The 56,073-nt window shown below is 68.0% G+C and carries 53 protein-coding genes and 1 pseudogene (1 of these 54 only partly in view); 15 read left to right on the top strand and 39 right to left on the bottom strand.

Annotation, left to right across the window (positions count from 1 at the left end):
- Positions 1-516: 516 nt before the first annotated feature.
- Entirely contained in the window at positions 517-1,383 is an 867-nt protein-coding gene (locus ACZ6SF_RS12595) for a helix-turn-helix domain-containing protein (RefSeq protein ID WP_466062168.1), read from the bottom strand.
- Positions 1,384-1,556: 173 nt separating this feature from the next.
- Here ACZ6SF_RS12595 and ACZ6SF_RS12590 point away from each other — a divergent pair, with 173 nt between their 5' ends.
- The 4 genes from ACZ6SF_RS12590 (at position 1,557) to ACZ6SF_RS12575 (ending at position 5,742) form a co-directional block, all read left to right on the top strand.
- Complete coding sequence (locus tag ACZ6SF_RS12590) at positions 1,557-1,850, top strand: putative quinol monooxygenase (protein ID WP_466062167.1); 294 nt, start codon at positions 1,557-1,559, stop codon at positions 1,848-1,850.
- Between the two features lie 602 nt (positions 1,851-2,452).
- Positions 2,453-3,430: an alpha/beta hydrolase gene (locus ACZ6SF_RS12585; RefSeq protein ID WP_466062166.1), complete on the top strand. Its 978-nt coding sequence runs from the start codon at positions 2,453-2,455 to the stop codon at positions 3,428-3,430.
- A gap of 44 nt (positions 3,431-3,474) precedes the next feature.
- Positions 3,475-4,266: an SDR family NAD(P)-dependent oxidoreductase gene (locus tag ACZ6SF_RS12580; protein WP_466062165.1), complete on the top strand. Its 792-nt coding sequence runs from the start codon at positions 3,475-3,477 to the stop codon at positions 4,264-4,266.
- 48 nt (positions 4,267-4,314) lie between these two features.
- Complete coding sequence (locus tag ACZ6SF_RS12575) at positions 4,315-5,742, top strand: phytoene desaturase family protein (protein WP_466062164.1); 1,428 nt, start codon at positions 4,315-4,317, stop codon at positions 5,740-5,742.
- 52 nt (positions 5,743-5,794) lie between these two features.
- On the opposite strand, the gene ACZ6SF_RS12570 is transcribed toward ACZ6SF_RS12575, so the two are convergent.
- From ACZ6SF_RS12570 to ACZ6SF_RS12550, 5 genes are all read right to left on the bottom strand, one after another.
- Positions 5,795-6,637, bottom strand: coding sequence for an IclR family transcriptional regulator (locus ACZ6SF_RS12570; RefSeq protein ID WP_466062163.1), 843 nt, complete (start codon positions 6,635-6,637; stop codon positions 5,795-5,797).
- A 179-nt stretch (positions 6,638-6,816) separates the two neighbouring features.
- A complete protein-coding gene (gene bphC / locus ACZ6SF_RS12565) occupies positions 6,817-7,722 on the bottom strand; it encodes a biphenyl-2,3-diol 1,2-dioxygenase (protein ID WP_466062162.1) in 906 nt (301 codons plus the stop codon).
- 37 nt (positions 7,723-7,759) lie between these two features.
- Positions 7,760-8,941, bottom strand: coding sequence for an acyl-CoA dehydrogenase family protein (locus ACZ6SF_RS12560; protein WP_449996382.1), 1,182 nt, complete (start codon positions 8,939-8,941; stop codon positions 7,760-7,762).
- A 97-nt stretch (positions 8,942-9,038) separates the two neighbouring features.
- Complete coding sequence (locus tag ACZ6SF_RS12555) at positions 9,039-10,214, bottom strand: Rieske 2Fe-2S domain-containing protein (RefSeq protein ID WP_466062161.1); 1,176 nt, start codon at positions 10,212-10,214, stop codon at positions 9,039-9,041.
- Between the two features lie 189 nt (positions 10,215-10,403).
- Positions 10,404-11,330 (bottom strand): hypothetical protein, encoded by a 927-nt coding sequence (locus ACZ6SF_RS12550; protein WP_466062160.1) that lies wholly within the window; start codon positions 11,328-11,330, stop codon positions 10,404-10,406.
- A 224-nt stretch (positions 11,331-11,554) separates the two neighbouring features.
- Here ACZ6SF_RS12550 and ACZ6SF_RS12545 point away from each other — a divergent pair, with 224 nt between their 5' ends.
- Positions 11,555-12,853 (top strand): TetR/AcrR family transcriptional regulator, encoded by a 1,299-nt coding sequence (locus tag ACZ6SF_RS12545; RefSeq protein ID WP_466062159.1) that lies wholly within the window; start codon positions 11,555-11,557, stop codon positions 12,851-12,853.
- 23 nt (positions 12,854-12,876) lie between these two features.
- On the opposite strand, the gene ACZ6SF_RS12540 is transcribed toward ACZ6SF_RS12545, so the two are convergent.
- From ACZ6SF_RS12540 to ACZ6SF_RS12490, 11 genes are all read right to left on the bottom strand, one after another.
- The gene (locus tag ACZ6SF_RS12540; RefSeq protein ID WP_466062158.1) at positions 12,877-13,482 is read right to left on the bottom strand and encodes a hypothetical protein; all 606 of its coding nucleotides are present in this window, start codon (positions 13,480-13,482) and stop codon (positions 12,877-12,879) included.
- 13 nt (positions 13,483-13,495) lie between these two features.
- Positions 13,496-14,674 carry an MCE family protein gene (locus ACZ6SF_RS12535; protein WP_466062157.1) on the bottom strand — a complete coding sequence of 393 codons (1,179 nt, stop codon included), beginning with the start codon at positions 14,672-14,674 and terminating at the stop codon, positions 13,496-13,498.
- Complete coding sequence (locus ACZ6SF_RS12530; RefSeq protein WP_466062156.1) at positions 14,671-15,780, bottom strand: MCE family protein; 1,110 nt, start codon at positions 15,778-15,780, stop codon at positions 14,671-14,673. Before ACZ6SF_RS12530 ends, ACZ6SF_RS12535 begins: the two co-directional genes overlap by 4 nt.
- Positions 15,781-15,929: 149 nt before the next feature.
- On the bottom strand, positions 15,930-17,030 hold the full coding sequence (locus tag ACZ6SF_RS12525; RefSeq protein WP_466062155.1) for an MCE family protein: 1,101 nt from the start codon (positions 17,028-17,030) through the stop codon (positions 15,930-15,932).
- Positions 17,027-18,040, bottom strand: coding sequence for an MCE family protein (locus ACZ6SF_RS12520; protein WP_466062154.1), 1,014 nt, complete (start codon positions 18,038-18,040; stop codon positions 17,027-17,029). The genes ACZ6SF_RS12525 and ACZ6SF_RS12520 overlap by 4 nt, the downstream gene beginning before the upstream one ends.
- On the bottom strand, positions 18,040-19,062 hold the full coding sequence (locus ACZ6SF_RS12515) for an MCE family protein (RefSeq protein WP_466062153.1): 1,023 nt from the start codon (positions 19,060-19,062) through the stop codon (positions 18,040-18,042). Before ACZ6SF_RS12515 ends, ACZ6SF_RS12520 begins: the two co-directional genes overlap by 1 nt.
- Entirely contained in the window at positions 19,062-20,606 is a 1,545-nt protein-coding gene (locus ACZ6SF_RS12510) for an MlaD family protein (RefSeq protein ID WP_466062152.1), read from the bottom strand. The genes ACZ6SF_RS12515 and ACZ6SF_RS12510 overlap by 1 nt, the downstream gene beginning before the upstream one ends.
- 49 nt (positions 20,607-20,655) lie before the next feature.
- Complete coding sequence (locus ACZ6SF_RS12505; RefSeq protein ID WP_466062151.1) at positions 20,656-21,519, bottom strand: ABC transporter permease; 864 nt, start codon at positions 21,517-21,519, stop codon at positions 20,656-20,658.
- 1 nt (position 21,520) lies between these two features.
- Positions 21,521-22,378: an MlaE family ABC transporter permease gene (locus tag ACZ6SF_RS12500; RefSeq protein WP_466062150.1), complete on the bottom strand. Its 858-nt coding sequence runs from the start codon at positions 22,376-22,378 to the stop codon at positions 21,521-21,523.
- Positions 22,375-22,590: a hypothetical protein gene (locus ACZ6SF_RS12495; RefSeq protein ID WP_466062149.1), complete on the bottom strand. Its 216-nt coding sequence runs from the start codon at positions 22,588-22,590 to the stop codon at positions 22,375-22,377. Before ACZ6SF_RS12495 ends, ACZ6SF_RS12500 begins: the two co-directional genes overlap by 4 nt.
- Complete coding sequence (locus tag ACZ6SF_RS12490; RefSeq protein WP_466062148.1) at positions 22,590-22,814, bottom strand: hypothetical protein; 225 nt, start codon at positions 22,812-22,814, stop codon at positions 22,590-22,592. The genes ACZ6SF_RS12495 and ACZ6SF_RS12490 overlap by 1 nt, the downstream gene beginning before the upstream one ends.
- A gap of 268 nt (positions 22,815-23,082) precedes the next feature.
- Between ACZ6SF_RS12490 and ACZ6SF_RS12485 the strand changes: the two genes are divergently transcribed.
- Positions 23,083-24,000: an oxygenase MpaB family protein gene (locus ACZ6SF_RS12485; protein ID WP_466062147.1), complete on the top strand. Its 918-nt coding sequence runs from the start codon at positions 23,083-23,085 to the stop codon at positions 23,998-24,000.
- Positions 24,001-24,122: 122 nt separating this feature from the next.
- Positions 24,123-25,136 (top strand): Rpn family recombination-promoting nuclease/putative transposase, encoded by a 1,014-nt coding sequence (locus tag ACZ6SF_RS12480; RefSeq protein ID WP_466062146.1) that lies wholly within the window; start codon positions 24,123-24,125, stop codon positions 25,134-25,136.
- A gap of 35 nt (positions 25,137-25,171) precedes the next feature.
- Here the strand turns inward: ACZ6SF_RS12480 and ACZ6SF_RS12475 are convergent, their stop codons facing one another.
- Entirely contained in the window at positions 25,172-25,831 is a 660-nt protein-coding gene (locus ACZ6SF_RS12475) for a Pr6Pr family membrane protein (RefSeq protein ID WP_466062145.1), read from the bottom strand.
- Between the two features lie 198 nt (positions 25,832-26,029).
- On the opposite strand from ACZ6SF_RS12475, the gene ACZ6SF_RS12470 reads away from it, so the two are divergent.
- Complete coding sequence (locus ACZ6SF_RS12470; protein ID WP_466062144.1) at positions 26,030-26,659, top strand: hypothetical protein; 630 nt, start codon at positions 26,030-26,032, stop codon at positions 26,657-26,659.
- Between the two features lie 740 nt (positions 26,660-27,399).
- On the opposite strand, the gene mftG is transcribed toward ACZ6SF_RS12470, so the two are convergent.
- The 4 genes from mftG to mftA form a co-directional block, all read right to left on the bottom strand.
- Entirely contained in the window at positions 27,400-28,863 is a 1,464-nt protein-coding gene (gene mftG, locus ACZ6SF_RS12465; RefSeq protein WP_466062143.1) for a mycofactocin dehydrogenase MftG, read from the bottom strand.
- A 15-nt stretch (positions 28,864-28,878) separates the two neighbouring features.
- Positions 28,879-30,279 carry a mycofactocin biosynthesis glycosyltransferase MftF gene (mftF, locus tag ACZ6SF_RS12460; protein WP_466062142.1) on the bottom strand — a complete coding sequence of 467 codons (1,401 nt, stop codon included), beginning with the start codon at positions 30,277-30,279 and terminating at the stop codon, positions 28,879-28,881.
- A gap of 194 nt (positions 30,280-30,473) precedes the next feature.
- A complete protein-coding gene (gene mftC, locus ACZ6SF_RS12455) occupies positions 30,474-31,979 on the bottom strand; it encodes a mycofactocin radical SAM maturase (protein ID WP_466062141.1) in 1,506 nt (501 codons plus the stop codon).
- A gap of 15 nt (positions 31,980-31,994) precedes the next feature.
- Entirely contained in the window at positions 31,995-32,093 is a 99-nt protein-coding gene (gene mftA, locus ACZ6SF_RS12450) for a mycofactocin precursor MftA (protein WP_449996682.1), read from the bottom strand.
- A 392-nt stretch (positions 32,094-32,485) separates the two neighbouring features.
- Here mftA and mftR2 point away from each other — a divergent pair, with 392 nt between their 5' ends.
- A complete protein-coding gene (mftR2, locus tag ACZ6SF_RS12445) occupies positions 32,486-33,136 on the top strand; it encodes a mycofactocin system transcriptional regulator MftR2 (protein WP_466062140.1) in 651 nt (216 codons plus the stop codon).
- 66 nt (positions 33,137-33,202) lie between these two features.
- Positions 33,203-34,258, top strand: coding sequence for a 2Fe-2S iron-sulfur cluster-binding protein (locus ACZ6SF_RS12440; RefSeq protein ID WP_466062139.1), 1,056 nt, complete (start codon positions 33,203-33,205; stop codon positions 34,256-34,258).
- Between the two features lie 11 nt (positions 34,259-34,269).
- Here ACZ6SF_RS12440 and ACZ6SF_RS12435 read toward each other — a convergent pair whose 3' ends face one another.
- Positions 34,270-35,538 (bottom strand): FAD-dependent oxidoreductase, encoded by a 1,269-nt coding sequence (locus ACZ6SF_RS12435; protein WP_466062138.1) that lies wholly within the window; start codon positions 35,536-35,538, stop codon positions 34,270-34,272.
- Positions 35,539-35,544: 6 nt separating this feature from the next.
- On the bottom strand, positions 35,545-36,816 hold the full coding sequence (locus ACZ6SF_RS12430; protein ID WP_466062137.1) for an MFS transporter: 1,272 nt from the start codon (positions 36,814-36,816) through the stop codon (positions 35,545-35,547).
- Positions 36,817-36,983: 167 nt separating this feature from the next.
- Between ACZ6SF_RS12430 and ACZ6SF_RS12425 the strand changes: the two genes are divergently transcribed.
- A complete protein-coding gene (locus ACZ6SF_RS12425; protein WP_466062136.1) occupies positions 36,984-37,865 on the top strand; it encodes a LysR family transcriptional regulator in 882 nt (293 codons plus the stop codon).
- Between the two features lie 8 nt (positions 37,866-37,873).
- Here ACZ6SF_RS12425 and ACZ6SF_RS12420 read toward each other — a convergent pair whose 3' ends face one another.
- Both ACZ6SF_RS12420 and ACZ6SF_RS12415 read right to left on the bottom strand, forming a co-directional pair.
- Positions 37,874-38,647, bottom strand: a complete 774-nt coding sequence (locus ACZ6SF_RS12420) for a glutamate racemase (protein WP_466062135.1) — start codon at positions 38,645-38,647, stop codon at positions 37,874-37,876.
- 9 nt (positions 38,648-38,656) lie between these two features.
- A complete protein-coding gene (locus ACZ6SF_RS12415) occupies positions 38,657-39,856 on the bottom strand; it encodes an NAD(P)/FAD-dependent oxidoreductase (RefSeq protein WP_466062134.1) in 1,200 nt (399 codons plus the stop codon).
- A 222-nt stretch (positions 39,857-40,078) separates the two neighbouring features.
- Between ACZ6SF_RS12415 and ACZ6SF_RS12410 the strand changes: the two genes are divergently transcribed.
- Positions 40,079-40,435 carry an SPW repeat protein gene (locus ACZ6SF_RS12410; RefSeq protein WP_449996672.1) on the top strand — a complete coding sequence of 119 codons (357 nt, stop codon included), beginning with the start codon at positions 40,079-40,081 and terminating at the stop codon, positions 40,433-40,435.
- A gap of 513 nt (positions 40,436-40,948) precedes the next feature.
- Positions 40,949-42,958 carry a DNA polymerase III subunit gamma/tau domain-containing protein gene (locus ACZ6SF_RS12405; protein WP_466062133.1) on the top strand — a complete coding sequence of 670 codons (2,010 nt, stop codon included), beginning with the start codon at positions 40,949-40,951 and terminating at the stop codon, positions 42,956-42,958.
- 53 nt (positions 42,959-43,011) lie between these two features.
- Here the strand turns inward: ACZ6SF_RS12405 and ACZ6SF_RS12400 are convergent, their stop codons facing one another.
- Positions 43,012-44,031 carry a helix-turn-helix transcriptional regulator gene (locus ACZ6SF_RS12400; protein ID WP_466062132.1) on the bottom strand — a complete coding sequence of 340 codons (1,020 nt, stop codon included), beginning with the start codon at positions 44,029-44,031 and terminating at the stop codon, positions 43,012-43,014.
- Positions 44,032-44,121: 90 nt separating this feature from the next.
- Here ACZ6SF_RS12400 and ACZ6SF_RS12395 point away from each other — a divergent pair, with 90 nt between their 5' ends.
- Positions 44,122-45,366: an FAD-dependent oxidoreductase gene (locus ACZ6SF_RS12395; protein ID WP_466062131.1), complete on the top strand. Its 1,245-nt coding sequence runs from the start codon at positions 44,122-44,124 to the stop codon at positions 45,364-45,366.
- Between the two features lie 16 nt (positions 45,367-45,382).
- Here the strand turns inward: ACZ6SF_RS12395 and ACZ6SF_RS12390 are convergent, their stop codons facing one another.
- From ACZ6SF_RS12390 to ACZ6SF_RS12340, 11 genes and pseudogenes are all read right to left on the bottom strand, one after another.
- A complete protein-coding gene (locus ACZ6SF_RS12390) occupies positions 45,383-45,874 on the bottom strand; it encodes an LppP/LprE family lipoprotein (protein ID WP_466062130.1) in 492 nt (163 codons plus the stop codon).
- A 139-nt stretch (positions 45,875-46,013) separates the two neighbouring features.
- Positions 46,014-46,097, bottom strand: a pseudogene (locus ACZ6SF_RS12385) (hypothetical protein); the annotation flags it as partial.
- A 2-nt stretch (positions 46,098-46,099) separates the two neighbouring features.
- The gene (locus ACZ6SF_RS12380) at positions 46,100-46,435 is read right to left on the bottom strand and encodes a DUF5615 family PIN-like protein (RefSeq protein WP_466062129.1); all 336 of its coding nucleotides are present in this window, start codon (positions 46,433-46,435) and stop codon (positions 46,100-46,102) included.
- Positions 46,432-46,650: a DUF433 domain-containing protein gene (locus ACZ6SF_RS12375; protein WP_466062128.1), complete on the bottom strand. Its 219-nt coding sequence runs from the start codon at positions 46,648-46,650 to the stop codon at positions 46,432-46,434. Before ACZ6SF_RS12375 ends, ACZ6SF_RS12380 begins: the two co-directional genes overlap by 4 nt.
- 106 nt (positions 46,651-46,756) lie before the next feature.
- The gene (gene tuf / locus ACZ6SF_RS12370) at positions 46,757-47,947 is read right to left on the bottom strand and encodes an elongation factor Tu (RefSeq protein ID WP_466062127.1); all 1,191 of its coding nucleotides are present in this window, start codon (positions 47,945-47,947) and stop codon (positions 46,757-46,759) included.
- A gap of 85 nt (positions 47,948-48,032) precedes the next feature.
- Positions 48,033-50,135, bottom strand: coding sequence for an elongation factor G (fusA, locus tag ACZ6SF_RS12365; RefSeq protein ID WP_466062125.1), 2,103 nt, complete (start codon positions 50,133-50,135; stop codon positions 48,033-48,035).
- Between the two features lie 125 nt (positions 50,136-50,260).
- Positions 50,261-50,731: a 30S ribosomal protein S7 gene (rpsG, locus tag ACZ6SF_RS12360; protein WP_466062124.1), complete on the bottom strand. Its 471-nt coding sequence runs from the start codon at positions 50,729-50,731 to the stop codon at positions 50,261-50,263.
- Between the two features lies 1 nt (position 50,732).
- On the bottom strand, positions 50,733-51,107 hold the full coding sequence (gene rpsL / locus ACZ6SF_RS12355) for a 30S ribosomal protein S12 (protein WP_014353064.1): 375 nt from the start codon (positions 51,105-51,107) through the stop codon (positions 50,733-50,735).
- A gap of 382 nt (positions 51,108-51,489) precedes the next feature.
- Entirely contained in the window at positions 51,490-52,050 is a 561-nt protein-coding gene (locus ACZ6SF_RS12350; protein WP_466062123.1) for a DUF3558 domain-containing protein, read from the bottom strand.
- A 5-nt stretch (positions 52,051-52,055) separates the two neighbouring features.
- Complete coding sequence (locus ACZ6SF_RS12345) at positions 52,056-52,583, bottom strand: DUF3558 family protein (RefSeq protein ID WP_466062122.1); 528 nt, start codon at positions 52,581-52,583, stop codon at positions 52,056-52,058.
- A 77-nt stretch (positions 52,584-52,660) separates the two neighbouring features.
- Complete coding sequence (locus ACZ6SF_RS12340) at positions 52,661-53,635, bottom strand: NADPH:quinone oxidoreductase family protein (protein ID WP_466062120.1); 975 nt, start codon at positions 53,633-53,635, stop codon at positions 52,661-52,663.
- Positions 53,636-53,940: 305 nt separating this feature from the next.
- Here ACZ6SF_RS12340 and ACZ6SF_RS12335 point away from each other — a divergent pair, with 305 nt between their 5' ends.
- Entirely contained in the window at positions 53,941-54,711 is a 771-nt protein-coding gene (locus ACZ6SF_RS12335; RefSeq protein WP_466062119.1) for an acyl-[acyl-carrier-protein] thioesterase, read from the top strand.
- A 277-nt stretch (positions 54,712-54,988) separates the two neighbouring features.
- On the opposite strand, the gene ACZ6SF_RS12330 is transcribed toward ACZ6SF_RS12335, so the two are convergent.
- Positions 54,989-56,073: the 3' portion of a 4Fe-4S binding protein gene (locus ACZ6SF_RS12330; RefSeq protein WP_466062118.1), read on the bottom strand. The gene runs 589 nt beyond the window's last position; only the last 1,085 of its 1,674 coding nucleotides appear in the window; its start codon lies beyond the right edge, outside the window; its stop codon occupies positions 54,989-54,991.

The raw sequence follows: 56,073 nt of genomic DNA, 5'->3' as shown, positions 1-56,073 counted from the left end.
AACGCCTCATCAATTCCATACCTTTCCCGCAGCGACAGAACCCGGCGCATGCTCTCCGGCCGGGCCGCTTCGAACTCTAGGGATATCGGCATCACCCGAGCGCGTACCACAGCGCCACTCGGACAGAACCTCCCTGCCATGAACGTCGATTCGCCGCGACTGCCGGATACCTGCTCGCCGCGCCGATCGCGGGCGCCACACCCACCGCGGGGGTCGAGGCGGCGGAGTTGGCCGAGACGACCGTCGGCGGTACGCATTACCTGGTGCGCGATGGCAGTAAGGGTGAATTCTGAGATCAGTGATCGGTGTATTTCGACGTCACCGCGGTCGGCGTGTTCGACTGCCGGGCTTAGAAGAAGTCGTTGCGGAGGACGGGCCCTCGTAGGACCGGCCGGTTCGGGCAGACATGCCCATAGTGCCGGATGAGAACCAGCGTGTTTGGCTGTCGCCCGCGCATTCGATGGTGAAGGCCACGAGCCCGAGCCGCTCGAACGCTTTGCGGTGGGAGGCGGGGGCTCAGCGGCTGTACTGTGCCTTGGGTTCGTTCGTTGCCGTGGCGGTAAGACTCGCTAGCAGCCGGAGAGACGCCGCAGCATCGGAGCCGCTGGGGGCGCTGTAGATCATCATGGTCATGTCGGGGTCGTCCGGGGCGCGCATAGCGACGTAATCGAGGGCCAGTTCGCCGAGTTGTGGATGGGCGAAGCGTTTGCGGCCGTGGGTCTTGCCGCGGACGCCGTGATCGGCCCAAAGCCGCCGGAACTCAGCACTGTGCAAGGACAGTTCGCCGACCAGCGAAGCCAGTTGTGGATCATCGGGATGCCGCCCGGCATCGAAACGAAGGTTGGCGACGGTATCGCGGGCTTTATTCTCCCACTCGGGGTAGAGATCGCGGGCCGCCTCGTCGAGAAAAACGAGGCGGGCCATGTTCCGCTGGGCGGCGGGCAGGCTCGGGAAGTCAGCGATCAGGAGACGCGCCAATTCGTTCCAAGCCAGCACGTCCAAGCGGCGTCCGACGATGTAGACGGGAACGGTCGATAGAGCCTCCAGCGCTTGGCTCATCTCGGGACGGACCTGTTGTGGACGGCTGGAGCGTTTGCGGATGGTAGAGGGTTTCGCCAGGTTGTGTAGGTGGATGCGTTCGTCGGTGTCGAGATGAAGTGCGCCGGCAACGGCGTCCAGGATCTCAGCAGAGACGTTGCGGGCCCGGCCTTGTTCCAGCCGGGTGTAATAGTCGACGCTCACCCCGGCCAGCAGAGCCAGCTCTTCCCTGCGAAGGCCCGGCACGCGCCGCTGACCCCTGAAGGTGCCTGGAGAACCTTCGTCGGGGAGCACGCGAGCGCGTCGGGTCTTGAGGAACTCGCTGAGCTGCTGTTCACGATCCATGACTTCCAGTATCGGTGATACCGATCTGCTCGGCCTGGTCCTGGCAGACCCAGGCAGACCAAACCGGGGCCGACCGGAGCTCTGGATCGACGAGGGCCGTGACCCACAGGATGGACACCGTCCGCCTAAGACGGCACCACCAAGATCAACCGATGAAGATCAGGAGTTCCACCATGTCGAAGACCCTCACCATCCTCGCCGAATTCATCGCCGAGCCCGGCCAGGAGCAACGGTTGCGGGATGAGCTGAACGCAATGATCGAGCCGACCCTGGCCGAGGAAGGCTGCCTGGGTTACCAGCCTTTCAGCGACCCCTCCCGCCCTGACCACATGATCATTGTCGAAGAGTGGACCGACAGCGCCGCACTCGACCTCCACTTCTCCCTACCGCACTTCGAACACGTCGCCCAGATCCTGCAGGAAATTCTCGCCGAGCCATTCACCTTGCGCCGACTGACCGACCTCTGAAGGCACCGCCGCGCGCTGGGTGGTCCGGGCCGCTGAATGAGCCCGGACCCCGGCCGCGTCGAACCGAGGCGGTGTTGCAATGCTCAACCTGAGGACCTTCGCGACTGCGGCCTTCAGGTTGTCGTAGCGGAGTCTCTCGTGTGGTACCCCGCCCAGCACGGTGATCGCGTGCACATGCCCTTCCAGAAGCGCTTCCTGCCCGCCCGAGGCGAACACACCCGCTGAACCGAGCGGCCCGAGTAGGACATTCGCAGCGAGAACAGGTAGAGAACGGTCCGCTCGCGGCGCAGCTCGATAGTGACCTCTCCGAAGTCGACCTCGGCTTCATCACCGGGCCGGTGGCTCTGAGGAATGAACTCCTGTGGCGGCTCGCGGCCGAACTCGATCCGGATAGCCGAGCCTCGACGACCCGAGACGATTCGGGCGGGAACGAGCCGGCACCCCGTCGTCGTGTGTGGCGGCCGGGCCTCTCCCCGGGTGCTTTCGGTATCGGCCCACTGTCCGGGAACCCGGCCCGCCACACCCCGCGCCGCGGCCTACGGTGGCCCGACCGGAAGCGATTTCCGGTGCGCAACCGGCGACGATCTTCAGGAGGGCCGCAGATGGAGAGTGTTCGGAGTTCGGCGACCGAACCGGACCTGCTGCCCGAAGTGGCCGCGATGCTGGCCACCCTCAACAGCGGTTTCCCCGATGTCACCACGCTGCCCGCGCCCGAACTGCGGGCGATCATCCGGAGCCGCCGGGCACCCCTGCAATGGCAGCCCGCCATGCGGGATGTACGCAATCTGACCATCGACGGCCCGGGTGGCCCACTACCGCTGCGGATCTACCGGCCGCACAGCGACGCCGCCGCGCTGCCGGTGATCGTCTTCGCGCACGGCGGCGGGTTCGTGTTCTGCGATCTGGACAGCCACGACGAATTCTGCCGGTCGATGGCGGAGGGGGTCGGTGCGGTGGTGGTGTCGGTGGACTACCGGCTCGCCCCCGAACATCCCGCCCCCGCCGCACACGACGATATGTACGCCGCGCTGACCTGGGTCGCCGCGCATGCGGGCGAATTCGGCGGCGACCCGAAAACACTGGTTGTCGCCGGTGACAGCGCGGGCGGCAATCTCGCCGCGACCGTGGCGCTGGCGGCCCGCGACGAAGCCGGTCCCGCGATCGCCGCGCAACTGCTGCTCTATCCGGTGATCGACGACGATTTCGATACCGAGTCCTACCGCCGCTTCGGCACCGGCTACTACAACACCGCCGCCGCCATGCGCTGGTACTGGCAGCAGTACGCACCGGCCGGGCGGGACGACGCCCGCGTGGTGCCGACCCGTGCGGACAGCCTGACCGGTCTACCACCCGCCGTGGTGATCACCGCCGAACTCGACCCACCCTGCACATCCGGCGACGCCTACGCCCGCCAACTCGCCGACGCCGGGGTGCCCGTGCGCCACCACCGCTACGACGGACTCTTCCACGGCTTCCTGACCTTCGCCGGGCTGTCGGTCACCCGGACCGCGCGCGAGGAGATCTGGGAAATGCTGCGCGCCGCGCTCGCCACGACACAACGGCGGAACACCACCTTGTGACCACCGCCTGTCCCTCCTGGGCGGCCGCGGCCTAGCGTCGCACCATGACCACCACAGCAGTTGTCACCGGCGCCGGCCGCGGTATCGGTCTCGCCCTCGCCCGCCGCCTCGCCGACGCCGGGCATCGGGTCGTGCTCACCGATCTCGACGGGGACGCCGCGCAGCGTGCCGCCGCCGAGATCGGGCGGGGCGCGATCGGGTTTCGGCAGGACGTCCGGGAGATCGGCTCGCATCGTGAGATCGCCGAGCAGGCCGCGGCCCTGGGACGGCTCGCGATCTGGGTGAACAATGCCGGGGTGCTCTTCGCCGGGGACGCCTGGACCCATTCGGACGAGGAGATCGCGAGCATCCTCGAGGTGAATGTGCGCGGGGTCATGGCGGGGTCGGCGGCCGCCGTCACGCGGATGGGGTCGGCGGGCGGGGCGATTCTCAATATCGCGTCGCTGTCGGCGCTGACTCCGGTGCCGGGGCTCGCGCTGTACGCCGCGACCAAGGCGGCCGTGCTGTCCTATACGACCTCCCTTCAGGGCGATCTCACGCATGCCGGGCTGCCGATCCGGGCCCATGCGCTGTGCCCCGACGTGGTCGGGACCGCCATGGTGACCTCGCATGCCGAGGACCCGGGCGCGGCGATGCTGTTCTCCGGTCCGAAACCACTCGACGAGGACGACGTCGCGCGAGCGGGACTGGAGCTGCTGGGTAGCCGTCAGATCTTCCGGGTGGTCCCGCGCTGGCGCGGGGCCCTGGTGCGGGCGGCCGATCTCGCGCCGGCGGGTGGACTGCGGGTGGTCGCGATGATCCGGAAACTCGGCGATCGCCGTCAGGCCCGGCACTGACGGTTACCGTCGAGAGGGAAACGCTCACCGTCGGTAAGGAATCTTGGTATGACAACCGCAGTCGTGGTGGGCAGCGGGCCCAATGGGCTCGCCGCCGCCATCCGGCTGGCACGGGCCGGCCTCGAGGTCACCGTGTTCGAGGCGTACGAGCGCCCCGGTGGTGGCGCGCGCAGCAGTGAACTGACCGTGCCGGGTCTGGTGCACGACGATTGCGCCGCCTTCCATCCGACAGGGGTGGCCTCGCCGTTCTTCGCCTCGCTCGGCCTCGAACGGCACGGTCTGCGCTGGTTGTGGCCCGAGATCGATCTCGCCCATCCGCTCGACGACGGCCGGGCCGGTGTGGCGGCCCGGGATCGCGGACTCACCGACCGTTCACTCGGGGTCGACGCCCGCGCCTGGGAGCGCCTCTTCGCCGGGGCGACCGGAAATTTCGATGCGCTCATCGGAGAGGTCTTCCGGCCCATCGTGCATATTCCGCGGCATCCGGTGGTCCTGGGCCGGTTCGGTATGCACGCGCTGCAGCCGGCCACCTGGACGGTGCGGCGCTTCCGGGACGAACCGGCCCGGGCGCTGTTCATGGGTGTCGCCGCGCACGCCTTCGGCCGCGTGGACACGTTGCTCGGCAGTTCGGTGGGGATGATGCTCACCGCGGCCGCCCACGCCGTCGGCTGGCCGGTGGCCGAGGGCGGGAGTGAGAGCATCGTCCGGGCGCTGCTGGCCGAACTCACCGAACTGGGCGGCAAGGTCGTCAGCGGCACCCCCGTCACGGCTTTGGCTCAGCTCCGGGAACTCACCGGGGAGCGGCCCGATATCGTCATCCTCGACACCGCGCCCCGGGGTGCGCTCACCATCCTCGGCGACGCGCTGCCCGACCGGGTCCGGCGCGCGCTCGGCCGGTACCGCTACGGTCCGGCGGCTTTCAAGGTCGATTTCGCTGTCGAGGGCGATATCCCGTGGATCAACGAGGACTGCCGGCGGGCCGGAACCCTGCATCTGGGTGGCGGCGCCGCCGAGATCGCCGCTGTCGAGATGGGCACGGTGCGCGGCGATCCGGTCGAGCGGCCGTTCGTGCTGCTGGGGCAGCAGTATCTGGCCGATCCGGCCCGGTCGCGAGGTTCGGTCAACCCCGTCTACGCCTACGCGCATGTCCCACATGCCTATACCGGCGATGCCACCGAGGCGATCATCGGGCAGATCGAGCGTTTCGCGCCCGGGTTCCGGGACCGGATCGTGGCGACCTCGACCCGCGACCCCGCCGCGCTCGCGGCCTACAACGCCAACTACGTCGGCGGGGATATCGGCGCGGGCGCGAATACCGCCAGGCAGATCGCATTCCGGCCCAGGATCGCCCTGAATCCCTATTCGCTCGGAGTGCCCGGCGTATATCTCTGCTCGTCCGCGACCCCACCGGGCGCGGGCGTCCACGGAATGGGCGGCTTCCACGCCGCCGAGGCAGCGCTCGCGCGGTTGCGGTGAGCAGAGACGGGGCCCGGCCGGAGCGCGAGATCGACTCCGCGTCCGGACGACCTCAGACGTATTGGAGCGTGCCGGCCGGACGGGCCTTGGGCAGCACGCCGAGCGGGCGGGACTGCTGCAGTGTCGGATGCACCCGGACCTGGCCGTCCTCCACATTGCGCCAGATTCCCAGCGCCGTCATCCGCACGGGCGCGGCCAGCCGGTGGTCGAAGGCCATCCGGTCCACCGGACCGCAGATGGAGACCGCGGCCACCGCCTGGCCGATATCGCCGACCGGCGCCGCCACGCATCCGAACCCGGACAGTGACTCCTCGCGTTCGAAGGCGATCCCGTGCGCGCGAACCTTGGCCAGTTCGGCGCGCAGCTGCGCGGCCGTGGCGATGGAGTAGCGGGTGCGCTGCCGGACCGGGCCGGCGCCGAACACATCGCCGCGCTCCGCACCTGCGTAGGCGAGCATGGCCTTGCCGACCGCCGTGCAGTGCGCGGGCTGCCGGCCACCGACCCGGGTGGGCACCGCGCCCGCCAGCCGCCCGCCGATCTTGTCCAGGTACACCACATCGGGGCCGTCGAGTACGGCGAAGTGCACGACGAATCCGGTGGTGCGGTGCAGTTCGTGCAGGAACGGCACCGCGGCCCGGTGCAGGCGGTCCTGATGCACCGCCAGCGAACCGAGTTCCATCAGCCGCAGGCCCAGTTCGTAGTCGCGGCCGTCGCGGCGCAGCCAGCGCAGTTGCACCAGCCGCTCCAGGATGCGGTGCGCCGAGGACCGGGGCAGCCCGGTACGGCGCACGATCTGCGCGAGGGTGAGGCGTCCCGGGCCCTCGAACGCGTCGAGGACCAGCGAGACGCGATCGAGCACAGCGCTCGGGGTGGCGGCGTCGGCCTGGACAGTCATGAGCCCTCCATTGGGTCTTGCGAACTGATGCCAATCGAATATGCCGATTAGGCATATTCCTATTAGTACCATCGCGATGTGGGGGCTGTCACAAAAACCCGAAAAGTTGGCCGAAAATAACGAACGACCCCCTGGACCGGGCAAAATGCTCGGTCCAGGGGGCCGGAGTAGCGGTGTTATTACATCGCCGCCAAGGGTTCGCTACCGGACCAGTCGTGGCCCCAGTAGCTGTCCGCGGTGATCTCCTCGGCCGTGTAGTACCGCTCGTCGACCCGCATCCCCTCGGTGCCGAACTCGATATCCCAGCCACCGGGCGCGCGGACGTAGAACGACACCATCTTGTCGTTGGTATGCCGGCCCAGGGTCGAGGACACCGCGAAGCCATCCTTGGCCACCCGGTCCAGCGCCTGACCGACCGCGTCCAGCGAATCCACCTCCACCATGATGTGGATGAGGCCGGGCGCACCGCCGTGCGGCGCCGGGCACAGGGCCAGGCTGTGATGCCGCTCGTTGACGCCCAGGAAGCGGATGCGCATCGGCCCGAACTCCGGCGGCGCCGGGATACGGAACGCGCCGCGCGGCAGGAACCCGAGCACCTCGGTGTAGAACTCGAACGCGCCGTTGGGGTCCATGGTGGGCAGCACCACATGACCCAGGCCCTGGGCCCCCGTCACGAAACGCGCGCCGAACGGCGTCACGACCGGGCTGTGGTCGAGGATCGGACCGTAGAACACCTCGAGGGTGGCGCCGGCGGGATCGGTGAAGGTGATCGCCTCCTCCACCCGGCGGGCGTCGGCATCTTCCTGCGAGAGCTGTTCCACCGTGATCCCGGCCTTCGACACCGCCTCCCGCACCCGGCGCAGGGCGGCGCCGTCACGCACCTCCCAGCCGATCCGCACCACTTCGTCGGTATCCCCGGCCACCACGGTGAGACGCGCGGCCCGCTCGTCCATCCGCAGATAGAGGGCGTTCTCGTCCGGGCCGCTGCCTTCGGCGAAGCCCAGTACCTCGAAGGCGAACTGCCGCCAGCGCGGCAGATCGGTCGTCTGGATCTGTACGTAGCCCAGGCCCTTGATATCGGTCATTGTTCGGTCTGTCCTTCTCGTTCGTCGTCCGGGCCGGTCAGATCATCGAGCGCAACTGGTCGGCGGGATCGAATCCCATCGAGCTCAGCGACGCGGCGTGATAGACCGTGCTGGGGACGTGGATGGCGTGATTGAGGCCGGCGTGCGCGTCGCGCCAGAAACGCTGCAGCGGTTTGTCCATCCGCAGCGCGTTACCGCCCGACCGGGCGAAGATCTGATCGACGGCCATCACGGCCCGCCAGGCCGCGCGCACCTGGGTGCGCCGCACGGCCGCCCGCTCCGCGAAATCGACCTCGCCGCCGGCGTCGACGATGCCCCAGATCCGGTCCACATTGGCGAGCAGTTCCTGGCGCGCGGCGTTGATATCGGCGGCGGCCTCGCTGATCGCGAACAGCACGTACGGATCGTCCTTCACCGCGACACCCTGCGCGCCCACCCGTTCGCGCTGGTAGTCAAGGTGCGCGGCCAGGGCGCCCTCGGCGATACCGATCACCGCGGCGGTGATGCCGAGCGGGAACATGGTCGACCACGGCATCTTGTACAGGGTCTCGGTGGCGCCGTACTCGCGCTGCGCGGTGCCGTCGATGACGTGATCGCCGTTCATCACCCGGTACGAGGGCACGAACGCGTCCTTGACGATGATGTCCTTGGATCCGGTGCCCTTCAGCCCCACCACATTCCAGGAATCCTCGACGATCTGGTAGTCGGCGCGGGGCAGGATCATATGCAGCATTGTCGGCGGGTTCGCGATACCGCCCTGTTCGTCACCGAGCAGGGCGCCGAGGAAGATCCAGTCGCAGTGGTCGGTGCCGGAGCTGAACTGCCACCGGCCGTTGAAGATATAACCGCCGTCGACCGGGCGCGCGATACCCGTCGGGGCGTAGGGCGAGGCCATCCAGGTGTCGTTATCGGCGCCCCACACCTCCTCCTGCACCTTCGGGTCGGCGAAGGCGAGCTGCCAGGGATGCACACCCACGATGCCGCAGATCCATCCGGTGGCCGGATCCAGGGCCGCCGCGGCCATCACCGATTCGGCGAATTCGCGCGGATGCGCTTCGAATCCGCCGTATTTCTTCGGCTGCAGGAGCCGGATCGGCCCGGCCGTTTTCAGGAGTTTGGCGGTCGAGTCCGGGAGCCGGCCCAGCCGTTCGGCTTCCGGCGCCTGTTCCCGCAGCTGATCCGCGATCGCCGCGAGATTGTCGATAACTGTGCTCATCAGTGAATTCCTTTGTGAGGGGCGGGCCGGACGGCCACGGCCACCGACGGTGAAAAGGTGTGCGCTGCGTCGTAGGCGATCGAGCGGGAAACGGGCCCGGTCAGGCGGTGGTGTCGACCACCGCGCCGCGGGCGATATTGTCCGCGACCTCGGCCTCCCAGCTGGTGACCGCGCGTTCGGTGTCGATCTCGAACTCGAACCGTTTGGTCATATCCTCGGTGACGTCCTCGACGTCGACGTAGAACTGCTGGTACCAGCGCCGCAGCTGATACACCGGGCCGTCCTCCTCCGACAGCAGCGGGTTGTCGATCGGCGCCTTGTTCTTCCAGATCTCGACGTCCTGTTCGAAGCCCACCTCGACACCGCGCGCGAACTGCGCCGCCATCGCCTCGGCGGCCTCGTCCGACATACCCTGCGGCTTCTTCACCATCGCGCCGTACTGCAGCACGAACGAATTGGCGGTCACCGGATAGTGGCAGTTGATGAGTACCGTTTCGATCGTCATCCCCTGCGCGTCGTTCCAGAGCCAGTCGATCATGTAGGACGGGCCGAAATAGGAGGCGTCCGACCGCAGCGCGGAGTTCGGGTCGTCGTAGCTGGTTCCGACATTGATATCGCCGCGCGGCGTGGACCGCATGTACTGGGTGGCCACATGGCCTTCGAAAACGTTTTTGAAATAGCGCGGGAAGGAATAGTGGACGTAGAAGAAGTGCGCCATATCGACGACATTGTCCACGATCTCACGGCAGTTCGACCCCTCGACGTAGAGCGTGTTCCACGTCCAATCGGTCCATTCCGCGGTGCCGTAGCCCTCGAGTTCCGGGATGGTGACCTCGTCGGTGGGCTTACTGCCCTGCGGGTCGTGCCAGACGAACAGCTGACCGTTACGTTCCAGCGTGGGCCAGGTGCGGGTCTTGGCCAGTGGCGGGACGCGGCGCGCGTACGGGATCCCGGTGCATTTACCGTTGCCGCCCCAGCGCCAGTCGTGGAACGGGCAGGCGATGGAATCGCCCTTGACGGTGCCCATCGCCAGATTGCCGCCCATATGGCGGCAGTAGGCGTCGAGGACATGCAGCGTCTTATCGGTCTCGGATTCGAACACCACCAGCGTGGTACCGAAGGCCTTCACCTCGTGCGGTTGCCCGTCCCGGAACGATTTCGCCAGGCCCAGGCAGTGCCAGCCGCGCGCGAAACGGGTCGGGGCCGCGGCCGCCTCGATCGTCCTGTATTCCTCTGTACCGTGCTGGGTTCGCCCGTTCGGTGCATGAGCCGGCATCGGAACCTCCATGTTCCAACGGAGTTGTGTGACTGCGCCGATAGTGACCCGGACCGCGGGTCCGGGCGGGCCGCCGTTCCGGTCAGTGGAAACGTTTCGGCGAACTTGTCGCTACGGACGTCGGCGGAATCGGAAGAACACAGGTGGCGGTGGTTGCGGTGTCACCGACCCTTGTCACTCCCCGATGCCTCACCGGCCGGCACGGGGTTCCACCGTTATCACCCGATCCGTCGGTATCCCTTCCTGGAACTGGGCCCGCGCCTGCGCCAGGATCGGATCATCACGTGACCATACTTGCGCTTCGATGTATCGCCCATTGTGAAGTGCGTCGAGGTAGTTCCGGTGCTCCCCATCGAAATCAATCGACGTGTCCGCATCCACACCGGCGATGATGCGCGGTTCGAGTCCCTCCGGTGTATTGGAAGCAGGTGTTCCCACGACCTTCTGGTAGTGGAAGAAGCTGTCCTCGACGGTCAGCGTCAGACGCTCGGCAGGTATCGAGTCGGCGGGAATTCGGATCACAACGGATCCTTCCGGGGGCGGATATGTGCCTTGCTCACTCACAAGCTTGAAATAGAGCGGGTTGTCGGGAGTCGGAACTCCCTTCTCTGTGGCGTAGGACCGCAGCCAGGCTTCAGCTCGTCTACGGGTGTCCACGTAGTCGGCCCCCTCGACCCTTTTCCCCATCCGGCTCGCGATCTCGGCCGCTTCACCCGGGGGCAGATCCATGATCGAAACAAAAGGGTCGACCGAGTCCGCCGGTACCTTTCTTTCCAACCAGAGTCCACGAAGTGGATGTGATCCGGCCCCGGCACCTGTTCCGCTCTCGCTGGTCTCGATATTGCCGGACGACTCCACCGGGCGCGAACTGGCGGCCATCCGCTTCTCGCCCTGCTCATCGTCACCTTCATGGCGTCGTATCGCGCCACGGAGCTCACAAGCGGTGCCCTGACACCTGTGGTGAACGTGTCCACCGAGCCTGCGGCCGAGTAGTTCGTCCAGATCGTCACGCAACCGCCGCAACAAGGCGCCGAGTTCGACAGCAGAGGAACCCTTCACCGCCGACCGGTCCGGGTCACGGCGCCCGACAATGTCGCAGTCCTCGGCCTCTCGCACCTCCACTCCCGCTGTGTCCCGATTCGGACAGTCGGGAAACGAACGGTCGTACTCAGGCTATGTTCTCCCCATCGATGGGAGCTTCGACCCGGCAATCCGGACCGCTCCGGAACCGCCCTCGTCGCCGCGCAACCGGTATCCGGTTGTGGTGCACACCACCGAAAAGGGGCCGCTGAGCGGGGTGGGTGGCGTTGTCCCAGGTAAGCCGACGATAGGATTGCGGAATGAGCGTCGACAACCGCCGGGCCGGGCCGTCCTCGCCGCCGGCGCGCGCGAGGGGGCGCGGAGACGACCTGGCCAAGGCAGCAGGCGACGCCCGCAAATCCGAGGAACCGGCCCGGCCCGTCCGGCGCCGCCCCAAGAACCGGCGGGCGCAGATCGCGGCTGCCGCCGCCCAGGCATTCGGTTCCTACGGCTACCACAGCGTGAGCATGGAGGACATCGCCGGCGGGCTCGGTATCAGCTCCGCCGCCCTGTACCGGCACTACCCCAGCAAGTACGCGCTGTTCCAGGAGGAGTCGCTGCGGGTCGGCCGGGCCATGGCCGAATCGGTACAACTGCCGCCCGAGGCCGCCGAACGCTCACCGGAGAACCGCCTGCGCCAGGTGCTGGAGGGGCTGAGCACGGTCACGGTGGCGAACCGGGCCAGCGTCACGCTGGTGCGCTGGGAGGGTCGCTACCTCGAACCCGCCGACCGCGAGGTCCGGGCCGAACAGGAAAAGGCGGTGCTCGACGCCCTCGACGCCCGGCTCGCCGCCTACGCTCCCGCCCTGAGTGCCGGTGACCGTCTGGTCTTGGTGATCGCGCTGATGTCCACGATCACCAGCATCGCCGATCACCACGCCGCGCTGCCCACCAAATCACTGGTCGCCCTGCTCGTTTCGACCTGTATGAACCTGGCGCGTACCACCCTGCCCGCGCCGGTGGATATCGAACCCGTTCCCCCGGTGGAGATTCCGGAATCGTTCAAACACGAACTGCTGCTCCGCAAGGGGGTGGAACTCTTCCACGCCCGGGGCTACCCGAATGTGAGCGTGGAGGATATCGCCACCGCCGCCGGGCTTTCCGCGGCGTCGGCGGTGTACCGCTTCTATCGCGGTAAGAGCGATCTGCTGACCGCGGCCTTCCGCCGGGCCGCCGAACGGGTGTCCAGTGCGATCGGCCCGGCCGTCGCCGCGTCGGCCGGCCCCCGGGAAGCGCTGGATTCGCTGATCGACCAGTACGTCGAGGGGTCGTTCACCGAACGTGAGCTGACCTTCGTCTACTACACCGAGTTCCAGCATGTGCCCGCGGAGGAACGCGCCGCGCTGCGCAATGTGCAGCGGCTCAGCGTGGACGAATGGGCCCGGCTGGTCCGCCAGGTCCGCCCGGACCTGTCCGGTCCGCAGTCCCGGTTCCTGGTCCACGCCGCGTTCGCACTGGTCGTGGACCTGGGCCGGTCTTTCGGTACGGTTCCGGCCGCGTCGCAGCAGCGGGTGGCCCTGCTCATGCGGACGATCCTGTACGGCGCCCCCGCGGGCTGACCCGGCGCCCCGCGCGCGCCCGGTCACTGCGCCGGCGCCTGCGCCAGCGGCGAGTTCATCTGGTTCACCAGCCAGCGTCCGTCGGTCTTCTCCATCCGCATCACCATCGCCAGCTGGCCGGGCGCGGGCCGGCCCTGCGTCCCGAGGCTGGTGATGGTCTGCCCGATCACCACGACCGCCTCCGCGGACCGCGCGTCGGCCGATTTCACGGCGCACTGGATATCGCCCGCAGTGGAGACCACCTGCCCGGCCACCAGCGCCTCCCGCAGTTCGGCGGTGGTGGTCTCGAATTCCTTCTTCCAGTCGCCGGTGGCGCCGGACAGCACGGCCGTGAAATACGGATCCAGGTTCTTCGCGTCGTAGTTGGCCAGCACCGGCGCGTACCGGCAGGCCGCCTGCCGCACCTCCTCGTGCGCGGTCAGCGTTTGCGCCCGGTCCCGCTCCTGTGCGAACAGATAGGCGCCGACCCCGAGCGCGGCGATCAACAGCACCACCGCCGCGACCAGGCCCACCTCCAGGGCCCGGACCGGCGAGCGGTTCCGCCCGGGTTCATCGCCCGAAGCTCCCGTCCGCGCCTGCTTCGTCGGTTCCGTCTCCGTGGAACCGGAATCGGCTGCCTTATCGCTCATCCTCTGATAACTCCTAACGACCCGGAATCGGGCGGGACAGTTCATCACCGGTCACTCCCGGCGGGGGTCCGGACGTGTTGTCGGGGACGTTCGGTCTCGGGGCGTTGGCCGATCCGCGCACCTGCAGCGCCGGATCGTCGGTGACGCAGTAGTTGTACAGCCGCACCCGGCTGTCGGCGCGTTCGGTCGGGACCACCGGGATCGTGTTGTATTCGCAGGTCGGGCGGGGCCAGATATCGACCAGCGTATGGAACATCCCGTCGTGCACCGGGACGTTCAGCGCCGCCGACCCGGCCCGCAGCGCCGGGAACAGTGCCGCGATGGCCGGTTGCCGCAGTTTCGCGGCCCGGGTGATGGCCACGAAATTGGTGACCAGGTTGGTGATCGGATCCTGGGTGTCGGTGATGAACCCGCCGAGGGTGGCCAGCTGCCCCGGGGCCAGATCCAGGAGCCGGCGCACTTCCTGGTCGGCGGCGGTGAGCTGCTGGAAGAGCGCACCCGCGGAACCGGTGAGCGTACCGAGATCGGGCTGGGCGTACTGGGTGGTGTCGGCGATCACCGACAGGTTCTCGATGAGCTGCCTGGTCTGCGGGAGCAGATCTTCCAGACCCGCCATCGCCCGGCTGATCCCGGAGATCATATTGCGCAACCGGTCCGGCCCACCGGCCAGCGCTTTGTCCAGTTCGTCCACGATCACGGTGAGCCGCTCGGGGTTGAGACCGCTGATCATGGCGCTCATATTCGACAGCAGGGATTGCACGGTCACCGGGATCCGGGTCTGCGCGATATCGACCCGGTCGCCGTCGCGCAGGTAGGGCCCGGTATCGGCATCCGGCCGGAAATCCAGGTACTGTTCGCCGACCGCCGACAACCGGCCCACCACGACGGTGCCGCCCACCGGGATCTCGGTGGCCGCGTCGATCTCGGCCACCGCTTCGATACCGGTCTCCGAGACCCGGACATCGGCGACCCGGCCGATCCGGGTACCCCGGAAGTTCACATCGTTACCGGTCAGCAGCCCGCCGGACCCGGGCAGTTCCACGGTCACCCGGTAGGTGCTGTCGGGCAGCACATTGATCCGCAGGACTTCCGCGCCGAGATAGCCGCAGCCTGCGATCAGCACGATCACCAGACCGATGTTGGCGACGCCGATCCGGCGGCGGACCAGCCAGTTCCAGAGCGGAATGTTCATCGTGGACCTTCCTGCGCGGGCGGCCCCGGTTGCGGCGGGCTGGTCAGCCTGCCCTGGATCTTGGCCAGCACCTGGGCGAGACTGCCGATGAACGCGGGCACATCCGTGCCGTCGGGCAACCGGCTCTGTTGCGGATCGGTCAGCGCGCCGACGCTGAGATAGGAGACCCGGGCCGCGACGGCCAGCGCCGGTCCCTCGAACGACTGATCCAGCGACGGGTACAGGGCGTGCAGGCCGTCCAGGGTCTGGCGCAGGTTGTCGCCCATCGCGGTGAACCCGCCCATGAGCCGCCGGATACTGCCGAACAGGCTGATGAACTCCGGGCTGGTGGTGTCGGTGAAATCGCCCAGGGCCGCCATGGTCACCGAGATCTTCTGGATCAGCGCGGTGATATCGCGATTGTTCTCCGCCACCAGCCCGAGCAGATCGGGGAAAGTATCGGCCGCCTCGCCCAATTCCTGTTTACGCGCGGCCAGTTCACCGGTGAGCACGTTCACCCCGTGCAGCACACTGTCGATATCGGCGGTCCGGGCGTTCAGCGCGCCCAGCACCTGCGTCATCTCCGTGATCAGATGCCCCAGCTGCGGGGCGCGGCCCGCGAACATGGAATCCATCTCCGCGGTGATCCGCGCGGCCTGGTTCAGACCGCCGCCGTTGAGCAGCAGCGATACCGACACCATCAGTTCCTCCACCGACGCACCCGCCCCGGTGTGATCGGTATCGATGATGTCGCCCTCGCCGAGCAGCGCCGCGTTCGGATCCTCGCGCGGCAGCGTCATGGCGATGAATATGTCCCCGAGCGGGGTCGACTGGCGCAGCTCGGCGGTGGTGCCGCGCGGCAACTGGATGTCCTGCCGGATCAGCAGATCCACATCGGCGACGAAATCGGTGGCCGAAATCCCGGTCACCACCCCGATATCGGTGCCGCCGATCTTCACATGCGCGCGATCGGGCAGATTGAGCGCGTCGGTGAACCGCGCCCGCACGGTGTACCCCGGCCCGCCGATCCCCGGTTCGGGCATCGGCACATCCTGCACCGTCACCGCCCCACACCCCGACACCCCCAGACCGACCGCCAGCATCAGCGCAGCGAGTCCAACCCTCATCTCCATCCTTTCCCCGGACCGTCGCATCCGTGGGTGGGGCCCGCCCGGTTCTGGAGCGACCAGAGGGAGGGAGCGCAGCGACCGACCGCCGGGAGTGAAGACCCGGGCTCCCCGGGGCCCCACCCTCGAGCGGCGGAGCCGCTCCGACATCACTGCGTCATCCCCAGGAGTGCGGCGGTGATTCCGAAGTCCGGACCGAAGTCCTGTGGCCGGCCGGTCCGGCAGCCGTCGGAGCGCATCTGTATCCGTTCGCAGAACGTGGACAGGACCTCGTTGTCGAGCAGCGCCTTGTCCAGCAGCGCGTGCACCCGGAACGCCTGATGCTCATGGCTGACCCCGTTGGCGAGATTCTCGAAGAACAGCGGCCCGATATCCACCAGTTCGGTGAGACCGCGTGCGTTGGCCCGCATCTGCGCCGAGATGGTGACGAACCGCTGCAGTGCGCCGGCCAGCTGGTCGCGGTTCTGCCCGACCACCGACGAGGTGTTCGCGACGAAATCGTTGAGCTGGATGAGCACCGCGTGCAGCCCGGGCGACTGCTCCCCCATCAACTGCACCAGTTCGGTGAGCCGGGCGCTGAAATCCCGGACCGTCTGATCGTTCTGGGCCACCACCTGCGTGATCTCGTTCAGTTTCACGATGGTGTTGGCGATCTGGTCCTTGTTGGCGAAAGTCACCTCGAAGGCCGCCGACAGATCGTCGAGTGTTTCGCGGAGCCGGTCGCCGTTACCTTCGAGCAGCGGGAACAGCACCCGGCTGGCCAGCGGCCCGGCCTCGTTGTCGCCCTTGAGGGCGGCACCGAGCTGATCGAAGTTCTCCAGGATCCGGTCGAGTTCCACCGGGACCCGGGTCCGCTCCAGCGGAATATGCATCCCGTTGGTGAGTTTCGGTCCGTCGCCGGTGTAGGCGGGGGCGAGTTCGACATGCCGGTTGGTGATCAGCTGCGGGGAGATGAGCGCGGCCATCGCGTCCGCGGGCACCGCGACATCCTTGCTCAGCGACATGGTGACCTCGACGTAGCTGCCGCGCGGGGTCACGGTCTCCACCCGCCCGACCGGCACCCCGAGCACCGCGACCTCGTTACCGGCGTAGAGCCCGGCCACATTCTCGAAATCGGCGCTGACCCGGATGTTCTCGCCCAGATACTGTTCCGGCAGCCCGGCGATACTGTCCGGCAGTACCGAGCACCCGGCCGCGCACAATCCGGCGATACCGACCGCCACCATCCTGGCGATCCTGCGCAGGCTCATTGTCCACACCCCTCCACAGCCTGCGCGAAGCACAGCCAGTTGTCCGGCAGGAACCAGGGCGCCCACACATCGGCGTAGGGCCCGTTGCCGATCACATTGTTGAACTGCCGCAGCGCGACCGGCATGACCTCGTACAACCGGTCCAGGTTGTCCCGGTTCTTCTCCAGGCCCTGGGTCATGGTGTCGAGGTCGGCGATCAGGGGGCCGAGTTGCTCGTTGTTCTCCACACCCATATCCCGCAAGAGCCCCGACAACGCGGCCACATTGTCCAGTAGCCGGCGCAGCAGGTCCTGTCGCATCGCCACCGCGTTGCCGATCGCCTCGCCGCGGGTCAGCAGCATGAGCACACTGTTCTGGTTGTCGGCGACCACCTGCGCGACCTGGTCCATACCCTTGAGCAGCGTGTCGACCTCGTCGCGGCGGGCGTTGATCACCGCGGCGAGCGACCCGATCGAATCCAGTGCGGTCACCGCGAGTTCCGGCGAATCGCCCATCTGCTGCGAGAACGCGTCGAGAGCCTGCCGCAGTTTGCCCGGATCGATGCGCTCGATCCGCTCGAACGAGGATTTGTACATCGGATCCTGGATGACCTTGGCCAGGTTGTAGGGAACGGTGGTGGCGGCCAGCGGGATCCGGTCGTCCGCCGATTCCGGTCCCGATCCCGGGATCAGTTCGATATGCAGACGGCCCAGGATCGTCGACATCTTGATCGCCGCGCGGGCGTCGGTGCCGAGCCGGATGTCCCGGCTGATCTTCATGACGACCTCGACCTTGTCGCCCGCCAGCCGGACCGCCCGGACCTCCCCGACCTCGATCCCGGATACGTCCACCGTCGCGCCGGCCCGCATCCCCGCGGCCTGCTGGAATTCGGCCGTCACGGTTTTATCGGTGAGCCGCAGCTGCGAGAGCACGCTGGAACCCACCAGCAGCGCCGCCACCGCGGCCGCGGCGATCAGGCCCTGCCAGAGGAACCGGTTCTCCGAATACCTCGGGAATCGCAAACGGGCCATCAGCGGCACACCTCCGACTGCGAGTTCCCGCCGATCTGGGAGAACAGTCCGGGCGGTAGCAGCACGCCCCACAGCGAGACGTCCAGATTGCAGATATAGGCGTTGCCGTAGGCGCCGTATCCGGTGAACCGGGCCAGTCCGTTGAGCACGTTCGGCAGTTCGACCGCGGCCTGGTCGAGCGCGGCGCCGTTGAGCAGCAGCAGCTCCACCGCGGTGGTCGCCTCGTTCTGCGCCGCGGCGATATCGGGTTTGACCGTGGTGATCAGGCCGGTCAGGGAATCGGTGGCGGTGGCGATCTGATCCACCGAACTCTTCAAGGTCTCGCCCTCGGCGTACAGCGCGTCCATCAAACCTCTGGTCTGCGTGATCAGTGTTTCGAGCTCGGCGCTGCGATTGGCCAGACCGGCGATCACACTGCTCAGGTTGGTGATCACCGCGCCCAGGATCTCGTCGCGCTGCCCGAAGGTGTCGGCGAGTTCGGCGGCCTGGGTGATGAGCGCGCTCAACGACACCCCGTCACCCTGCAGCGCCTGGATGAGAGTGTCGGACAGGGAATTGACCTGATCGGGTTGCAGCACGCTGAACAGCGGTTCGAATCCGGAGAGCAACGCCGAGACGTCGAAGGAGGGTTCGGTGCGTTCCACCGGAATATGCGTGCCCGGCGCGATCTCGGCGCCCCGCTCGGTGCCGGGGAGCAACGCGATATAGCGCTGCCCGATCAGGTTCTGATACCGCACCAGCGCCTTGGTGGTATCGGTGAGCCGCTGGCGTTCCTCGATGCGCAGCACCAGCCGGGCCTTGTAATCGGGTTCGAATTCGATCGAATCGACCCGGCCGACCCGCACCCCCGCCATCCGCACATCGTCGCCGGCCCGGACCCCCATCACATCGGTGAAGGTGGCCGAATAGGTCTCCGTCTCACCGGGCACCGACCGCTGCAGGGTGGACCAGATGGTGTAGGTCAGCACTATCGCGATGACGGCGAAGAGGCTGAATCCCGTGATCGTGCGCGCCAGACGCATCAGGCGTCCCCCTCCGAGTAGACGTCGATCGTGCCGCCGGCCAGTACCGAGGTGAGCAGGAGCAGTTCGGCGGTGGTGGGTTCGCGCCCGAGCAGCGCGGCGACGGCGGCGTGGCCGCGGAGCCGCGCGATCGGTGCGCCCGCGGGAGCAGCCGCGGGTGCCGGTTGCCCCGGATCGGCCGCGGGTGCCCCCGGAGCGCCCGGTGTCGCGGTGGCACCCGGGACGACGGGTGTTCCCGGATCGGCGGCAGTACCCGGGACCGCCGGCGTTCCCAGAACTGCCGCTGCTCCCGGAACCGCCGGTGCGCCAGGAACGGCAGCGGGTCCCGGAGCGACAGGAAACAGCGGGGCCGTGATACCCGGAATGGCCGGCAATCCCGGGATCGCGGGCAGACCCGGCAGCACCGGCAACGCCGGAGTCTGCACCGGCGCCGGCGCGACCGGTGCCGGTGGCTTCGGCCCCGCGCCCTCGACCCATCCCGGCAGCAGACTCGGCGGATACTCCTGCGGCGGGGCCGTCGCCGGAACCGACGGACCGCCGCAGCGCGGACCTGCCATCTCGCCGTAGCGAGGGCAATCCTCGGCCGTGTACTGCTGGAACGGGGTGAACGACACATCCAGGCTCCAGCGCATCTGCCGCTGGGCACCCCATCCGAATGCCCCGGACAGCTTTCCGAGAGCCGCGTTGAGATTGGCGACGGCGGTCGGGATCGCGTCCGGATCCTGCGCCAGCGAACCGAACAGGCCGTCGAGCCCGGGCACCAGTTCCTTGGCCGCGTCCGGGTTGTGTGCGAACAGGCTGTTCACCGAATCCACCGCGCCGCCGGCGTTGGCGAGCATGGTGATGAGGTTCTGGCGGCGTTCGGTGAGCGTCCGCGCGGTGGTCACCGATTCCGACAGCACGCCGACCAGTTCCGGCGCCGACCGGCTCAGTGCCGTGGTCGCGCGGCCCAGATCGCCGAGCAGATCGCCGACCCCCTGGATCCGGCGGACCTCGGTGACCCAGGTGTCGAGTCGTTCGATCGTGGACCCCGGCGCCCGCGCGCCCGGATCGAGCGCTTCGGAGAAGGTCGCCAGCACCCGGCCGAGCTTCTCCGGCTGGATCTTGGTCAGCACATCGCGCAGCACCGTCAGCGTGGTCTGCAGCTGCACGGTTCCCGCGCTGGTGTCCTCGGCGATCTCCGCGCCCTCGGACAACCGCCCGGGTGTGACACCGTTGTCCACGAGTTCGATACCGGTGACCCCGAACAGGTTGTTCGGCACCACCCGCGCGGTCACATTGTCCGGAATGGTCGGCGCGATCCGGGAATCCAGGTCGATCGCGACCTGCTGGCGTTTCCCGGCCGCCACCACCTCCACCTCGGTGACCGCGCCCACCACCATGCCCCGGAATTTCACATCCGCGCGTTCCGGCAGCCCGTCACCGGTGCTGGTGAGCACCGCCCGCACCGGCACCCGGTCTTCGAAACGCCCGGTGTAGCGCAGCCCCAGCAGTCCCAGCAGCACCGCCAGCAGGGTGAGCATCGCCAGGCCGGATATCGTCATATGCCACGGTCGCGGCCCCCGGCCGCTGTGATCGATGATCATCGACGCCTCACCCCGAGATCCGGAAACCGGGGTCGATACCCCAGATCGCCAGTGTCAAGAACAGATTCGCGAACACCATGACGACGATCACCATCTTGATCGCCTGCCCGGCCGCCACCCCGACCCCTTCCGGCCCGCCCGCGGCGAAGAAGCCGTAGTAACACTGGATGAAGGTCGCCAGGAGTACGAACACCACGACCTTGAGCAGTGAGAAGAAGAGATCGGGACCGATCAGGAACTGGAAGAAGTAGTGGTCGTAGGTCCCCGCGGACGTCCCGCCCAGCAGCAGCACCGAGAGTTTCGTGGCCAGATACGCGACCGCCAGCCCCACGCTGTACAGGGGAATGATGGTGAGCGTCGCCGCGATCATCCGGGTGGTCACCAGATACGGCAGCGGCCGGATGGCGATGGACTCGAGCGCGTCGATCTCCTCGGCGATACGCATGGATCCGAGCTGGGCGGTGAACCTGCAGCCAGCCTGGATCGCGAACGCGAGGGTGGCAAGAATCGGCGCTAACTCACGGGTGGTGGCGAACCCGGAAATGGCACCGGTGAGCGGGCCCATGGTGAGCAGGTTCAGCGCGCTGAAAGCTTCCATACCGACGGTGATCCCGCCGAAACCGCACAGGATGATCACCACCCCGACGGTGCCGCCGCCCACGATCAGCGACCCGTTTCCCCAGCCGACGTCGGCGGTCAGGCGCAACACTTCCTTGCGGTAGTGCCGGAAGACGAACGGTACCGCCGCCAGCGCCCGCACGAAGATGATGGCCTGGTGCCCGAGCCGGCGATTGGCCTCGATGGGCGCCGCGGCGGCGGAGGCGACCATCCGGACCGGCTTGAGAGCCGGTGGGGTGTACGGAGTGCCCATGTCAGATCACCTTCGTCGGGAAGACGGTGTTGTACACCTGGGTGATGATGATGTTGGTGGCGAACAGCATCAGGGCCGAGGAGACGACCGCCGAGTTCACCGCGTTGGCCACACCCCCCGGGCCACCCTTGGCGTGCAGCCCCACATCACAGGCGATGATCGCCGTCAGCATCCCGAAGATCGCCGATTTCACCAGAGCCACGGCCATATCGTTGGCGACGGCGAACGAGGCGAAGGAGCCGATGAACGAACCCGGCGTCCCCGACTGGGCGTAGACGTTGAACATATAGGCGGTCGCGAAGCCCACGAAGACGATGAACCCGCACAAAAGCATGCTCACCAGCACCGCGGCGACGAGTCTCGGGGCGACCAACCGCCGGACCGGATCGACTCCCATCACCATCATCGCGTCGATTTCCTCGCGGATGGTCCGGGATCCGAGGTCGGCGCAGATGGCCGAACCCACCGCACCCGCGATCATCAGCGAGGTCACCAGCGGCGCCCCCTGCCGGATGATGCCCAGCCCGGCGACCGCGCCGATGAAGGTGGTCGCACCGACCTGATTGACCAGCGCACCGATCTGGATCGACACCACGACCGCGATGGGCATGGCGACGAAAATGGTCGGCGCGGCCGAGACGTTCGCCATGAACGCGCACTGTTTGGCGAATTCCGCGAACGGGAACCGGCGCGCGGCCATGGATTTCACGGTTTCCGCCGCGGCCTGCCGGCCCAGCGTCACCTGCCGGCCCAGCGTCTCCAGCGAGCGCTGGGGGTGGCGCTGCCACAGACCTTTGAGGTCGTCGACGGCCTGTTCCAGGTCGGTGCGGTCCTGCGGCCTGCCCGTATCGGCCGTCACCACGGCAGCACCGGGCCGCTCGTATCGAGGTCACCGGCGAGGTATTGCTGCAGCAGCACCAGTCCGGTGCCGACGGCCGCGATACCCGCGGCGATCACACCCAGCAGCGCGAGCCAGAGTCCGAAGCGCAGTACCGGATTCACTTTCGTCCGCCCACCGAGGATCTTGACGACGATCACCACGATGTCGATGAGCCACACCAGCGCCATCATCAGGTCATCGACACATTCGCGAAGGTGAGGACCGGCCAGCACACGATCGAGCCGAGGAACGAGATGATCACGTCCAGGCCGTGCATCTCGCGCAGATGCGAGGTATGGGTCAGCGTCCAGACGATTCCGATGAGCCCGTAGGGAATGCCGAGGATGACGAAGGTGCCCACGAACTCGGACACCTTCATCTCATAGCTGAAAATCCGATCCAGCCGCTTGAGCATGTCGCTCCTTCCTTGACCGCCGCCGCGCCCCACCCCGCAGGAACGTCTGAGACGGTTGGTCGGAGCCGTATGTTACGCACGATTCCTGACAGTCCGGAAGGTTTTCGAGAAGATTGGTGTCACCGGATCACGCTGTGATACCTGTTCTAGGTACATTTCCCAGCCCCACACTTCGTAACTAAGTTAGCCAGAGTTCATTCATATCAAGTGACTGTCGGAAGAATTTGGAGTAACTTAGGACACATATGATCCACGGGGAAGGATGCCCATGACCGCCGCCGCACACTCCTGGCAAACCAACGCACCGGACGACTCCGGCCGGCTGACCACGGAACAGACCCGTATCCGGATCGCCACTACACACCGGGCGCTCACCAAACGCCCCCTGCGGCTCACCGACGCCCTCGACTTCTGGCAGTTCGCCGGCGCCGCCGCCAATGTGATCATGCAAATGGCCAACCCCGGTGTGGGATACGGCGTCGCGGAGAGCAAAGTGGAATCGGGTTCGCTGATGAAGCGCCCGTGGAAACGCGCCCGCACCACCACCCAGTACCTGGCCGTCGCCATCCTCGGCAACGACGAGGAGAAGAAGGCGTTCCGGGAAGCCGTGAACGTCGCCCACCGGCAGGTGCGGTCCGAACCCGGCGCCGCGGTCAAATACAACGCCTTCGACCGCAACCTCCAGCTGTGGGTGGCGGCCTGCCTCTATATCGGTTTCGAGGACACCTATCAACTGCTGTCGGGCCGGATGAACCCGGAACAGAACGAGGCGTTCTACCGCTCCTCCTCGTCGCTGGGCACCACCCTCCAGGTCCCCGAGGATATGTGGCCGGCCACCCGCGCCGAGTTCGACGAGTACTGGAACAAGGCCTGCGAACAGGCCGTTCTCGACGATTTCGTCCGCTCCTATCTCAACGACCTGCTCGACCTGCGGATGATCCACTGGTACCTGCGCATCCCGTTCCGCGGCCTGCTCCGCTTCCTCACCATCGGCTTCCTCGCCCCGCATTTCCGGGAACAGATGCGGGTCGAATGGTCCGCCGCCGATCAGCGCCGCTTCGAGCACCTCTTCCTGTTCGTCGGTTTCGTGAACCGCTTCATCCCCCGCTTCCTGCGCCACGGCGGCAGCCACACCCTGATGGCCGATATCCGCCGCCGCATCAAACGCCAGAAAAACCTCATCTGACCAGTCAGTCCGCTACGCGCGCCGGGGTCCACGACACCGGCGGGCGGCCTCGGCGATAAACGGAACCAAAGATTTTGCCGCATAGGGAAACCCATGTCGGTGGCCGGCGGTAGCTTCGCGACGTGCCCGCCAACCCGTCGAACCCGCACGACGCGTACTTCCGCCACGTCCTCGGCCGCCCCGCCGACGCCGCCTGCGAGCTGCGCATCGCACTTCCGGAAGCGATCACGGCCCGGATCGATTGGGACCTGCTACAACTGCAACCCGGCAGTTTCGTCTCGGCCGAGTTGCGCTCACGCTACAGCGACCTGCTGTATCGCACCCGGCTCGACGGGCACCCCGCCTATATCTACCTGCTCATCGAACACCAGACCCGCAGTGACCACTTCATGCCGTTGCGCATACTCGAATACCTGGTCGGCATCTGGAACCAGCATCACCGTCAATACCCCCGGGCACGCATGTTGCCCGCGGTGATCCCGCTGGTCGTCCACAGCAACAGCACCGGCCGTCCGTGGAACGCCCCGACCGAGATCATCGATCTGATCGATCTCGACCCGCCCGCCCGCTCAGCCCTGGAACCCCACCTACCACGGATGCGGTTCCTGCTCGACGACGTCGCCGCGATCGACCTGGCCGCGCTCCGCGCCCGTGACCTCACCCCCGCCACCCGCATCATGCTGGCCCTCCACAAGATCGCACCGGACAATTCCGACCTCGGCTCGGATATGCTGGACCTGGTCGACGACCTGCGCAGGCTCGCGTCCGGCCCGCACGGGACAGCGGAGTTGCAGGCGGTTATGAGCTACGTGCTGATAGTCGGTGACACCACGGAAAACGACTTCACACCCCTGATCGATCAACTCGGTCCCCGAGCCAAGGAGGCACTCATGACCACCGCCGAACGGCTCCGTGCCGAGGGGGAAGCTCGCGGACGCGCCGAGGGGGAAGCCCTGGGACGCGCCGAAGGAGAAGCTCGCGGACGCGCCGAAGCATTGATCGAACTGCTCACGCTCAAATTCGGCGCCCTCCCGGCAGGCACCATCCGGACCATCCGCGACGGCGGCCACGACCAGGTCCGCATGTGGACCGCACGGGTCCTGACCTCGGCCACTCTGAACGAGGTGTTCGGCTGAGCCGCGGCCCCGCTCTGGCCATAGGCCGCCCTCGGTTATCCGAAATCCGATGCGTTCCGTTCGTCGCCGGGCCCGGATATCCTCCCGCGATCGCGGAGTTCGCCGATACCCGCCACCGCCAGTGCGAGCAGCACGAAGACCACGGTGAGCACGACCAGGCCCAGCGCCAGCGACAGATACCCCTGCGTCCTCGGGTCCAGGAACGGATACGGATACCAGTCCACCCACGGCCCGCGTAGCAGCGTGTAGGCCGCGTACGCCGCCGGATAGGCGAGCCATGCGCCGATCAGACCGGGCGTGATACCCAAGCGCCGCGGGGCGAGAATCCAATCGGCCAGCATGACCACGGGTAGTACCCGGTGCAGTACGTCGTTGATCCAGCGGTCGGAGAGCATCACGTCCAGATGTGCGAGCAGGGTCGCGTAGACGACCCCCGTGATCACCAGATACAGGGTGCTCGCGCCGCGCAGCATCTGCCAGCGCCGGGAGCCGGGGTCGGCCAGACCGCCGGTCAGCAGCACCACCACGCCCAGCACGTTGGACTGGATGGTGAAGTAGCTGAAGTAGTTCGCGACCGAGAAGGTCTGCGCGCTCCCGTCCCGGATCGGGATCCACGCCAGCGCCACGGCGCCGAGTATTCCCACACCGATCCGCAGCACCCGCAGCCAGTTCGCCGTGCCCGCATCCGCAGCCATGCCCCCGATGATCACACGTGCGGCGAACAGTTCTGTGGAAGCGCGGTCGGTCACCTCGAGGGGCGCCGCACCACGAATCGGCGAGCAATATCACTCCACCTATTGAATGTGCCGTTATATAGCGGTACGGTAAGCATTGTTCCGATAAATGCACCGCCCCGCGAGCCCACCGGGACGTGATGAGTTAGGACCCCACCGATGAACCGAACCCCGGCCCAGCGCACCCGACGTATCGCCGCCCGGATCGCCGCGATCGCGGTCATCACCCTGACGCCGCTCGCCGGCGTCGCCGGCACCGCCCTCGCCGACCCCGCCAGTTCGAGCAACGACTCCCACAGTTCGAGCGACTCCGGCAATTCCGGCGGCTTCGGCGGCTTCGGCAACGATCACGATCACGGTTACGGTTCCGGCGACAACGGAGTCGGCCACACCGGCATCGGCGACAACGGAGTCGGCTACGACAACGGCGACTACGGCTGGGATGACAACGGCCAGTACGGATATCGCGATCACAACCGGCAGAACTACGACGGCTGGAACGACCAGTTCAACAGCGGCGGCAACGGCCGTCAGGACCGCGATTCGCACGCGGGCTACGGCAACGACCGCGACAACGACCACGACACGCCGGTGACCCGGGACCGCGAGACCAACCGCAGCGGACCGCCGCACGCGGGCTGGAACATGCCCAACCCCTATATCCCGCCGGCCCCGCCGAGCCTGCTGCCGTCGCTGCCGGCACTGCTGCCCGGCCTGCCGCAACTGCCCCTGCCGGTCACGGGCCTTCCGGCCATTCCCGGCCTCCCCGGCACCGGCAGCGCATTCTGATCTCTCATAGATGTGCCGTTGTATAACGGCACATCTATTTTCGAGCCGCTTCATCAGTAAGCTTCAAGTAGTTCACTGGGTGACAGCACGAACCGAACGAGATATCGACCGGATCGACACAGGACGACGCGCCCGGCTCGGAGTGCCGGCCGGGCGGAGAATCCGGATGATCCCGCAATCGCGGGAAATTCGCTGGGCCTTCCGCACCGGCGCCGTACCTTCCCCGAGTCCGGCGCCGGGTGCGGATTCCCGGGTGCCCGTATCACGTTGCCGCAGCGGGCCACCCGAAGGACCAGAGTACTTGTTCGCGGCCCGATCGCCGGGAGATCGGGCCGGGGTGTCGAAATTGGAGATGCAATATTGCGTGACGCCGCTTGATATTTCGGCGAAGCGCCCCGGTGAGCTGTATCCCCGACCGATACAGCTCACCTACCACACCGGTTACCCTGGCGCGGGCAGTGGGGGCATACCCATAGCAAACGGCTATACCACTGCTGCGGCGCTTCGCGGAGGGGCCGCGGGGATCGCCCGCACGAGCGGACCGAGCCGCCGCCCGGCGAATCGCACCGGTGGAAAATACCGTAGGGTTCGCGGCCGCGCCAGCCGGACAGCGCGATCGCGGCAGGTCGCGATGACGGCGGACAGCTGCGTTCGCCACCGGTTAGCGTGACATCACCGAATACGTGTATCGAATAGTGGCGTGGCCGGTTTCCGTGCCGGCGGTCGCGATCGACGCCGTGTCAGCGCAGATCCGCGGTCGCGCGTTCGGCGAGCAACACCACGGTCGCCTGCGGCCCCCGGCTCAGCGGTACCGGGACCACCGAGAGGTCGACCACCGACAATCCGTCCACGCCGTGCACCCGGCAGCGCTCGTCGACCACCGCCCGCGCGTCGTCCGCGCGTCCCATCCGGCAGGTGCCCGACAGATGTTGCGAGGTCTCCAGTCGTTCGTGCAGCCATTCGTCGGTGATCGCGCCGGACATCGCCTCGTCCACCGGGCGCGCCGACATGGCGTCGAGGATCTTGCCGGCCAGTTCCACCGCCTCGCGCAGCCGGGCGCGGTCGGCGGATGTCGCCAGGTAGCCGTGTTCGATCAACGGGGCGGCCAGCGGGTCCGCGGAGGCCAGCCGGACACTACCCGCGCCGGTGGGCCGCATCAGGGTCACACCCATCCGGTGTGCGCCGGGAGTGAAGGCGATGGTGTAGGGGCGGATCTCGATATCGTCGAACTCCAGGACGTATTCGACCGGGACCACACCGTCCGACGGCGCCGGATGCCGGTAGTCGATCCCGATTTCGGGATGGTCGGTGGCCCACTCCCCGACCGGCGCCGGCACCACCACCGGGATATCCAGCGCGGCCAGCCGGTCGGGCGGGCCGACACCGGAACGCAGCAACAGCGCGGCCGATTCGATCGCCCCCGCCGACACCACCACCCGGTCGGCGTGAATCGTCTCGACCCGTCCGCCGGACAGGCAGTCCGCGCCGACCACCCGGGTTCCGTCGAAGCGCAGCCGCAGCACCGAGGTATCGCCCCGGACCGTGAGGTTGGGTCGCGCCAGCGCGGGCAGCAGATACGAATGCGCCGGTCCGATGCGCTGATACCGGCCCGCGGCATCGGGCGGGCCGACGGTACACGGCACCGGCCCCACCCCGGATTCCGGACCGCCGGGCAGCGCGTTCCAATCCGCGACCTCACCGAAGCCCAGGTCCAGGCAGGCCGCCCCGAATTCGGCCACCAGCCGGGACGGCCGGGTGATCCGCCGCAGCGGTACCGGACCGCTGCGCCCGTGCCCGGGGTGGTCACCGAAATCGTGGTCGTTCTCCAAGGACCTCAGATACGGCAGCACATCCTCGAAATCCCAGGCCCGCGTCCCGGCCTCCCGGCTCCAGGCGGCGAAATCCCGGGCCGCGCCGCGAATGAAATAGCAGCCGTTCACCGATCCGGAGCCGCCGATCCCCCGTCCGCGCACGATCCGGCCGGGGCGGCCGGGCGCGAACAGCACCGGATAGCGCCACAGCCAGGGCGCGTCGTCGCCGACCGGCAGCCCCGCGCTGTCGCCGAGTTCGGGCGGGAAATCCGCGGCCGAGGTCCAGTGACTCCCGGCCTCCACCAACCGGACCTGGTGCCCGGGGTCTTCACTCAGTCGCGCGGCCAGCACACAACCGGCCGTCCCACCACCGATGATCAGCGTTTCCACCACGGCCGGCCGCCTCCGTTACCGCGGGGGGCCGGTAGGTCTCAGCGCGGCCGGGCTGCCGGCCCGGAACGCGCCCAGCCACAGGCCGGTCCCGTACCCGATATCGTCGATCCGCCGGAACGCGATATAGCGCAGCGGGTCCAGTCCGCCGGCCTCCCGGTGCGTGTACCAGTCGACCATCCCCTCGGCCACGGCCAGCGACAGCGCGATCCGCCGGATCCGGCGGGAGCACACCATGGCGGCCAGGGTGATCGGCCAATAATGCCGGCACATCGCCGAGGCCAGCCGCCACAGCCCCGCGAAGAAGCCGCGGGCGACGTAGATGGCCGCGATACCGGTCGGGTTGTCCACGCCCGCGAAAGCCAGCCGTAGCCGCCGTAGCGGCACCAGCAGGGTCAGCACGGCGCCCAGTAGCCCCCACCGGGTGCGGGTGGCCAGGAAGAGCGCCGAGACCGCGGTCCACTTGGGAATCTGCAGCGGCGACACCATTCCGGCGTGCCGTTCGCTCAACGGCGCGGCGCCGGTGCCGTAGAAGAGTTTGCGGCGGAACCAATCGCGGAAGGAGACCCGGTGATCGTGGGCCACATGGGCCGCCGGTTCGTACCGGAGCCGCCAGCCCGATCGCTCCAGCCGCCAGCAGAGATCGACATCCTCGGCGACGTGCATGTTCTCGTCGAACCCGCCCTCGGCATCGAGGACCGCGCGCCGCACCAGCAGCGCGGCGCTGGGAACGTAGGACACCACCCCGCCGGAGTGCACCGCGGATTCGCGGCGGCCGAGATCCAGGGAGGAGCGGGCGTGTTCGTAGCGGGCGAGGGTGTTGGATTCCGGATCCAGCGCCACGATCCGCGGCGCGACCAACGCGACCTGCGGATCGCTGAAATGCCCCAGCATCACCTCGAGCCAGCCGCTGCGCGGGACCACGTCGGAATCCAGGAAGGCGACGAACTGTGTGGAGGCCGCGCGCAGGCCGGTGTTGCGGGCCGCGGCCGGACCGCGGCGCTCCTCGTGGCGCAGCACCTTCACCTCGCAGCGGCGGCCGTGTTCGTCGGCGACGTGGACCGGTTCGTCGGACCCGTCGTCCACCACGATGACCGTATGCCCGCGCAGCACGGCCAGCAGCCGGTCCAGTCCGCCGGGGTTGTTGTGCAGCGGGACGATGATCGTGACGTCCTCCGGCGAAGGCAGCAGCCGGGGCCGGGGATTGGCGACCCCGGAGTCCAGTAGCCGTCTGGCAACCACCGCCGATTGCGGGCCGTTCACCTCGAGGTAGCCGTCGCCGATCATTTCGGCGGCCTCGGGCGCAAGGCGCAGCAAACGTGCGGGTGAACCTCCGATCAGGATGCGTCCCCCCGAGTATGCGCGTACCCGTGGGTCGATCCGCACCCCGAATCCGTCGGGCAGGCGATCATGGCGCATTCCACGGATGGTAACTGCCGATTCGACCGCTGACATCAGCAGTCCGGGAAAAAGTAGGCCGATCGGGAGAAATTCCCCCGGCGACCGTGCGCGTGAACATGAAATAGGTCACCGAACCGATAGCACGGATATGAACGACCGCCCGGAGCAACGATTCGGCAATCGGCGCTCCGGGCGGTCGCGGACAACAATTCTCACACGAGCGGACTCTCGTCGCACGCGCGCGACGGACGTTTCGCCGGCGGCAGCAACGTCAGCGGAACGGGACCACCGGAACGGGACCGGCGCGGAGCACTCTTGCGGGAGTGGTCCACCGCCGGACGCGGAATGATCCGGCCGGCATCGGCCAGGGCCGCTTCGCCGTATCCCTGTACGCATTCCGGATCCGGCCCGTCGGCAGGCAGCCCGGTGAAGAATTTCGCCGCCATACAGCCGCCCCGGCAGGAGTCGTAATGCGCGCACGACGCACAGGCTCCGCCACCACTGGGCTCCCGCAGTTCGGCGAACAGCTCCGATTCCCGCCACACCGATTCGAAACCACCGTCGGTGACGATATTTCCGGCCTGGAACCGCTCGTGGATCGCGAACGGGCAGGCGTAGACATCACCGAGCGGATCGACCAGGCACACCACCCGGCCCGCCCCGCACATGTTGAGGCCCGGCAGGGCCTCGCCATAGGCGGAGAGATGGAAGAACGAATCCCCGGTGAGCACGCCGTCACCGTTGCGGACCAGCCAGTCGTACAGGGTGCGCTGCTGTTCCGGGAGCGGATGCAGATCGTCCCAGACGTCGGCGCCGCGGCCCGACGGCCGCAGCCGGGTGAGCCGCAGTGTCGCGCCGTAGCGATCGGCGATCTCCCGGAACTGATCGAGCTGGTCGATATTGTGCCGGGTGGCCACCACGGACAATTTCGCGTCCCGGAAACCGGCCTCGGCCAGATTCTCCAGCGCGCGAATCGCCATATCGTAGGAACCGGGCCCGCGCACCGCGTCGTTCACCGCGGCGTCGGCTCCGTCCAGAGAGATCTGGACGTCCACATAGTCGCTGGCGGCCAGCCGTTTCGCGACCTCGGGAGTTATTCGCACACCATTGGTGGAGAACTTCACCCCGACCTGATGCGCGGTCGCGTAATCCACGAGTTCCCAGAAGTCCGGGCGCACCGTGGGTTCGCCGCCGCCGATGTTCACGTAGAACACCTGCATCTTCTGGAATTCGTCGATGAGCGCCTTGCACTGTTCGGTGCTGAGTTCCCGCGGATCGCGCCGTCCCGAGGACGACAGGCAGTGCACACACGAGAGATTGCACGCGTAGGTGAGTTCCCAGGTGAGGCAGATCGGGGCAGCCAGCCCGGATTCGAAGCGGTCCACCAGTCGCACCGCCGGGTCGGCCGGGCCCACACCGGCGAACGGCGCGGGAACGGCGGGCGCGGACTCCTCGGGCGCGGGCCGGATCATCTCCGAATCGGCCAGACCGGCAAGAGCCTTCACATACGGCCCGGACGCCGAGTCCGCGATCCCGGCGGCCCGCAGGGCCGCGCGGGCCGTGGGATGCCCGGGCAGTGACCGCACGATCTCGACGATCCGCGGATTCTTCAGGAACGACAGTTTGCGATTACCGAAGTGGTAGAGCAGCGCACCGAACGGTTCCGGGCGCAGCGACACCCGGGGATGCAACTGCCAACGCGTTTCCAGATCTAGCATTCCGGCTCCCGCCGATCAGTAGACGCCGCACATACCGTCGATGGAAACCTCTTCGACCAGGCTTTCCTCGATGACGGGGGCTTCGTCGGCCGCGTGGTTGTCGACAGTGCCGATCGGACCGCGCTGATCGGTTCCGGCCGGTCCGAAGGAACGGTTGTCCGCCATGGCTACCTCCACAGATTGGTGCCTGCGCCGGCGGGCTGTCCGGCCGGGCGTCGCGGTCTCCGCTGGAGACCGCCGGTGAGCCACGGCACGGGGCCGGCGCTGCGATCGCCGGATGCGACCACCGTCACACCATAACGTCATCCACTGACAAAATGGAACAGTTTCCCGGTTAATGGCCACTCTCGCGCCGAAACGGGCCCTCTCCGCCCGCGCTGCGGCCACGCGCGTTCGTATGCCCCCGGTTCCGCTCACGGCCCCGTCCGGTGTCGTCCTAGACTGCGGGGGCAAAGCAGCTGAACAGAACGTGACGGGCGGATGCCGCTCGACGCATTGAGGTGGCAATGGGAGTCGTGCGAATGCAGGCCAGCGGGGGCGGGGGTGGTAACGGGAGCACCCTGTCGGAGGCCGAGATCGTGGAGGCGGCACTGCGGGTGGTCCGTGCCGACGGGGTGGAGAAACTATCCATGCGGCGGCTCTCGCGCGAGCTGGGCGTTTCGCCCATGGCGCCCTACTACTACGTAGCCGATAAACGGGAGCTACTCGACCTCGTGGCCACGGCCGCCCTGGCCGGGGTGCGCAAACCGCCGCCCGAATCGGGCAGCTGGCAGGACCGGCTGGTGGATCTGCTGGCCCAGATCGACGAACGGCTGCGCCGCCATCCCGGCCTCGGCGATGTGCTCATCGAGCAGATGCTCGGCAAACAGCTCGACCTGATCGCGGCGATCATGGAGATCCTGTTCGAGGCCGGGTTCGACGACCGCAATGTCCTGGCCGGTTACGCGACCATCCACACCTATCTCTTCGGCCGTCGGCGGGTGAATCCCCGCAACCTCGACACCCCACCCGATGTGGTGATGCCGGAGCGAGTTGCCCGCGCAATGGAATACCTGCCCGACCTGCGTGGCAAGTACTCCTACGATTTCGGCGTCGGCGTGCTCGTCGCCGGGCTGGAAGGTCAGCTCGTCCACCAGCGGTCCGCCGGCATAGGCTAAAATTGAAACACGTTCTAGTTTTGCCGTAGGCTGGAGGCCGCCGGCTACCAGTGTCGAGAGGACGAGATGACCACCGTCGAAGTGCCCCATGGCTCGCGATCCGTCGTATTGCGGGTCGCTCAGGTCATCGCGGAAACCACCGACGCGAGCTCGCTGGTCTTCGAGATCCCCGAGCAGGCGCGGGAGAAGTTCGCGTATCGGCCGGGCCAGTTCCTGACCCTGCGCATCCCCAGTGATCGCACCGGGTCGGTGGCGCGCTGCTATTCGCTGGCCAGTTCCCCCTACACCGACGACCTGCCCAAGGTCACGGTGAAGCGCACCCAGGACGGCTACGGCTCCAACTGGCTGTGCGACAACATCAAACCGGGCGACGAACTCGAGGTGCTGCCGCCGTCGGGTGTGTTCACCCCGAAGGATCTCGACGACGACCTGCTGCTCTTCGCCGCGGGTAGCGGCATCACCCCGGTGATGTCGATCCTCAAATCCGCCCTGGATCGGGGCAGCGGCAAGATCGTGCTGATCTACGCCAACCGCGACGACGACTCGGTGATATTCGCGGCGGAGCTGCGTGAACTGGCCGAGAAGCACCCGCAGCGGCTCACCGTGATCCACTGGCTGGAGAGCCTGCAGGGCCTGCCCACCGTCGCGGCCCTCGCCGAGCTGACCCGGCCCTACACCGGGCACGCCGCGTTCATGTGCGGCCCGAAACCGTTCATGGACGGTGTGCACGAGGCGCTGGCCCTGCTGGGCGTCCCGCGTAACCGGACCCACGCCGAGGTGTTCAACTCGCTGGCCGGCGATCCCTTCGCCGACACCGCGCCCGCCGAGATCTCCGACGAGGAGGCCGCCGACGCGGCGACGGTGGAGGTCGAACTGGACGGCGAAACACATAACCTGAGCTGGCCGCGCAAACAGACCCTGGTCGACATCATGCTCGACAAGGGCATCGACGTCCCGTACTCGTGCCAGGAAGGCGAATGCGGATCCTGCGCGTGCACGGTGCTCGAGGGCAAGGTCGAAATGGACAATGCCGAGATCCTCGACCCCGAGGACATCGAGAACGGCTACATCCTCGGCTGCCAGGCCCGCCCGGTCACCGACCACCTGCGCATCCAGTTCTGACAGCCTCCGGCTCAGACCGCGGGCACCGGCTCGGGTAGCCGGGCCCCCTGCCGCTGCAGTTCACCCCGCACACTCGCGGTGGTCGCCGCCCCGGTGCGGGCCTGCTGGGCCGCCGCGACCCCCGCCGCCTGACCGGTGGCGAAGGCGGTGCCCATCACCCGCAGGGACGCCCCGGCCTGGCGGTCGCCGTCGAGATTCCGCCCGGCCGCGAACAGATTGGCGGTGCCGATACTGCGCAGGCAGTCGAGCGGAATGGGGTAGAAACCGGGATCACCGATGAATTTCCAGGTGGAGGGGATTCCGGGGCCCGGGTGGTACTCCATCGGCCAGGCCCCGATCGCCACCGCCTCCTCGGCGCCGGCGGGGCGCAGGATATCGGCCTCACGGAGCCGGTGCCGGGCGATGATGTGGCGTGATTCGCGGGTGCCGAGTTCGGGTCCCGTGGTGACGATATAGGCGCGCTCGGCGCCGGGAATCGTGCGCACCACCCGCAGATACGCCTGCGCCTGCCGGCGGGCGTCGATCTCGGCGCGGCTGGTATCGGCGGCCGACCGGGCGTCGTAGCCCGCGTCCACCAGGTACGCGATGACATCGCCGGACACCGGCATCCGGGCCACCAGACCGGATTCGGCCAGCAGATCCGGTGTTCCCGCGGCCTTCGCCGCCCGCACGGCCTCGCCGACCGTGGACACGGTGACCTCGGCGCCGGGTTCGATTCCGCCGAAGCGAACACCCAGGCTGCCGTTCTGCACCCAGCCGTCGGTGCCGTACCGGACCTCGGCGCCCGCGTGCTGCGCGAGATCCGCATCACCGGTGGCGTCGACGAATGTCGCGGCGGTGAACCGGTGAACGCCCTCGTGGTCGGCGATCTCGACGGCGGTGATGCGGCCGCCGTCGGTATGCGCGCCGATGAGCAGGCTGTGCAGGCGGATATCGACGCCCGCGCCGCGGCACAGGTCGTCCAGCACGACCTTGACGCTCTCCGGGTCGAAAACCACGGTGACCGCGTTGAATTTACGCGGTTCGCTCACCGCCCCGCGCGTTCTCAGCGCGGCGACCACCTCGTCGGCGATACCGAATACCACCTGCCGCGCGTCGTCGCGGGTGTAGAGCCCGCAATAGGTGACGACATTGCGCAGGGTCGCGGCACCGCCCAGGCAGGGACCGCGTTCGATCAGCAGGGTCCGCGCACCGGTCCGGGCGGCGCCGACGGCCGCCGCGATACCCGCGGATCCGCCGCCGGCGACGATGACGTCGTAATGGGTACTGCTCGGAGTCATCCGGCATCAGGCCTTTCCGGGGGCGGCGAGGATCAGCGGACCGTCGCCGGGTCGCGCGGTCGCGGCGCCGGCGGATTCGCGGCTGTCCGCGCCGCGGATGAAGTACATGGGCACGATCGCCAGCAGCGGGCCGGCGGCGAGGACGAGGAAGACCAGCTGGAACGACCCCGTCGCACTGAAGACCAGCCCGACCACCGCGGGCACGATGGTGCTACCGAGCTGCCAGAACGCGTTCACACCGCCGGACGCCGTCCCCGCGAGTTCCGGACCCGACAGCGTCGGGATCATCGCCATCATCACCGGGCTGTAGATATAGGCGGCGATGCCGAGGAACGGGGCGATCCACAGGAACTGGGTCGCGGTGGTGGCGAAACCGAAGGCGATCAGGCACCCCACGAACGCGGCCAGGATCGCGATGCACTGCCGCCGCCGGCTCAGGCCGAGCGCGTCACCGACCAGGCCGACCAGTGGTTTCGAGAACACGGCGACCGCTCCGAAGATCACCACGACGGTGCCGGCCCGCACCGGATCGATCCCGATGCCCTTGACCATCAGCAGATTCGACCAGGTGATGAAGCCGTAGGTGCCCCACAGCGCACCGAATCCGGCCAGCGCGAGCAGCAGCAGACCGCGATTGCCCAGTAGCGGCCGCAGATCCGGCCGGCCGCCGGTTTCCGGGCGGGCCACGGTCAGCGGACCGGGACGCAACAGGGCCAGGCAGCACAGGCCGATCACGATCGAGGTGAACCCGAAGAGGTGGTAGGAGGTCCGCCAGCTGTGCGATTCGATCAGCCGGGGCACGACCGCGTTCGCGACGACCAGGCCGAGCGAGGTCGCGGTCATGAACACACCCATCGCGAAACCGCGCCGCTGCGGCGGGAACCAGCTGGTGATGAGTTTGACCCCGCCGCCGACCTCGGCGCCCGCGCACAGCCCGATACACGCCTGGAACAGCAGGCCCAGCGCATGGCTGTCCACTTCGCCGAACGCCAGCATGAATCCGCCGGAGAGCAGGATGCTCGCGCCCACGGTCACCCGGGCGCCGATCCAGTCGGCGACGAATCCGCCGATCAGGTTCGAGATCACGTAGCCGATGTAGTACGCGGTCGCGAACACCCCGAGACCGGCGACGGCGACCCCGAGGTCGTCGCCGACCGAACCCGCCGCCGGGCCCCAGGTCGCGCGATCGACCGAGGTCATCGTGAAGGCGGCCCAGCACAGGACGAGAACGACCCAGCGGTACCGGGTGGAGGGCGGTGCGGTGGATGACGCGGTCACCGTAGATCCTTTCGAGCGAAGCTGCGGCACCGTGTCCCGCGGCGCGCGACTGTGGTGCCGACCACAATGCAACCGCGCGAGCGGTCCGTGATCCAATGCCGCTTGAATGGCCCGGGTATGTTCTGAAGTTATGGCATCACGCTCGGCACGGAGGATCGGGGGCGGCGATGGAGCTGCAGCAACTGCGATATTTCGTCGAGGTCTTCGATCGCGGATCGCTGTCCTCGGCCGCGAAGGCGCTGCTGATCTCCCAGCCCGCACTGACCCGGCGGCTACAGCAACTCGAACGTGAATGCGGCGTAACGCTTTTCGAGCGGGTCCCGGCCGGAGTCGTACCCACTCCCGCCGGAACGGCCCTGTACCAGCACGTACTCACCCTGCTCCGGTACGCGGACACCGCCAAGGACGCCGCCCGGGACGCCGGGCCGGTCCGCGAGATCGTCCAGGTCGGCCTGGCCCCCGGGCTACCGCCCGACTGGCTCGACCAACTGATCGACACCGTGCGCGGCGCGGTCCCCCAGGCCTACCTGGCGCTCACCGACGCGACCAGCACAGTACAACTCCGGCAACTACGCGCCGGTCGCCTGGATATCGCATTCGTGCATGAGCCGCCGACGGCGGATCTGATCCGGCACCGGGTTCTGGAAGAGCCGTTCGGAATCGTCGTCGGTCCGCACGCCGACGACCGGTTCACCGGCGACACCTGCCCGCTGAGCGCCCTGGACGGAATGGATATCCTCGCCCACGCCCGCGATCAGGTGCCGATCGGCCACGATCGGCTCGTCTCGGCCGCGCACGAGGCCGGTATCGCCCCACGCTGGCATTTCGCGAACTACACCGAGAACGCCCGCGCCTGCCTGCGCGCCACCGGCGCGCACGGCGCCATCCTGAGCCGGACCACCGCCGGGCGGCTGCTACCCGGCCGGCGGTGGCGACGCCTGACCGATCCGCCGATCACCATGCAGACCTGGATCGTGCGGCAACCTGTCGCCCGCGGCATCGTCGGCGCCGTCACCGACGCCATCGTGGGCGAATACGCCCTCGACTGACCGGGGTATCAGCCCCGGTGCCGGCCACCGGCACCGAGAATGCGCCCGGGCTCGTAGGCGGCGGCGCCGGGCGGTAACTCGCCGGGGCGCCCGCTCAGATGGACCCGCACGGTCCCGTCACCGGCGGCCGGACCGTCCAGCGCCTCCATCCGCCGCACCGTCTGCGCCGCCACGGCCTGGGCGCTGTCGAACAACCGCACACCGTCGGGCAGCGCGGCGACGATGGTGTCCACGATCAACGGATAGTGGGTGCATCCCAGCACCACCCCCTCGACATCGGCGGGTGTGCGGGACGCCGCGTCGGCCACCGATGCCCGCACCGCGGCCATATCGCCGAGATCCACCGCCTCGGCGAGCCCGTGGCAGGCCACACCGGTCACCTTCGCGTCACCGCCGAAACGGGCGATCAGATCGGCCTGGTACGGGCTGGCGGTGGTCGCCGCGGTCGCCCAGACGGCGACCGAGCGGCATACCGCGGCGGCCGGTTTGATCGCCGGAACCGTACCCACCACGGGCACCTCGGCGCCGAGGTCGGCCCGGACCTGTTCGAGCGCGGTCACACTGGCGGTGTTACACGGCAGCACCACCACCTCGGCGCCCAGGTCACGGGCTGTCCGAGCGGCCGACACCACCCGCTGGACCACCCAGTCCTGGGGTTTGGGTCCCCACGGCGCGCCCTCGGGGTCCAATTGCAGCAGCAGGTCCACATCGGGACGCAGCTTGCGCAGCCACGCCGCGGTGGGCAGCAGCCCGAAACCGGAGTCGATGAGCGCGACGATCACCTCAACAGGTTATTGAGTGGCGCCGAGCAGTTCCTCCACCGGGGCGGCCGCGGCGATCTTGGCGCGCATCTTCATCACCTGACCGGTCATTCCGGCGCCGACCACACCGGCCAGCCTGCCCTCGCGGAAGTAGTACGCCAGGAACTTGCGGCCGTCATCGGCCAGCACGCGGATATCGTCGGTGGCGCGCGGGGTGCCCAATGCCTGCAGTTTCAGCTCGTACTGATCGCTCCAGAAATACGGGACCTGGGGGATGCTCGGCGCCGCCACGCCCAGCAGCGCGCAGGTCAGCAGTTTGGCCTGTTCGCCGGCGTTGGTCCAGTGTTCGATACGGCGATGTTCGCCCGTCGGGGTCCGCCAGGCCGCCACATCGCCCACCGCCCAGACGCCCGGTGCGCTCGTCTTCCCGGTCTCGTCGGCGAAGACGCCGCCTCCGGCCGACGGCTCGGCCAGTTCGATTCCGGAACCGGCCAGCCAGTCGGTCACCGGACGGGAACCGATTCCGGAGACCACCAGATCCGCCGCGATCTCCGATCCGTCGGCCAGCGTCGCGCCGCGCACCCGGCCCGCGGGATCGGACAGCAGGGTGTCCACCCCGACCCCGCACCGCAGATCCACTCCCTCGGCCCGGTGCAGGCGGGCCACCAGCTCCCCGAGTTCGGTGCCCAGCACCCCGGCCAGCGGGGTCTGCTGCGGCTCCACCAGAGTCACCGCCAGGTTCTCCGCGCGCAGGCTGGCGGCCAGTTCGCAGCCGATGAAACCGGCGCCGATGATCAGGGCGCGCTCGGCCGAGCGCATACCCTCCCGGATCGCGACGGCGTCGTCGTGGCTGCGCAGCACGTGCACGCCGGCGACGTCCTCCGCGCCGGGCAGCAGACGCGGCCGCAGGCCGGTGGCGATGACCAGCTGGTCGTAGTCGAGGGTGCCGCCGTCGGCCAGCCGCACCTGTTTGGCCGCGGTGTCCACACCGGTCGCCGCGGTGCCCAGCCGGAGCTCGATCTTCTTCTCGTCGTAGAACTCGCCGGGTCGCAGCGGGGTCGACGCGGTGGTACCGCGGACGAAATCCTTGGACAGCGGGGGACGGTCGTAGGGCGCGTGCGCCTCGTCCCCGAGCAGCACCAGCTCACCCTCGTACCCGGCGCGGCGCAGCTCCTCGGCGGTGCGCAGCCCGGCCAGGCCGGCACCGGCGATCACGATCGGCGCGGACATACCGAACTCCCTCCCGCGGCCCCCGCGTGCCGCGCCTGAAACAGGTTATAGAAATTGTGTAGCCCACCCTAACTTGCCCGTCCCGGCGGGGGAAGCGCCTCGGCCCGGCCCCGATTCGCCGCGCAATCGTGTCCGTCGCGATATCGACCCGCCGCCCGCGCAGCGATATACCGAGGTCAGGCCCAACCTACGGACCTGTTTCGCAAGTTTCAGGAGGCCACTATGTTCACCGAAAGCCGGACCCAGGACTTCCTGGCCGTGGTGCTCGGCGTCTTCACCGCCCTCTCACCGATCTGGGTGGCGACCAACGAGCGTGCGGCCTGGACGATGATCGTGCTCGGCGTGCTCATCGCACTCACCGGACTCGCCCAGATGTACCGGCCCGCCATGGCGGCCACCGACTACGCCATGGCCCTCTTCGGCGCATTGCTGTTCCTCGCGCCGTGGGTGATGGACTACACCGCCTACAACGGCGCGTCGTGGACCTCATGGGTCGTCGGAATCGTCACCGTCGTGATCGCGGTGGCGGCGCTACCGGCCGTGGCCGGACGTATGCACGGCACGGCCCAGCACCACTGACACCGGGCCGGCCGCGAATACCGCCGGTGACACCGGCGGAAGGCACATATGTGCCATCGACACCACCGGGAAATAAGTAAGGGGCACGGATTCCGGCCCGGCGCGGTCTGGTGACCCGCGCCCGATCCGGGCCCGCGATCCGGCGGCCCACCGTCCGGGCACGTCAGCGATGCGTGGCCGGGCATCCCGGCAAATACGGCGCCCGAACGGAAGTTCGGGCGCCGGTGTAATCCTGATCACCCTCGACCTCTCGAGCAGTGGCGGCAAGCTTCGCACACTAGAACGAAAACCGCCCCGGGAGGTAAGAATGGGCACATGGATGCCGAAAATGCCAGCCTCGGAGACGAACGCCGCGCCCCTCAGGAGGAGTACGGGCGCGGGCAGTGGGACTCCGAGTCGAGGGGCTTCGCCGGCTTCGGATCCGAGGGATTCGATTCGGCGAATGGTTCGAACGGCGCCACGAACCGGTCCGATTCCGTCCCGGATCACGGTTACACGTGGACCCCAGCACCTTTGTCCACGCCGACCCAGAACACCGGCGGTTCGGCGGCGATGGATCCGTTCGCCGCCTGGAACACTTCCGGTGTCATCGGGGACGCACCCGGCCAGGTACTGACTTCCGTCGGCCAGGACATCGATTCCCGATACCCCGTCCCACCACCCGATAATCCGTCCTTCGCCACTCCGCCCGAGGAAGACCCGGCCGGCGCCGAGACCACCGCGCTGCCGACCCGGCGCGGCGCGGCGAACCGTACCGCCGCCCACGATGATTCCGCCGGCATGCCGCGAATCTCGCAGCCGGGCACACCGTCACCGGCGCTCTCGTCCTCGTCCCGGATCCCCGTGCCCGGTTCGCCGTATCCCGCGCACTCCACCGATACCACCGTCCCCGCCGCGGGCAACTCCGCGCCGCCGGCCACCCGGCTGCCTGCCTCCGGGCCCGAAACCGACTACGCGGGCCCGGGCTCCTACCCGGCCGCGCCCGGTATCCCCGGCGACCACTATCCCGAACCGGCGGATCCCGATGCGTTCGGCGGTTCGTCCGAGGACACGGGTTCGCTGCCCAGCTGGCTCAGCTCGATCGGCGAGGAAGCGGTACCCAACTCGCTGGAAACCGGCGGTCGCCGACGCAAACTCGATCTCACCGATACCGGCGAGTCCGCCGAACTCTTCAACCCCTTCGAAGACCAGCACAGCCCCGAGATCTCCGAGACGCACGCTCCCGCGCTCTCCGAACTCCCGGCCACCGGACTCCCCGAGCGCCGCACGCCGGGACTTCCCGAACGCCGGACCTCCGGGCTCTCCGAGACGCAGGCTCCCGGCGAAACCGCCGATCCGTATCAGCTGCCCGCGGTGCCGGGCGATCTCGCCGCCGAGCAATCCCCGCAGGCGCTGCCCACCCGCGCCCCGCGTTCCCCCGATACCGCCCATTCCGGCACCGACGAGCAGCCCGCCGCACCGGCCCGGCGGTTGCCCCGCTCCGCGGCCCGGCACGCTCCCGCCACCGACGAGAGCGCCCCGGCCACCGCCCCCCGCGACGCGCTCACCTCCGGCGAATCGGATACCGGACTCCCCACCCGGACCCCCGAGCTCGCCGATCCGGACGGTGTCGCGGACCAACTGCCCGCCCGCCGGTTGCCGCGGTCGGCGGGACGCTACAAGCCGGGCCTCGGCGATACCTCCGACGCCCCTTCCCGGGACCCGGAATCCACGGGTCCGCGAGCGCTCGGCACCGAAGCCGGTGATCCCGAACCCGCCGACGCCACGGAGGTGGCCGCCCCGCCACGTCTGGCCCCACCAGACGCCACCCCGATCCTCGACCGTCTGCTCGAACCGGAACCGGCCCACGGCACCGACGACGACGAGTCCGGATCACCCGTCTCCGAAATCCTCACCCGCATCCTGGAATCCGGCCACGAGGCTCCGGCCTCCCGGCATGCCGGAGCCGAGGACGCCGGTGCGGAATCCGAGGTGACCGAAACCCCGGCTCCCCGCCGCGGTTCGGCATCGGCGCTGTCATTGGTACCGGATGCGGCCGATACCGCCCCGGAAGCCGGTGAATCCGACAGTGATTCGCGCCCGCCGCTGGAAACCCGCCGCTCCCGGCGGGCCCGGGAGGCCGCGGAGGCCTCGGCCGCCGCCTCGACGGCGTCGGCGCCGGAACCCGCGACACCACCGCAACCGGCGCTGCCGTCGATCGCCGCGCTGTCCGGGCCGGCCGTCACGGATCAGCCCGAAACCGGGTCTCCGTCCGCGCCTGCCGACACCACATCGCGGCACGGCCGCCCCGAGGAAGGCGCGGATATCGACATCCACCTCATCATGCGCTTGCTCACCGCGAGCGATGATCTCGAAATCCTGGCCGGTAAGGCCGAGACCGGTGAGGTGTCCGCCGACGAGGTGGCCCGCACCGCCCGGGAGGCCCGCACCGCCCTCCTCTCCGCGATCACCGCCTGGTACGGCGGCCCGGCCCAGATGGTGAAATTCGCCAACGCTCTCCTCCAGGCCGCGCGCGAATCCTGATCCGGCGCCGCCGCGTTCGTACGCGGCGGCGGCTTCGCCCGGCCGCTCGGCGATCACCGCTGCGCATCCGGCGTGCCGCCGTCACCGGCCACGGTCCGCCACCGTCGCACGAGCCGGCGGCACGCGTCCACCAGTTCCGGGGGCTCCACTTCGGTGAGTTCGGCGTCGAAGGTGGCGAGCAGCCCCGCGATACCGGCCCACGACCACGCGCCGACAGTGAGCCGGCAGTGGGCCGAATCGAGGTGCTCGACAACCGATCCGCCCGGCGCCCAGCGCGCGACCGTGGCGGCCGCGAGGTCCAGGCGCGCACTCCCGGTGCACTCCCAGGAGGCGAGAGTGTCACCGCGGTCGTGGCTGGTCATGACGAAGCGGGCGATATCGCCACCGGGCAGATCCCGCGGTGTGAACGGGATTCCCGTGGGCGGGTGCAGGTGGAGGCGGTCGAGCCGGTGGACCCGCCAGGCGGCGTCGGCGTGGTCGTAGCCGACCAGGTACCAGCGGCTCGCCCAGACCACCAGGTGGTGGGGTTCGATACGGCGAGATGGGGCGAATCCGGCCGAACCGGGAGCCGGGCGGGTGCCGTCGGCCCCGAGTATTTCGGCGCCGATCACCTGGCGGTTGCGCACCGCGCTCCCCACGATCCGCAATACCGTCGCGTCGATCGGCGGGCCCGGGAACTCCCAGTAGTTCGGCAATCTGGTGAGCCGCAGTGCTGCCACGGCCGCCCGTAACCGCGCGGGCATGACCTGTTCGAGGGTCTCCAGGGCCCGCGCGGCGTCCTCGCCGAGGCTGAAAACGGTGTTCGGGGCCGTTTGCAGGGCGACCGCCACCGCAACGGCCTGCTCGTCGTCGAACAGCAGCGGCGGCAGCCGATGGCCCGCTTCCAGCCGGTAACCGCCCGCCGGACCGCGCAGCGTCCGGACGGGATAGTCGAGCAGGCGCAGCGTGTCGATATCCCGCCGGACCGTCCGCTCACCGACCTCGAGTCGGACGGCGAGTTCGGCGAGGGTCCAGCGGCGCCCGGTCGCGAGCAACGACAGCAGGCGCAGTGCGCGCCCAGAGGTAGCGGCCACCGGCCCACGGTAGTGGACATTCGATGTCCACTACCGCTGGCATTCTCGCCTCCGGAAATATCCGGTAGCGAACCCTGGGAGCGAATTCCTATGCGCATCATCATCGTCGGGGGCGGAATCGGCGGCCTGGCCCTGGCCGCCGGACTGCGGCGGCACGAGTTCGACGTCGCGGTCTTCGACCGCGATCACGAGGTCACGGCGACCGGCGGCTACCACATCACGCTCGACGGCCGCGCGCAGTCGGCACTGCGGGAACTGGTCGCGCCGGAGATCGTCGAACGGCTGCTGCGGGCGGCGTCCGCGCTGCGACTGCGGCCCGCGGATGCCCTCTGGGACCGGCGCGGCCGGTTGCTGGGCCGCGGCCGGCAGCTCGGCGACAGCCCGAGCGTGGATATCGACCGCATCACCCTGCGGACCATTCTGGCCGACGCCGCCGGCTCCTGCCTCCGGCTGGGCCGCACCGTCACCGGTATCGGCCGCACCGAGGAGGGCGGGCCGCTGGCGCTGTTCGCCGACGGATCCCGGCAGGAATGCGATCTGCTGGTGGGCGCGGACGGCACCCACTCACTGGTCGCCCGTCACCTCGCCGGTCGGCCTACCAGCGAATCCACCGGCATCGTCGGATTCTCCGGCCGGACCGCGGCCGCCGATCTCGGCGCGGCCGAGCGGCGGCGGCTGGGCCCGCGTTCCGGAATGGCCATCGGCCCGCGCGGCGCGGCGCTCTACATCGGTTACCTCGACCCCGTCGGGAACGCCGTACTCGACGCACCCACCCGGCGCGAGGCGGTGACCACCGGCCCCACCTACATCTGGGGTGCCATGCTCCCCGACGCCACCGCGGCCGAGTCGATGCGCGGTATCCGGGGCGCGGCACTGCGATCCGCGCTCCTGGCCGAATTCCGCAGGCGCGGATGGAGCGAGCGCACGCTGGAAGTCCTCGCTCTGGCCGATCCCGGCAGTATCGCCGCCTTCCGCTTCAACGCCGCCTCGTCACGGCCGGCGGATCTCGCTCCCTGGCCCGCCGGCCCGATCACCGCCTTGGGCGACGCCGTCCACGCCACCCCGCCCACCGCCGGTATGGGAGCCGGTGCCGCCATCCGCGATGCCGCGAGCCTGGTTACCCACCTGCGGGCGGCCACGGCCGGAACGACCACCCTCGCGGTGGCCGTCAGCGGGTTCGAGGCGGATATGCGGATACGCGGCGCGCAAGTGCTGACACAGGCCATGAGAACCGTGCGCTGGATACGGGCCACCGACACCCCGCTCGGCGCCGCCGTCACCACCGCGGCACTTCCGGTACTGGCCGCCGCCGACCGGCTCCGGCGCAGCCGCTGACCCCGGAAGCCGGTTGTCAGCCGGTCACTTCGGGCGGAATCGGATCGATCGGCCCGGGCGGCGACTGCGGGAAGACCCGGTAGCGCACATCGGCCCGGCCGGTGGGATTCGCGTTGGGGTCCCCGGGGTTCAACCACCTGAACATGACGGTGATCTGCCCCGGGGCATCGCTCCCGACGACAGTGACGAATGCCTCGGGGGCCGGGGTGGCCGTACTCCCATACTTGAAGTGGTCGAAGAGCAGGATATGCCTGGGCGAGCTACCGGTCGCCCCCTCCGGATCGACCTGCACCCAGTTCAGCGCGCAGTCGACGGACGCACCGCTTCCCGTCACCACCCACGGCACATCCGGAAAGGCCTGCGGCAGCCGGCCGACGGCGTCGTCCACGCGGCCGGCGGGTACGGCGGGGCACGGTGCGGTGTCGTCCGGAGTGGCGCCGCCGGTGCCGGCAGCGGCCGCAGTGGCGGCGAAGGCGATCGACAGGACGGCTGCAGCTTGACGAATCACACCGGGCTCCTTCGTTCGATGTCGGTTACTCGGAACATCGGCTGTGCAGCCCGAGCGTTATCGGAGCGGCCGATATGCCCGGCCACGCCCCACCCGAGAGCATCCGAAACGAAAACGGCGCCGCCCCTTTCGGAGCGGCGCCGGCGACAACCATTTCGGTGCCCTCGGGCAGGGTCGCAACGCCCGTCTCGGCAGTCGAACGGAAGTAGAACTGCGGACGATGTTTCAACGAACCTCTATGACCTTCTCACCCGAATCGAGCATCTCGACCATCGGGGGAAGGATTGGCAGGACAGCTTCGAGGAGCGCCTTGCGAGAGCAATTTCCGATCCTCATCCAAACAACCGCCGGCACCTCGACTCGATCGGCGGCCAATCCCAGCTGAATGAAGTCTTCGTCTTTGGTGACGATGACCGCGTCCCTCCGCAAGGCTTCCTGCCAGACCTCCCGGTCGGAAGCGGCAGTCATCGAAATATCGCTCACATGGACAGCATCGAAACCTTCGGCCGCGATGGCACGAGCGAGTGCGGGCGGCAACTGAGCATCGATCAGAAAATTCACGACGCGGTTCGGAGCACAGGATGATCAGCTCCCGCCGCGGCAAACATCAAGCAGGCCCGAATGTCCTCCCGCTCGAGATACGGGTAGTCCTCGAGGATCGAATCCTCGCTCTCGCCCGCCGCCAACAGCTCCAGCACATCCGTGACCCGGATACGCATACCACGAATACACGGCCTACCACCGAGCTGATTCGGATCGAACGTAATCCTGGACATACCGAAATAGTACGCGAACCGGGCCTGGACCCCAGGGTGAGCACGTGCCGAAACGAAAACGGCGCCGCCCCCGAGGGAGCGGCGCCGTTTCCAGCGATTCAGCGAATCACTTGACGATCTTCGTGACGCGACCGGCGCCGACGGTGCGGCCACCCTCGCGGATCGCGAAGCGCAGACCCTCGTCCATGGCGACCGGCTGGATCAGCTTCACCGACATCTCGGTGTTGTCGCCGGGCATAACCATTTCGGTGCCCTCGGGCAGGGTCACAACGCCCGTCACGTCAGTCGTACGGAAGTAGAACTGCGGACGGTAGTTGTTGAAGAACGGGGTGTGGCGGCCACCCTCGTCCTTGGACAGGATGTAGGCCTGTCCCTCGAACTCGGTGTGCGGGGTGGTGGTGCCCGGCTTGATGACGACCTGGCCGCGCTCCACATCCTCGCGCTTGATGCCACGGATCAGCAGACCCGCGTTATCGCCCGCCTGCGCGGTGTCCAGCATCTTCCGGAACATCTCGATACCGGTGATGGTGGTCTTGGTCTTCTCCGGACGGATGCCGACGATCTCGACTTCCTCGTTGAGGTTGACCACGCCGCGCTCCACACGACCGGTGACAACGGTGCCACGACCGGTGATGGTGAACACGTCCTCGATCGGCATCAGGAACGGCTTGTCGGTCTCACGCACCGGGTCCGGGATGGACTCGTCGACCGCGTTCATCAGCTCGACGATGGATTCGCTCCACTTCTCGTCGCCCTCCAGCGCCTTCAGGCCGGAGACGCGCACCACGGGGGCGTCCTCGTCGAACTCCTGCGAAGCCAGCAGCTCGCGGACCTCCATCTCGACGAGCTCGAGGATCTCCTCGTCGTCGACCATGTCCGACTTGTTCAGCGCGACCAGGATGTAGGGCACGCCGACCTGACGGGCGAGCAGCACGTGCTCACGGGTCTGCGGCATCGGGCCGTCGGTGGCCGCGACCACCAGGATGGCGCCGTCCATCTGCGCCGCACCGGTGATCATGTTCTTGATGTAGTCGGCGTGACCGGGGGCGTCTACGTGGGCGTAGTGACGCTTCTCGGTCTGGTACTCGACGTGGGAGATGTTGATCGTGATACCACGAGCCTTCTCCTCCGGCGCCTTGTCGATCTGATCGAAGGCAAAGCTCTCGTTCAGATCCGGATACTTCTCCGCCAGCACCTTGGTGATCGCAGCCGTCAGCGTGGTCTTGCCGTGGTCGACGTGACCGATGGTGCCGATGTTGACGTGCGGCTTCGTCCGCTCGAACTTCGCCTTCGCCACTGTGGTGTCCTCCTGGACTTGTTGTTGCTTGCAGTTGCAGCAGTGCGGATTTATTTACAGGGGTCGTACTGACTCCCGGCAGGTATTACTCGCCGGTCGCCTTGGCGATGATCTCCTTCGACACGTTGGCCGGAACCTCCGCGTACGAATCGAACACCATGGAGTAGTTCGCCCGGCCCTGGGTCTTCGACCGCAGATCACCGATGTATCCGAACATCTCCGAGAGCGGAACCAGCGCCTTGACGACACGGGCACCACTGCGTTCCTCCATGGCCTGGATCTGGCCACGGCGGGAGTTCAGGTCGCCGATCACATCGCCCATGTAATCCTCGGGCGTGGTGACCTCGACCGCCATCAGCGGCTCGAGGATCACCGGACCGGCCTTGCGGGCCGCTTCCTTCAGCGCCTGCGCGCCGGCGATCTTGAACGCCATCTCCGAGGAGTCGACGTCGTGGTACGCGCCGTCGAGCAGCTGCACCTTCAGGTTGACCAGCGGGTAACCGGCGAGCACACCGTACTGCATGGCGTCCTGCGCGCCCGCGTCCACCGAAGGGATGTATTCCTTCGGCACGCGGCCACCGGTGACCTTGTTCTCGAACTCGTAGTGGGCGCCGTCTTCACCGACGAACGGCTCCAGCGCGATGATCACCTTGGCGAACTGACCCGAACCACCCGTCTGCTTCTTATGGGTGAACTCGAGCTTCTCGACCTTCTTGGTGATCGTCTCGCGGTAGGCCACCTGCGGCTTGCCTACGTTGGCCTCGACCTTGAATTCGCGCTTCATCCGGTCGACCAGGATGTCCAGGTGCAGCTCGCCCATACCGCCGATGACGGTCTGGCCGGTCTCCTGATCCAGCTTCACCGTGAAGGTCGGATCCTCCTCGGCGAGCTTCTGGATCGCGGTGCCCAGCTTCTCCTGGTCGGACTTGGTCTTGGGCTCGATGGAGACCTCGATGACCGGGTCCGGGAAGGTCATGGACTCCAGCACGATCTGGTTGTTCGGATCGCACAGGGTGTCACCGGTGGTGGTGTCCTTCAGGCCGATGACCGCGTAGATATGGCCTGCGCTGACCTGGGGTACCGGGTTCTCCTTGTTGGAGTGCATCTGGAACAGCTTGCCCAGACGCTCCTTCTTGCCCTTGGTCGCGTTGATGACCTGGGCGCCGGAGTCGACCTTGCCCGAGTAGACGCGGACATAGGTCAGCTTGCCGAAGAACGGGTGCACCGCGATCTTGAACGCCAGGGCCGCGAACGGCTCGTCGGCGCTCGGCTTGCGGGTGAGCACCTCTTCTTCGTTGTTCGGCGCGTGACCCTGCACCGACTCGACGTCCAGCGGCGAGGGCAGATAGTCCACGACGGCGTCGAGCATGGGCTGCACGCCCTTGTTCTTGAACGCCGAACCGCACAGCACCGGGTAGAGCTCGGAGTTGACGGTCATCTTGCGGATGGCGCCCTTGATCTCCTCGATCGAGAGCTCTTCACCGCCGAAGAACTTCTCCAGCAGCTCCTCATCGGATTCCGCGACGGTCTCCAGCAGTTCCTGCCGGTACTGCTCGGCCTGCTCGACCAGATCGGCCGGGATGTCCTGGAGTTCGTACTTCTCGCCCAGCTTGGTCTCGCCGGTCCAGACCTTGGCCTTCATCTCGACCAGGTCGACGATGCCCTCGAAGGTGTCCTCCGCGCCGATCGGCAGCTGGATGACCAGCGGCTTGGCGCCCAGACGGTCCTTGATGGTCTGCACGGTGAAGTAGAAATCCGCGCCGAGCTTGTCCATCTTGTTGACGAAGCAGATCCGCGGCACGTCGTACTTGTCGGCCTGGCGCCACACCTGCTCGGACTGCGGCTCAACGCCCTCCTTGCCGTCGAAGACGGCAACGGCGCCATCGAGCACACGCAGGCTGCGCTCCACCTCGACGGTGAAGTCGACGTGGCCCGGCGTGTCGATGATGTTGATCTGATTCTGGTTCCAGAAGCAGGTCACCGCCGCGGAGGTGATGGTGATGCCGCGCTCCTGCTCCTGCTCCATCCAGTCGGTGGTCGACGCCCCGTCATGGGTTTCGCCGATCTTGTAGTTCACACCGGTGTAGAAGAGGATGCGTTCGGTGGTAGTGGTCTTGCCCGCATCGATGTGGGCCATGATGCCGATGTTGCGGACCTTGTTCAGGTCGGTGAGCACGTCCTGTGCCACGGAAATCTTCCCCGCTCGTAGCTAGTTGGGATTCTCGCCGACGACCGAGTCGGCCGTCTTTCTGTCAAACCGGAAGCGTGGCTTCCGTACGCCTCCCGACCCCGGAGCGATGGGCCGGGCAGACATCACCAGCGGTAGTGCGCGAAGGCCCGGTTGGACTCGGCCATCTTGTGGGTGTCCTCACGGCGTTTCACCGAGGCGCCCAGACCGTTGCTGGCATCGAGCAGTTCGTTGGCCAGCCGCTCGACCATGGTCTTCTCCCGGCGGGCCCGGGAGAAATTGACCAGCCAGCGCAGGGCCAGAGTGTTGGCGCGGCCCGGACGGACCTCGACCGGCACCTGGTAGGTGGCGCCACCGACACGACGGGGCTTGACCTCGAGAGCCGGCTTGACGTTGTCCAGCGCACGCTTGAGGGTGACGACCGGATCGGTGCCGGTCTTATCGCGTGCCTGCTCCAGCGCGCCGTAGACGATGCGCTCTGCGGTGGACTTCTTGCCGTCGAGAAGAATCTTGTTGACCAGCTGCGTCACCAGCGGCGACCCGTAGACCGGGTCGTTGATCAGCGGACGCTTGGGTGCGGGGCCCTTGCGTGGCATATCAGCTCTTCTCCTTCTTGGCGCCGTAACGGCTGCGGGCCTGCTTGCGGTTCTTCACACCCTGGGTGTCGAGCGAGCCGCGGATGATCTTGTAGCGCACACCGGGGAGGTCCTTCACACGACCACCACGCACGAGCACCATCGAGTGCTCCTGCAGGTTGTGGCCTTCGCCGGGGATATAGGCCGTGACCTCGACCGCGCTGGTCAGGCGAACACGCGCGACCTTCCGCAGTGCGGAGTTCGGCTTCTTCGGAGTGGTGGTGTACACGCGGGTGCACACGCCACGCCGCTGCGGGCTCCCCTTGAGGGCCGCGGTCTTGGTCTTGGCGACCTTGTCTCGGCGACCCTTGCGGACCAGCTGGTTGATGGTTGGCATAGACCGGCTTTCCTTTAATCGGTTCTGGCGGTGTCAGGGCTGTTCATCGAGCTTTCACCCGCACGTCCAACCACGTTTCTCGCGTCCCGAGGTCGGGCGTGTCGCACGCAGTTCAGGGCCCGATTTACAGGCACGCTGGAACCGTCAGCCGCTTTCGCTGGCCTACGTCTGCGCTCGAACTTGCCCGTATCCTTCCGGGCACAGCCGTCCACTGTACTCGGGGGTTCCAAACGGAGCAAAAGAGGGGGCGCGTGTGGTAACAGCACTCCGTCCCCAGGCGGGTTTTCCGGTGTGACCGACAACTCGGATCGGCGTCATAGAACGGCCTGGACGGGCGCTCGCAGTTGATCAACGAACGCGAGCCGGCGGATGTTCCCGGATCCTACCGGGCGATATTGAGCGTCAACTCCAGGAGTTTCTTGGCCGCCGCGCACGGATCGCCGGTCGCGCCGGCCGAGTTCACCCACCACCCGATGACCCCGGAGTCCGCCGCACTGGCCGTCATACCGCAGGCATTCGGGTCGTTGGGCTTGCGGACCTCCAGCGCGATGGTGCCCTGGACCGTTGTCTTCGTACTGGTGTAGCCGAGTTTGTCGTTGGTCGCCTGTTCGTTGCGCAGCGAACCGTTCTCGTACCAGTTGAGCGTGAGCATCCCGGATCCGCCGCCGATATCCCACATGCACACCGCGCCGAAGAACGAATCGCTGATATAGGTGTTGCCGCCGAGGGCGTCGATGATCTGCTGATCGGTCACCACATCGCATTCCCGCAGCAGTTTGTCGATCTGGGCCGTATCGACCGTCTCACCGCCGCCGACCGGGATCGCGGTTCCCTGGACCGTGCTCCCGCAGCCGGCTCCCAACACCGCGACGATCAGTAGGGCTGCGGCCGCGGCGGCCGTGCGGATTCCCCGCCCGCGGGCGGCTGCCTTTCCCCTCGGCATCGCTTTCACCCCAGCCGCTCGATCGTCAGTTCCGCCAGTGCCCGGCTACGGTCGCAGGGGTTGCCGGAGGCGCTGTAGCCGGCGACGGCGGTGGACCATTCGAAGAAATCGTCGTCGAGTTGTACCGCGAGGTCGCAGATCCGGCCGCTGGGATCGAGCGCGGCGAAACCGGTGCGCCCGCCCACGGTGATCGGCTCCGGCGGGCGGCCGTGGGTGGTGACCCAGGCCTTCTCGCGTTCCAGCGGACTGCCCCGGTACGACGCGAAGGTGATGGACGAACCGGAGAGCCCGCCCGCCTGCCAGTTGCAGCCGACCGCGTTCTTGAACGACTGCACGATCTGTCCGAGACCCCCGAGTTCGCGTACCTCGTCGTCGGTGACATGACCGCATTCCCCCACGAACGGACCCAGTGCGGCGACCTTCGGTGCGGGCCCCCGCGGCCCCTCGTCCTCCCCGGAACCTTCGTCGGTGCCGCACCCCGTGAGAGCAAACGCGGCGGTTAACCCGAGGACTATCGCCGACCTGATCCGCATGCCGTGAACAATACCGACGAACGAGCCCGCCCGAAGGCGGCGCAGGTCGCCCGTGGGTTCCCCGCGCCGCCCGGCGGTCAGCGGACCGCGACCACGACCTTGCCCGTGGCAGCACGGTTTTCCAGCGATGCCACGGCCTGCGCCGCCTGTTCGAGCGGGAACAGCGCGGGCTTGGGCGGGGCGATCGCGCCCGAGGCGAACAGCGGTTCCACCTCGGCCCACTGCTCGGCCAGATAGCCGGGGTTGGACAGCATCCACTCGCCCCATCCGGCGCCGATCACTTCGACGTTCTTCAGCAGCAGCCGGTTGACCTTCACGGTGGGGATATCGCCGCCGGTGAAGCCCACCACGAGCAGACGCCCGGCCCGGGCCAGCGATCGGATGCTGTCGGTGAACCGGTCACCGCCCACCGGGTCGAGCACGATATCGACGCCGCGATTGTCGGTGAGTTCCTTGACCCGGTCGAGCCAGCCGTCGGTGAGCACGACATCGGTGGCCCCGTTGGCGCGGGCGATCTCGGCCTTGGCCTCGGTGCTGACCACCGCGATCACCCGGCCGGCGCCCAGCGCCTTCGCCATCCGCAGGGTGGAGGTGCCGATACCGCCGGCGGCCCCGTGCACCAGCACGGTCTCGCCCTGGGCCAGCCGGCCGCGATTGCGCAGGCAGAAATGCACGGTGAGATCGTTGAACAGGATGCCGGCGCCCTCTTCGAACGAGATGTTGTCCGGGAGCGGGAAAACCATCTCGGCGGTCGTGGTGGCCACCTCGGCTATCGCGTTGCCCAGCAGGGTCAGCGCGCAGACGCGGTCACCCGGACGGACACGGGCGCCCTCGGGCGCTTCCCGCACCACTCCGGCGACCTCGCCGCCGACGACAAAGGGCATCTCGGGCTTCATCTGGTACAGCCCCCGGGTCATCAGCACATCGGGGAAGGCGACACCGGCGGCGTGCACATCGATGACGACGCCGCCGGGCAACGGTTTCGGTTCCGGAATGTCGACGATCTCGATCGCTTCCGGCCCTTCGAGTTTGCTGACCTGAGCTGCGCGCATAGTGCCGACCTCTCTGTTCGTCACCGGCGACTATAGAGACGCGCCGGATGATATGTACCAATTCGCTGGTCCCCCTCAACCTATCGGGTCGAGCCCGGCCGCACCACAACGGACGGGAATCCACGAGGGATCGATACCCGAAGGGGAAGCAGCCGCCTCCACCACGAGTACAGGTACCGGCCACCGGCACCGGGAGTCCGGCGAACGGACGGCTCCGCGTGGCGCGGTGACACAGGGCCCGTAAAGTCTTCTCACAGGAACACGAAGAAGTACCGCGGCCGAACGCGTCCGCGCGAGGAGCACAAGTGTCACTCGATCAGCCGCTCGCCCCGCTGCCCCAGGAGAGCATGGGGTTCGCGTCCTCGTGGCCGGTCCGGGCCGGCGACGTCGACCCGTACAACCGCGTGCGTCTGGACGGAATCGCCCGCTACCTCCAGGACATCGCCTGGGAACACCTGCAGCAGTCCATTCTGGAGCAGACCGACCCGCACTGGATCGTCCGGCGCACGGTGGTCGATGTGATCCGCCCGGTCCGCTGGCCCGACCAGGTGTATCTGCAGCGCTGGTGCTCGAGCATGTCCACCCGCTGGAGCAATATGCGGGTGCGGATCACCAGCGATCGCGGCGGGCTGATCGAAACCGAGGGCTTCTGGATCAAGATCAACGAGACGAACAACATGCCCGCCCGCATCAGCGACGCGGGCCTGGCCTACCTCGCCCAGACCACCACCGAACAGCGCCTGCGCTGGCGGCCCTGGCTCACCGACACCACCCCCGCCGAATCCGATATCGACCTCCCGTTCCCGCTGCGCGCCACCGATATCGACCAGTACAACCACGTCAACAACGCCTGCTACTGGCAGGCGGTGGAGCAATACCTGGTCGACTATCCGAAACTGGTCAGCGGTCCGTACCGCGCGGTGATCGAATACGTCGCCCCGGTCCTGGCGCGCCAGCACATCAGCGTCCGCAGCCGGTACGAGCCGGGAGGCGGCAATTTCGGGCGGCCGTCACTGCGGCTGTGGTTCGTGGTGGACGGGGTGACGACGACGGTGGTCCGGATCGCGCCGCTGTGACATGGAGCAGCTCCGCTGCTCGAGGTTCGGCCCGCGTCTGCTGTCGGCCCTCGAGACTCGCGGCTGCGCCGCATGCGCTTCGAGGGCCGACAGCAGACGCGGGCCGAACCGGTCAGGGTTGTGCGGGGTTCCCGAACCCGGTCACGGTTGTGTTGGTGTCCCCGGACCGGTCGTGGTTGTGTTGGTGTCTCGGGCCGGGGTTGGGGCTACCGCTTCGCCGCGCCGGGGTGGTGCCCGGTTTCGGGTCCACTCCGGCGCGGCGTGCGAAAAACGCGGCCTACGAACCCTTTGCGGCCTGTAGCAGGTCGGCGAGGCTGGTGAACTTCACCCGGGGGCGTCCGGCCTCCTTGCCTGCTCCGCGCTCGGCCTGGTCGATGGCCTTCCAGCCGACGCGATCGACCAGGTCGGGCTGACGTTCCTGGACCAGGGCACGGAGGGCGTCGCGGTCGCCGGTGGGGGCTACGAGCTTGCCCGCGATGAAGTCGGCGATCAGGCCTTCCACCGTTTCCTCGGAGTCGACCCGGTTGGATCCGATGACCCCGCGGGGGCCGCGTTTGATCCAGCCGCTGACGTAGACGCCGGTCACGGGGGCTCCGTCGGGACCGGTGACCCGGCCGTGCTCGTTGGGCACCACCGCGCGCTTGTCGTCGAAGGGCAGGTCGGGGATCGGCTTACCGCGGTAGCCGATGGACCGCAGGACCAGCGAGGCGGGGAGGGTCCCGGTATCGCTGGTGGGACGGGCGTTGAGGACGCCGTCCTCCTCGACGAGTTCGTTGCGCGCGTATTCCAGCCCTTCGGCCTTGTCCGTACCGGTCACCGCGGCGGGGGCGGCCAGGTATTTGAACACGATCCGCTTGTTGCCCTCGGTATGCGGTTTCGCCGCGAATTCCTCGGCCAGCGTGTACTTCAGCTTCAGCGACGGTTCGGCGTCCGGATCGTCGAGCAGCGTCTGCGACGCGGGATCGAGTTCGAGTTCTGCCGGATCGATGACGATATCGACGCCGGACAGATGCGCGAGCGCCAGGAACTCCGGCGAGGTGTAGGCCGCCTGCAGCGGTCCGCGCCGGCCGAGTACGACCACCTCCCGGATATTGCTGCCGCGCAGCGCCGCCAGGGCGTGGTCGGCGATATCGGTCTTGGCGAGTTCGTCGGGGTCCACGGTCAGCACCCGGGCGACGTCGAGGGCGACGTTGCCGTTGCCGACGATGATCGCGCGCTCTCCGGAGAGATCGAACGCGCGGTCGGCGTAGTCGGGGTGACCGTTGTACCAGGCGACGAATTCGGTGGCGGAATGGCTACCGGGCAGATCCTCGCCCGGGATCCCCATCCGGCGATCCGAGGACGCCCCGACCGCGTACAGCA

The organism is Nocardia sp. NPDC049935 (genome assembly GCF_055586645.1).
The sequence above is the reverse complement of the archived record's forward strand: the minus strand, read 5'-3'. Positions and strand labels throughout refer to the sequence as shown.

What these genes read in the sequence shown, in the direction of transcription:
- ACZ6SF_RS12595 (WP_466062168.1), bottom strand. Translation starts at nt 1,383, where the DNA reads ATGGATCGTGAACAGCAGCTCAGCGAGTTCCTCAAGACCCGACGCGCT.
- ACZ6SF_RS12590 (WP_466062167.1), top strand. Translation starts at nt 1,557, where the DNA reads ATGTCGAAGACCCTCACCATCCTCGCCGAATTCATCGCCGAGCCCGGC.
- ACZ6SF_RS12585 (WP_466062166.1), top strand. Translation starts at nt 2,453, where the DNA reads ATGGAGAGTGTTCGGAGTTCGGCGACCGAACCGGACCTGCTGCCCGAA.
- ACZ6SF_RS12580 (WP_466062165.1), top strand. Translation starts at nt 3,475, where the DNA reads ATGACCACCACAGCAGTTGTCACCGGCGCCGGCCGCGGTATCGGTCTC.
- ACZ6SF_RS12575 (WP_466062164.1), top strand. Translation starts at nt 4,315, where the DNA reads ATGACAACCGCAGTCGTGGTGGGCAGCGGGCCCAATGGGCTCGCCGCC.
- ACZ6SF_RS12570 (WP_466062163.1), bottom strand. Translation starts at nt 6,637, where the DNA reads ATGACTGTCCAGGCCGACGCCGCCACCCCGAGCGCTGTGCTCGATCGC.
- bphC (WP_466062162.1), bottom strand. Translation starts at nt 7,722, where the DNA reads ATGACCGATATCAAGGGCCTGGGCTACGTACAGATCCAGACGACCGAT.
- ACZ6SF_RS12555 (WP_466062161.1), bottom strand. Translation starts at nt 10,214, where the DNA reads ATGCCGGCTCATGCACCGAACGGGCGAACCCAGCACGGTACAGAGGAA.
- ACZ6SF_RS12545 (WP_466062159.1), top strand. Translation starts at nt 11,555, where the DNA reads ATGAGCGTCGACAACCGCCGGGCCGGGCCGTCCTCGCCGCCGGCGCGC.
- ACZ6SF_RS12540 (WP_466062158.1), bottom strand. Translation starts at nt 13,482, where the DNA reads ATGAGCGATAAGGCAGCCGATTCCGGTTCCACGGAGACGGAACCGACG.
- ACZ6SF_RS12535 (WP_466062157.1), bottom strand. Translation starts at nt 14,674, where the DNA reads ATGAACATTCCGCTCTGGAACTGGCTGGTCCGCCGCCGGATCGGCGTC.
- ACZ6SF_RS12530 (WP_466062156.1), bottom strand. Translation starts at nt 15,780, where the DNA reads ATGAGGGTTGGACTCGCTGCGCTGATGCTGGCGGTCGGTCTGGGGGTG.
- ACZ6SF_RS12525 (WP_466062155.1), bottom strand. Translation starts at nt 17,030, where the DNA reads ATGAGCCTGCGCAGGATCGCCAGGATGGTGGCGGTCGGTATCGCCGGA.
- ACZ6SF_RS12520 (WP_466062154.1), bottom strand. Translation starts at nt 18,040, where the DNA reads ATGGCCCGTTTGCGATTCCCGAGGTATTCGGAGAACCGGTTCCTCTGG.
- ACZ6SF_RS12515 (WP_466062153.1), bottom strand. Translation starts at nt 19,062, where the DNA reads ATGCGTCTGGCGCGCACGATCACGGGATTCAGCCTCTTCGCCGTCATC.
- ACZ6SF_RS12510 (WP_466062152.1), bottom strand. Translation starts at nt 20,606, where the DNA reads ATGACGATATCCGGCCTGGCGATGCTCACCCTGCTGGCGGTGCTGCTG.
- ACZ6SF_RS12505 (WP_466062151.1), bottom strand. Translation starts at nt 21,519, where the DNA reads ATGGGCACTCCGTACACCCCACCGGCTCTCAAGCCGGTCCGGATGGTC.
- ACZ6SF_RS12495 (WP_466062149.1), bottom strand. Translation starts at nt 22,590, where the DNA reads ATGATGGCGCTGGTGTGGCTCATCGACATCGTGGTGATCGTCGTCAAG.
- ACZ6SF_RS12490 (WP_466062148.1), bottom strand. Translation starts at nt 22,814, where the DNA reads ATGCTCAAGCGGCTGGATCGGATTTTCAGCTATGAGATGAAGGTGTCC.
- ACZ6SF_RS12485 (WP_466062147.1), top strand. Translation starts at nt 23,083, where the DNA reads ATGACCGCCGCCGCACACTCCTGGCAAACCAACGCACCGGACGACTCC.
- ACZ6SF_RS12475 (WP_466062145.1), bottom strand. Translation starts at nt 25,831, where the DNA reads ATGGCTGCGGATGCGGGCACGGCGAACTGGCTGCGGGTGCTGCGGATC.
- ACZ6SF_RS12470 (WP_466062144.1), top strand. Translation starts at nt 26,030, where the DNA reads ATGAACCGAACCCCGGCCCAGCGCACCCGACGTATCGCCGCCCGGATC.
- mftF (WP_466062142.1), bottom strand. Translation starts at nt 30,279, where the DNA reads ATGCGCCATGATCGCCTGCCCGACGGATTCGGGGTGCGGATCGACCCA.
- mftC (WP_466062141.1), bottom strand. Translation starts at nt 31,979, where the DNA reads ATGCTAGATCTGGAAACGCGTTGGCAGTTGCATCCCCGGGTGTCGCTG.
- mftR2 (WP_466062140.1), top strand. Translation starts at nt 32,486, where the DNA reads ATGGGAGTCGTGCGAATGCAGGCCAGCGGGGGCGGGGGTGGTAACGGG.
- ACZ6SF_RS12440 (WP_466062139.1), top strand. Translation starts at nt 33,203, where the DNA reads ATGACCACCGTCGAAGTGCCCCATGGCTCGCGATCCGTCGTATTGCGG.
- ACZ6SF_RS12435 (WP_466062138.1), bottom strand. Translation starts at nt 35,538, where the DNA reads ATGACTCCGAGCAGTACCCATTACGACGTCATCGTCGCCGGCGGCGGA.
- ACZ6SF_RS12425 (WP_466062136.1), top strand. Translation starts at nt 36,984, where the DNA reads ATGGAGCTGCAGCAACTGCGATATTTCGTCGAGGTCTTCGATCGCGGA.
- ACZ6SF_RS12415 (WP_466062134.1), bottom strand. Translation starts at nt 39,856, where the DNA reads ATGTCCGCGCCGATCGTGATCGCCGGTGCCGGCCTGGCCGGGCTGCGC.
- ACZ6SF_RS12410 (WP_449996672.1), top strand. Translation starts at nt 40,079, where the DNA reads ATGTTCACCGAAAGCCGGACCCAGGACTTCCTGGCCGTGGTGCTCGGC.
- ACZ6SF_RS12395 (WP_466062131.1), top strand. Translation starts at nt 44,122, where the DNA reads ATGCGCATCATCATCGTCGGGGGCGGAATCGGCGGCCTGGCCCTGGCC.
- ACZ6SF_RS12375 (WP_466062128.1), bottom strand. Translation starts at nt 46,650, where the DNA reads ATGTCCAGGATTACGTTCGATCCGAATCAGCTCGGTGGTAGGCCGTGT.
- rpsG (WP_466062124.1), bottom strand. Translation starts at nt 50,731, where the DNA reads ATGCCACGCAAGGGCCCCGCACCCAAGCGTCCGCTGATCAACGACCCG.
- rpsL (WP_014353064.1), bottom strand. Translation starts at nt 51,107, where the DNA reads ATGCCAACCATCAACCAGCTGGTCCGCAAGGGTCGCCGAGACAAGGTC.
- ACZ6SF_RS12350 (WP_466062123.1), bottom strand. Translation starts at nt 52,050, where the DNA reads ATGCCGAGGGGAAAGGCAGCCGCCCGCGGGCGGGGAATCCGCACGGCC.
- ACZ6SF_RS12345 (WP_466062122.1), bottom strand. Translation starts at nt 52,583, where the DNA reads ATGCGGATCAGGTCGGCGATAGTCCTCGGGTTAACCGCCGCGTTTGCT.
- ACZ6SF_RS12340 (WP_466062120.1), bottom strand. Translation starts at nt 53,635, where the DNA reads ATGCGCGCAGCTCAGGTCAGCAAACTCGAAGGGCCGGAAGCGATCGAG.